This is a genomic window from Halalkalibaculum roseum (genome assembly GCF_011059145.1).
Lineage (GTDB): Bacteria > Bacteroidota > Rhodothermia > Balneolales > Balneolaceae > Halalkalibaculum > Halalkalibaculum roseum.
Genome location: NZ_JAALLT010000006.1, coordinates 1 through 53,598, shown reverse-complemented (window position 1 = coordinate 53,598; position 53,598 = coordinate 1). Strand labels below are relative to the sequence as shown.

46 protein-coding genes and 6 tRNA genes are annotated in these 53,598 nt (G+C 44.6%); 29 read left to right on the top strand and 23 right to left on the bottom strand.

Annotated features, from left to right (window positions below; translation table 11 throughout):
- Nucleotides 1-90: 90 nt before the first annotated feature.
- From G3570_RS15995 to queA, 8 genes are all read right to left on the bottom strand, one after another.
- Nucleotides 91-162, bottom strand: a tRNA-Thr gene (locus G3570_RS15995).
- A 26-nt stretch (nucleotides 163-188) separates the two neighbouring features.
- Nucleotides 189-261: transfer RNA gene (locus tag G3570_RS15990), tRNA-Gly, on the bottom strand.
- A gap of 85 nt (nucleotides 262-346) precedes the next feature.
- Nucleotides 347-429: transfer RNA gene (locus G3570_RS15985), tRNA-Tyr, on the bottom strand.
- Between the two features lie 134 nt (nucleotides 430-563).
- Nucleotides 564-635 (bottom strand) — tRNA-Thr (locus tag G3570_RS15980).
- A gap of 181 nt (nucleotides 636-816) precedes the next feature.
- Nucleotides 817-1,461, bottom strand: coding sequence for a DedA family protein (locus G3570_RS15975; protein WP_249067223.1), 645 nt, complete (start codon nucleotides 1,459-1,461; stop codon nucleotides 817-819).
- A 2-nt stretch (nucleotides 1,462-1,463) separates the two neighbouring features.
- A complete protein-coding gene (gene ispF, locus G3570_RS15970; protein ID WP_165143871.1) occupies nucleotides 1,464-1,952 on the bottom strand; it encodes a 2-C-methyl-D-erythritol 2,4-cyclodiphosphate synthase in 489 nt (162 codons plus the stop codon).
- 3 nt (nucleotides 1,953-1,955) lie between these two features.
- A complete protein-coding gene (ispD, locus tag G3570_RS15965) occupies nucleotides 1,956-2,639 on the bottom strand; it encodes a 2-C-methyl-D-erythritol 4-phosphate cytidylyltransferase (protein ID WP_165143870.1) in 684 nt (227 codons plus the stop codon).
- 4 nt (nucleotides 2,640-2,643) lie between these two features.
- Entirely contained in the window at nucleotides 2,644-3,690 is a 1,047-nt protein-coding gene (queA, locus tag G3570_RS15960) for a tRNA preQ1(34) S-adenosylmethionine ribosyltransferase-isomerase QueA (RefSeq protein ID WP_165143869.1), read from the bottom strand.
- A 112-nt stretch (nucleotides 3,691-3,802) separates the two neighbouring features.
- On the opposite strand from queA, the gene G3570_RS15955 reads away from it, so the two are divergent.
- From G3570_RS15955 to G3570_RS15905, 11 genes are all read left to right on the top strand, one after another.
- A tRNA-Ser gene (locus G3570_RS15955) sits at nucleotides 3,803-3,893 on the top strand.
- Nucleotides 3,894-3,992: 99 nt separating this feature from the next.
- Nucleotides 3,993-4,508 (top strand): hypothetical protein, encoded by a 516-nt coding sequence (locus G3570_RS15950; RefSeq protein WP_165143868.1) that lies wholly within the window; start codon nucleotides 3,993-3,995, stop codon nucleotides 4,506-4,508.
- Between the two features lie 18 nt (nucleotides 4,509-4,526).
- The gene (locus tag G3570_RS15945) at nucleotides 4,527-4,976 is read left to right on the top strand and encodes a LytR C-terminal domain-containing protein (protein WP_165143867.1); all 450 of its coding nucleotides are present in this window, start codon (nucleotides 4,527-4,529) and stop codon (nucleotides 4,974-4,976) included.
- A 7-nt stretch (nucleotides 4,977-4,983) separates the two neighbouring features.
- On the top strand, nucleotides 4,984-5,406 hold the full coding sequence (gene rsfS, locus G3570_RS15940; protein WP_165143866.1) for a ribosome silencing factor: 423 nt from the start codon (nucleotides 4,984-4,986) through the stop codon (nucleotides 5,404-5,406).
- Entirely contained in the window at nucleotides 5,403-5,822 is a 420-nt protein-coding gene (locus tag G3570_RS15935; RefSeq protein WP_165143865.1) for a hypothetical protein, read from the top strand. The genes rsfS and G3570_RS15935 overlap by 4 nt, the downstream gene beginning before the upstream one ends.
- A 5-nt stretch (nucleotides 5,823-5,827) precedes the next feature.
- Entirely contained in the window at nucleotides 5,828-6,802 is a 975-nt protein-coding gene (locus G3570_RS15930) for a 2-hydroxyacid dehydrogenase (protein ID WP_165143864.1), read from the top strand.
- A gap of 45 nt (nucleotides 6,803-6,847) precedes the next feature.
- Nucleotides 6,848-10,792: an ATP-binding protein gene (locus G3570_RS15925; RefSeq protein WP_165143863.1), complete on the top strand. Its 3,945-nt coding sequence runs from the start codon at nucleotides 6,848-6,850 to the stop codon at nucleotides 10,790-10,792.
- A gap of 164 nt (nucleotides 10,793-10,956) precedes the next feature.
- Complete coding sequence (locus tag G3570_RS15920; RefSeq protein ID WP_249067221.1) at nucleotides 10,957-12,303, top strand: MATE family efflux transporter; 1,347 nt, start codon at nucleotides 10,957-10,959, stop codon at nucleotides 12,301-12,303.
- Between the two features lie 247 nt (nucleotides 12,304-12,550).
- The gene (locus G3570_RS15915; protein ID WP_165143862.1) at nucleotides 12,551-13,645 is read left to right on the top strand and encodes a type III polyketide synthase; all 1,095 of its coding nucleotides are present in this window, start codon (nucleotides 12,551-12,553) and stop codon (nucleotides 13,643-13,645) included.
- A gap of 10 nt (nucleotides 13,646-13,655) precedes the next feature.
- Nucleotides 13,656-14,351: a methyltransferase domain-containing protein gene (locus G3570_RS15910; protein WP_165143861.1), complete on the top strand. Its 696-nt coding sequence runs from the start codon at nucleotides 13,656-13,658 to the stop codon at nucleotides 14,349-14,351.
- Nucleotides 14,341-15,519 carry an FAD-dependent oxidoreductase gene (locus G3570_RS15905; protein ID WP_165143860.1) on the top strand — a complete coding sequence of 393 codons (1,179 nt, stop codon included), beginning with the start codon at nucleotides 14,341-14,343 and terminating at the stop codon, nucleotides 15,517-15,519. The genes G3570_RS15910 and G3570_RS15905 overlap by 11 nt, the downstream gene beginning before the upstream one ends.
- Before the next feature lie 8 nt (nucleotides 15,520-15,527).
- Here the strand turns inward: G3570_RS15905 and G3570_RS15900 are convergent, their stop codons facing one another.
- From G3570_RS15900 to acnA, 3 genes are all read right to left on the bottom strand, one after another.
- Entirely contained in the window at nucleotides 15,528-16,721 is a 1,194-nt protein-coding gene (locus G3570_RS15900; RefSeq protein WP_165143859.1) for a histidine kinase dimerization/phosphoacceptor domain -containing protein, read from the bottom strand.
- 202 nt (nucleotides 16,722-16,923) lie between these two features.
- A complete protein-coding gene (locus G3570_RS15895; RefSeq protein ID WP_165143858.1) occupies nucleotides 16,924-18,096 on the bottom strand; it encodes a sensor histidine kinase in 1,173 nt (390 codons plus the stop codon).
- Between the two features lie 189 nt (nucleotides 18,097-18,285).
- Entirely contained in the window at nucleotides 18,286-20,997 is a 2,712-nt protein-coding gene (gene acnA, locus G3570_RS15890; RefSeq protein ID WP_165143857.1) for an aconitate hydratase AcnA, read from the bottom strand.
- A 247-nt stretch (nucleotides 20,998-21,244) separates the two neighbouring features.
- On the opposite strand from acnA, the gene rplM reads away from it, so the two are divergent.
- The 8 genes from rplM (at nucleotide 21,245) to G3570_RS15850 (ending at nucleotide 31,566) form a co-directional block, all read left to right on the top strand.
- Nucleotides 21,245-21,688 (top strand): 50S ribosomal protein L13, encoded by a 444-nt coding sequence (gene rplM, locus G3570_RS15885; protein ID WP_165143856.1) that lies wholly within the window; start codon nucleotides 21,245-21,247, stop codon nucleotides 21,686-21,688.
- 7 nt (nucleotides 21,689-21,695) lie between these two features.
- Nucleotides 21,696-22,082 carry a 30S ribosomal protein S9 gene (gene rpsI / locus G3570_RS15880; protein ID WP_165143855.1) on the top strand — a complete coding sequence of 129 codons (387 nt, stop codon included), beginning with the start codon at nucleotides 21,696-21,698 and terminating at the stop codon, nucleotides 22,080-22,082.
- Nucleotides 22,083-22,282: 200 nt separating this feature from the next.
- A complete protein-coding gene (rpsB, locus tag G3570_RS15875) occupies nucleotides 22,283-23,131 on the top strand; it encodes a 30S ribosomal protein S2 (RefSeq protein ID WP_165143854.1) in 849 nt (282 codons plus the stop codon).
- Between the two features lie 61 nt (nucleotides 23,132-23,192).
- Complete coding sequence (gene tsf, locus G3570_RS15870; RefSeq protein ID WP_165143853.1) at nucleotides 23,193-24,026, top strand: translation elongation factor Ts; 834 nt, start codon at nucleotides 23,193-23,195, stop codon at nucleotides 24,024-24,026.
- Nucleotides 24,027-24,112: 86 nt separating this feature from the next.
- A complete protein-coding gene (gene pyrH / locus G3570_RS15865) occupies nucleotides 24,113-24,838 on the top strand; it encodes a UMP kinase (RefSeq protein WP_165143852.1) in 726 nt (241 codons plus the stop codon).
- 67 nt (nucleotides 24,839-24,905) lie between these two features.
- Complete coding sequence (gene frr / locus G3570_RS15860) at nucleotides 24,906-25,475, top strand: ribosome recycling factor (RefSeq protein ID WP_165143851.1); 570 nt, start codon at nucleotides 24,906-24,908, stop codon at nucleotides 25,473-25,475.
- A gap of 145 nt (nucleotides 25,476-25,620) precedes the next feature.
- Nucleotides 25,621-29,142, top strand: coding sequence for a chromosome segregation protein SMC (gene smc, locus G3570_RS15855; RefSeq protein WP_165143850.1), 3,522 nt, complete (start codon nucleotides 25,621-25,623; stop codon nucleotides 29,140-29,142).
- Between the two features lie 1,173 nt (nucleotides 29,143-30,315).
- A complete protein-coding gene (locus G3570_RS15850) occupies nucleotides 30,316-31,566 on the top strand; it encodes a 4-hydroxy-3-methylbut-2-enyl diphosphate reductase (RefSeq protein WP_165143849.1) in 1,251 nt (416 codons plus the stop codon).
- Between the two features lie 21 nt (nucleotides 31,567-31,587).
- Here the strand turns inward: G3570_RS15850 and G3570_RS15845 are convergent, their stop codons facing one another.
- The 4 genes from G3570_RS15845 to eno form a co-directional block, all read right to left on the bottom strand.
- On the bottom strand, nucleotides 31,588-32,601 hold the full coding sequence (locus G3570_RS15845; protein ID WP_165143848.1) for a CdaR family protein: 1,014 nt from the start codon (nucleotides 32,599-32,601) through the stop codon (nucleotides 31,588-31,590).
- A 52-nt stretch (nucleotides 32,602-32,653) separates the two neighbouring features.
- Nucleotides 32,654-32,956 (bottom strand): DciA family protein, encoded by a 303-nt coding sequence (locus G3570_RS15840; protein WP_165143847.1) that lies wholly within the window; start codon nucleotides 32,954-32,956, stop codon nucleotides 32,654-32,656.
- Between the two features lie 40 nt (nucleotides 32,957-32,996).
- Nucleotides 32,997-34,127, bottom strand: coding sequence for a DNA replication/repair protein RecF (recF, locus tag G3570_RS15835; protein ID WP_165143846.1), 1,131 nt, complete (start codon nucleotides 34,125-34,127; stop codon nucleotides 32,997-32,999).
- Nucleotides 34,128-34,241: 114 nt separating this feature from the next.
- Nucleotides 34,242-35,528, bottom strand: coding sequence for a phosphopyruvate hydratase (gene eno / locus G3570_RS15830; protein WP_165143845.1), 1,287 nt, complete (start codon nucleotides 35,526-35,528; stop codon nucleotides 34,242-34,244).
- Between the two features lie 98 nt (nucleotides 35,529-35,626).
- Between eno and G3570_RS15825 the strand changes: the two genes are divergently transcribed.
- Nucleotides 35,627-36,301, top strand: coding sequence for an HAD family hydrolase (locus G3570_RS15825; RefSeq protein ID WP_165143844.1), 675 nt, complete (start codon nucleotides 35,627-35,629; stop codon nucleotides 36,299-36,301).
- Between the two features lie 57 nt (nucleotides 36,302-36,358).
- Here G3570_RS15825 and G3570_RS15820 read toward each other — a convergent pair whose 3' ends face one another.
- Nucleotides 36,359-37,225 (bottom strand): hypothetical protein, encoded by an 867-nt coding sequence (locus G3570_RS15820; RefSeq protein WP_165143843.1) that lies wholly within the window; start codon nucleotides 37,223-37,225, stop codon nucleotides 36,359-36,361.
- A 191-nt stretch (nucleotides 37,226-37,416) separates the two neighbouring features.
- Between G3570_RS15820 and G3570_RS15815 the strand changes: the two genes are divergently transcribed.
- The 9 genes from G3570_RS15815 to G3570_RS15775 all read left to right on the top strand — a co-directional run bounded on the left by G3570_RS15815 (nucleotide 37,417) and on the right by G3570_RS15775 (nucleotide 43,683).
- Entirely contained in the window at nucleotides 37,417-37,809 is a 393-nt protein-coding gene (locus tag G3570_RS15815) for a hypothetical protein (RefSeq protein ID WP_165143842.1), read from the top strand.
- Between the two features lie 18 nt (nucleotides 37,810-37,827).
- Nucleotides 37,828-38,700: a peptide chain release factor N(5)-glutamine methyltransferase gene (gene prmC, locus G3570_RS15810; RefSeq protein ID WP_165143841.1), complete on the top strand. Its 873-nt coding sequence runs from the start codon at nucleotides 37,828-37,830 to the stop codon at nucleotides 38,698-38,700.
- Between the two features lie 395 nt (nucleotides 38,701-39,095).
- Nucleotides 39,096-40,541, top strand: coding sequence for a chromosomal replication initiator protein DnaA (gene dnaA, locus G3570_RS15805; protein WP_249067218.1), 1,446 nt, complete (start codon nucleotides 39,096-39,098; stop codon nucleotides 40,539-40,541).
- Between the two features lie 167 nt (nucleotides 40,542-40,708).
- Nucleotides 40,709-41,068, top strand: coding sequence for a dihydroneopterin aldolase (folB, locus tag G3570_RS15800; RefSeq protein ID WP_165143840.1), 360 nt, complete (start codon nucleotides 40,709-40,711; stop codon nucleotides 41,066-41,068).
- A complete protein-coding gene (gene folK / locus G3570_RS15795) occupies nucleotides 41,056-41,550 on the top strand; it encodes a 2-amino-4-hydroxy-6-hydroxymethyldihydropteridine diphosphokinase (RefSeq protein ID WP_165143839.1) in 495 nt (164 codons plus the stop codon). The genes folB and folK overlap by 13 nt, the downstream gene beginning before the upstream one ends.
- Nucleotide 41,551: 1 nt before the next feature.
- Nucleotides 41,552-42,196 carry a deoxynucleoside kinase gene (locus G3570_RS15790; protein WP_165143838.1) on the top strand — a complete coding sequence of 215 codons (645 nt, stop codon included), beginning with the start codon at nucleotides 41,552-41,554 and terminating at the stop codon, nucleotides 42,194-42,196.
- A 2-nt stretch (nucleotides 42,197-42,198) separates the two neighbouring features.
- Entirely contained in the window at nucleotides 42,199-42,489 is a 291-nt protein-coding gene (locus G3570_RS15785) for a hypothetical protein (RefSeq protein ID WP_165143837.1), read from the top strand.
- 201 nt (nucleotides 42,490-42,690) lie between these two features.
- Complete coding sequence (locus G3570_RS15780; RefSeq protein WP_165143836.1) at nucleotides 42,691-43,236, top strand: tetratricopeptide repeat protein; 546 nt, start codon at nucleotides 42,691-42,693, stop codon at nucleotides 43,234-43,236.
- A gap of 363 nt (nucleotides 43,237-43,599) precedes the next feature.
- Nucleotides 43,600-43,683: transfer RNA gene (locus tag G3570_RS15775), tRNA-Leu, on the top strand.
- 334 nt (nucleotides 43,684-44,017) lie between these two features.
- On the opposite strand, the gene G3570_RS15770 is transcribed toward G3570_RS15775, so the two are convergent.
- From G3570_RS15770 to G3570_RS15740, 7 genes are all read right to left on the bottom strand, one after another.
- Nucleotides 44,018-46,264, bottom strand: coding sequence for a tetratricopeptide repeat protein (locus tag G3570_RS15770; RefSeq protein WP_165143835.1), 2,247 nt, complete (start codon nucleotides 46,262-46,264; stop codon nucleotides 44,018-44,020).
- Nucleotides 46,265-46,385: 121 nt separating this feature from the next.
- A complete protein-coding gene (locus tag G3570_RS15765) occupies nucleotides 46,386-48,008 on the bottom strand; it encodes an arylsulfatase (RefSeq protein ID WP_165143834.1) in 1,623 nt (540 codons plus the stop codon).
- Nucleotides 48,009-48,020: 12 nt separating this feature from the next.
- Nucleotides 48,021-49,121: an endo-1,4-beta-xylanase gene (locus G3570_RS15760; protein ID WP_165143833.1), complete on the bottom strand. Its 1,101-nt coding sequence runs from the start codon at nucleotides 49,119-49,121 to the stop codon at nucleotides 48,021-48,023.
- A 19-nt stretch (nucleotides 49,122-49,140) separates the two neighbouring features.
- Nucleotides 49,141-49,980: an alpha/beta hydrolase gene (locus G3570_RS15755; RefSeq protein WP_165143832.1), complete on the bottom strand. Its 840-nt coding sequence runs from the start codon at nucleotides 49,978-49,980 to the stop codon at nucleotides 49,141-49,143.
- Nucleotides 49,973-51,661, bottom strand: a complete 1,689-nt coding sequence (locus G3570_RS15750) for a sulfatase-like hydrolase/transferase (protein WP_165143831.1) — start codon at nucleotides 51,659-51,661, stop codon at nucleotides 49,973-49,975. The genes G3570_RS15755 and G3570_RS15750 overlap by 8 nt, the downstream gene beginning before the upstream one ends.
- 31 nt (nucleotides 51,662-51,692) lie before the next feature.
- On the bottom strand, nucleotides 51,693-53,114 hold the full coding sequence (locus G3570_RS15745) for a sulfatase (RefSeq protein ID WP_165143830.1): 1,422 nt from the start codon (nucleotides 53,112-53,114) through the stop codon (nucleotides 51,693-51,695).
- Between the two features lie 9 nt (nucleotides 53,115-53,123).
- Nucleotides 53,124-53,598 (bottom strand): sulfatase/phosphatase domain-containing protein (locus tag G3570_RS15740; RefSeq protein ID WP_249067215.1); only part of this gene is annotated, 475 nt, incomplete at its 5' end.

Below are 53,598 nucleotides of genomic sequence, written 5' to 3'. Positions count from 1 at the left end.
CTGAAATGTCTCTTTTGCCATGAGTAAATAATTTACAGTTAATTGTTTAAATCACTTTATATATAAGCATATATGCTCGCCCAACCTGTGAGCCGTTAGTCGGATTTGAACCGACGACCCCTTCCTTACCATGGAAGTGCTCTACCCCTGAGCTATAACGGCTTATCAGAGCGATTCGTAAAGGGACGAGCGGGCGACCAGAGTCGAACTGGCAACATTCACCTTGGAAGGGTGACACTCTACCAATTGAGTTACGCCCGCTTTGGTTAAATCACAAATGCCAAAACTCAAATAACAAAAAGACTTTTTTGAAATTTGTCGCTTGGACTTTGTCATTTAGCCTCTGTGGGGGGAGAAGGATTCGAACCTACGAAGGCTTACGCCAACAGATTTACAGTCTGCCCCAGTTGGCCACTTTGGTATCCCCCCAAAATCGGTGTCAATAAGTCAAAACAAGTTGAAAATAATGACGGATTAATTTTCAACCAAATTTGTTCGATCGGGCAGGCATTCAGCGCATAATCATTTTTGATCTACCACCCGGTCTGTTAATTCCCGACATGAGCCAGCGGCCGGATTTGAACCGACGACCGGCTGTTTACAAGACAGCTGCTCTACCCCTGAGCTACGCTGGCTTATGTCGGGACTCTACTACTGCCTTTTACTCCGGCATGTCGAGTTTTCTTTCGACTTTATTACCGGCTTTCGGACTGTCCGCACAGTCATGAATAGCCTAAAGCCGAAAGACTGGAAAGCTAATCATAGTTTTGAATTTTGTCAACATCCAAATGAAGGAAAAATTCTATGACTTCATTGTCAGGACTCTTCACCTTTTCCTTGATATTTATTGCGATAACGGGCCATAAGGACCTTTATAATAATGAACGCAACTACAATAGCCAGAATCACTCGCCCATAAATGGAAAGGTAATCCCCAATTATCTGCCAGTTTTCGTGTACGATCCAGCCCGCGCCGAGCAGTATCCCATTCCACAATAGAGAACTGACGGTTGAACTTAACACCGTACCCGGAATTGCCGTATGGCTGATCCCCGCTGTCAGTGAGATAACCGACCTGGTACCTGCAAGAAAACGGTTAGCCATAACCACACCCAGCCCCCACTTGCCCATCCAATTGCGAACCTTATTCATATACTTAAGAGGTATGAACCTCATAAGCCAGAAGCGTTCTCTTTGCTCCTCAATCTGAGCGCCCCAGTGACTGCCAAGCCAATACATGGTCATGAAACCGATAACTGATGCCACGGTTGTCAAGATATACACCGGCAACAGTTCAATGACCGACTCCGCAGCCAGGTAGCCTCCAAAAGCCACCAGCACATCACCCGGAACCGGGGGAACAATATTTTCGAAATAGGCCACCAGGAAAAAGACAGCATAGATACTGAGAGGAGGAAGACCCTGAATCCATTGAATAAGTTCTTGAGTAAACTGTTCCAAAATCAGCTACCCTTTGAAATTAATACTGCAGCCCGGGCCGATATGCCCTTCTCTTCTCCTTCAAAACCGAGCATCTCCGATGTCGTGGCTTTAACGCTAACACGGTCTAAATCCAACGCCAGGTCGCTTGCAATATTTTGGCGCATCTCATCAATATATGATGCGAGTTTGGGTTTCTGGGCCACTATCACTGAATCAATGTTCACCAAGTGATAGCTTCTTTGTTCTATCAGTCTGTATACCTTTTTCAGCAACCGGCGACTGTCGGCATTTTTGAATGCCTCATCCGTATCGGGAAAATGCTTACCGATATCACCAAGGGCCAGAGTACCTAAGAGAGCGTCACTAATAGCATGCAGCAATACATCGGCATCCGAGTGGCCGTCCAGACCCCGCTTGTGCGGAACCGTAACTCCGCCCAGTACCAGATCCCTCCCCTCAACCAGCCGGTGAACGTCATAACCATAACCTATTCGGAAATCACTATCCATTTTCTAACTACTGAGTAAAAGCTTAGCAAGTTTCAAATCAAGCGGGTAGGTAATCTTGAAATTCGATCGGTCTCCCTCTACCATCTTTACCGGATGACCAAGTCGCTCAACAAGAGAAGCGTCATCGGTGCCGATAAAGTTTTCCTCAAATGCCTTCTGATAAGCTTCCTGCAAAATCTCCTTTTTAAACACCTGTGGAGTCTGGGCCTGCCACAAAAAACTCCGGGACGGTGTATCTAAGATCATCTGATCTTTGTCGATCTTTTTGATCGTATCTTTTGCCGGAACACCCAATACAGAAGCACCTGTTTGCATCGCAGCTTTGCAACAATTCTCAATATGCTTCAGCTCAACGAACGGCCTGACTGCATCGTGCACAATCGCCAGGTTACCGTCATCCACAAATTTCAGTGTATTGAAGATAGAATGCTGGCGTTCCGCTCCTCCCTCAATGACATGAAACAAAATATGCTCCGGTAGAACACTATTAAGTATCTCTTCAGCCTTGTTAAGGTAAAGCGGGGAAGTCGCTACCACAACCTGTCCGAGACTCTCAAGTCCGAGAAATCTCAGGATGGTATGCTCAAGAATTGTTTTCCCGCTAATCTCCAGAAACGGTTTAGGAGTCTCCCTGTTCAGTCGACTCCCTGATCCGGCAGCAGGTATGATTAAAGTAGCCTTTGTCAACACACTATACGATAATCATGGCATCTCCAAATGCGAAGAAACGGTAATCCTTTTCCTGGGCTTCTTCATAAGCTTCCATCAGGAAGTCATATCCGGCAAAAGCCGCACCCAGCATGAGCATCGTCGATTCCGGACGATGGAAATTGGTAATAACCGATTCGGTAATTTTGAAATCATAAGGCGGGAAAATGAACTTGTCAGTCCATCCCGTTCCCGGCTTCGATATGCCACTAGCGGTGATGCTGGTTTCAATAGTTCGAACGGCGGTGGTGCCGCAACCGACCACCTTATTCTTCTTGCTCTTTAGAGCTTCGTTAATTTTTGCTGAAGTTTCATCGGAAATATAGTAGTTCTCGGAATCCATACGGTGCTTGGTCAGGTCTTCAACCTCTACCGGTCGGAAGGTACCCCAGCCGATATGCAAGGTGATAGGCAACAGCTCAACACCCTTATCTTCCAGTTTCTTTACCAGTTCGGGAGTAAAATGCATGGCTGCAAACGGTGCTGCAACGGCGCCCCGCTCTTTGGCAAAAATGGTCTGATAGCGCTCCTTGTCCTCTTCAACGGGATCTCTTTCAATATACGGAGGCAATGGCATCTCACCGATTTCATCAAGCCGGGCATACAGCTCTTCGTTTGTGCCTTCGAAAAGAAAACGCATGGTTCTGCCGCGCGAGGTGGTATTATCGATGACTTCAGCCATTAAATCTTCACCGAAATACAGTTTGTTTCCTATACGTATTTTTCTTGCAGGTTCTACCAGTACGTCCCACAACATGTTTTCCGGCATAAGTTCTCTGAGCAGAAATACTTCGATATCGGCGTCGGTCTTCTCCTTCTTACCTTTCAGACGAGCAGGAAAAACCTTGGTGTTATTGTAGATAAGAACATCCCCTTCATTAAAATACTTATGGATGTCAGAAAATTTTTCGTGCTTAATAGATTTGTCACTTCTGTCGAGCACCATAAGCTTAGCGGCGTCCCTTGGCTCGACCGGTTCATCAGGAACATTAAAGTCTTCAGTCTCAAATTTAAAATCAGTTAATTTCATTATCGAAGCGCGGGCTTTTATTTAATTGGTTATACCGTTATTTTGAAAAAATACAAAGCCTGTAAATATACTCTATTTTATTCCGCAGGACAAGTTCCCAAATTATACTCCAGGAGGCGTGCCAGAGCGGTCGAATGGGGCGGTCTCGAAAACCGTTGAATCGCTTTGCGATTCCGGGGGTTCGAATCCCTCCGCCTCCGCCAGTTTCGGAACTTTATTGTGGGTGTACACTTTATTATACTTTCTTAGTTTCCAAAGCGTTATATTTATTCCTGATACCAAGAATTTTTTGATTACCTGCTATGAAAAAAATCAGCCAAATTTCACTCCTTACAGTTCTATTCTTTTTAGTTAGCACTGCAGGTTTTGCCCAGCTCCGAAAAAACCTAAACAGCTCCACAGATTATCTTGGCGGAATAGTTAAAGAGCGATCTGCCGAACCGGGCAATCTCAGCAATCTGTTCAACATGACAATGGATCATTCTTATTCCATGACTTTTGGCAGCGTCGGCGGGCAGTATCAAAACATCAACGCTTACACCAATACCATGCATTTTTTCTTTTCTGATAGAATGACCGGACGCGTGGATCTTTCGCTGCTACATTCACCTTTCGGAAACAGCTATCTGAACGGATATGGTAATGGTAACGGTGCGGGTGTGGATTTCGTAGTCAGGAATGCCGAACTTAATTACCAGCTTAGTGAAAAGAGTAATATCAGTATTAGTTTTCAGCAGGTTCCTGCCTACAGTCGATACGGTTATTACAACGACCGCTATAATCCATTCTATAACTCATTCTACGATTCAAATTACTGACGGAACTTCCATTAATTAATGGCCAACAAGAAAGACTCAAACACATTTGTACTTAACGCTGTTATAGGATTTTTAAGTTTACTGCTCTTTCTGTTGATTTTCGGTCTCTTTACGCGGGTAGTGTACCCTCGCATCCAAAATGAACGCGCAGAAGAGCAGCCTCAATTAATTGGCGATATCATTCAGCTTGAAGTTTTAAATGGATGCGGTGTTGCCGGACTGGCAAATCAGTTTACTTCAGCACTTCGAAAAAATGGATTTGATGTTGTCGAGACCGGCAATTTCGACAATTTTGATATGCAGGAAACTATAATTATTTCCCGTACTTATAACACTGACAACGCCGAGCGGGTAGCCAAAGCACTCGGCATTAACGCCGAAAATATTCTCGTGGAGGCTTCGGATGATTTTTATCTGGATGCCACGATTGTAATCGGTTCTGACTATAACTCACTCAACCTCAATTAATTCGTATATGCCCCAAAAAGCTCAAAAGCCTGATCAACAATTTAAAAGCGTCAACGAAAATAAAACGGCAGATTCACAAAAACTTATTGAAGCCATCTCTGAAGGGCTACTGGATAAGAAAGCCGAAGATATTACCATTCTGGACGTTCATGAGTTGACCACACTGGCGGATAAGTTTGTCATTTGCCACGCCGCAACCGATGTACAGATCAAGGCTATTGCTGACAGCGTTGTAAAGCAAACCAATGAACAGCTGGGTGAGAAACCTTGGAAAGAAGAAGGACGCGACAGCCGCAGATGGGTTATCCTTGATTACGTGAATGTTGTGGTTCACATATTTAAGAAAGAGTTGCGCGAATACTATGCGCTGGAAAAGATGTGGAATGACGCAGAAATCATTAAAGTGGAGGACACCAAAGCCGCTCAATGAGAACGTTCTTACTGCTATTACTTACAACCTTATTGCTATCTGCCTGTGCCTCCTCAGAAAAGAACAGTAACCGGGATATGGATATACAGAACCTAGTAAGCCTAAACCCGCCCGGTGATCAGAATGTAGAGGAATCAACTATTTACGTAGATTCTGTTCAAGCCATAACCTACGAAAACCGAAGGGCATTGCTGATTTCAGGAAGCTTCCCAGATGCCTGCACCCACCTGGCCTCAGCTACCGATTCATTGGTTCAGGGGTCCGTCCATATTACCCTCGAAGCCTGGAGAGAAACCGACCAAATGTGCGCTCAGGTGCTGACTTCCTACTCGTATATACATTCAGGAATTTCCGCCGATGTGCTCTCAGAGATTTCCAGCGTCACGATTAATGAACACACATATCCAATTAAATAGGTACAATGTCGTATCGCGTCCTTATTACCGAACCCATTGTTGAATCGGTTGTCCAAAGACTGGAGAACCATTTCCGTGTGGATGTCGGAAAAAGAGGCGATTTTAATAATGAGGAACAGCTGGTAAAGGCGATACCCAATTATGACGCCCTGTTACCTATGCTTTCGAATCCAGTTACTGCACGAGTCATAGAAGCGGGCAGTAAACTGAAAATCATTGCCAACCATGCTGTAGGTTATAATAATATTGACCTGGAAGCGGCGAAAAAGAATGATGTAAAAGTAGCTAACACACCCGATGTGCTGACCCAAAGCAGCGCTGATCTCGGTATGGCACTTCTGCTTGCTGTCGCAAGAAAAATTGTTGAAGCTCAAGACTACCTGAAAGCAGGTAAATTTGAGGGATGGGAGCCTCTTGGCTTTTTAGGCATGGAGCTCAATGGCAATACACTGGGCATCGTAGGGATGGGACGAATCGGCACCGCACTTGCACGCAGGGCCAAAGCATTCGGCATGAATATTTGCTACCATAACCGTTCGCACGTGGAGTCCGAATTGGAAGATGAACTGGATGCCACTTATATGAAGAGCGTCCGTGAACTTGCTGAAAAATGTGATGTCCTGAGCCTGAACTGTCCGCTGACCGATGAAACGCACCATCTTGTAAATCGCGATATTCTCGCCGCAATGCCCGATCATGCCATCATTATAAACACAGCACGCGGTCCTGTTATCGATGAAGAAGCACTGGCCGAGGCGTTACACTCCGGTATCATAGGCGGTGCGGGACTGGATGTATTTGAAAACGAACCTGAAGTTCATCCTCGAATTCTAAACGCCCCGAATTGCGTAATTACACCACACATAGCCAGTGCCACGCACCAATCGCGCAAGTCAATCGGAATGCTGGCGGCCGATGCCATAATCGGTGTATTGCAGGGTAAGCCCGATTCTGACATACCTAACTTGATTCAGCTTTAATTTCCGCTCATATTTAGCTGTTGCACAGCTAAAGGCATTCAATGGATGAACTATCAAAGTGAACCTACTCATAAGCATCCCTACCGTACCCTGGGATGGACCTTACTATTCCTTCTAATTGCCGGTCTAGGCCTTGAGGGTTGGCGATATTCCATAAAACCGGTATCCCAGATCAATTCTGAGTTTATCAGCGAAAGTATTGATAATGCGGTAAACCTATTTAATGAAAGGCAGAGTACGTTTTACGAAGAAAGCCGTGAACTTTCAGTTATCGTAGAAAGGCAGTTGCGTCAGGGTGCCACTCGAAGTAACATCTACAGCACATTAAGCAGTTATACCTCTTTCTGGGGTGCTTCTCTTACCCGCAATGACTCTTCTTTTGTGTGGAGCAACTTTTCCCTGGACGCTATACCAACAGTACGTAATCGGCAGAGTCCGAGTCTCTCCGTGCGTAAACAAAATAATGTGACGTTCTGGCTATATGAAACGAGTATAAGGCTTAATAGCGAAAATGAGCCACCCATGATTTATCGTTTGTATACCACTTCCCGGATAGAGCAGACTAACGCCCTGCCAATCGGCCAAAGCAGTGAATACCATTTGCTTGAGTCGGTATCAAACGTACTATACTACCCTGTGAGCTTCAATTTTTTCAATGAGCCACCTGAGAATGCTATTCAACAACAGGCCCTGGTAAATATCAATCAGGACTCTATTGGTACCGCTTTTGCCTTACCGGGCCAACTTGAAAATGCCCATTCCAATTGGCTGGATGATACCAAGTTTTGGCGGTCTATATTTGCTGCCTTCAGTCTGCTATGTATCGGGATCGTGCTGTTTTTCTGGCTTGACATATTCACCAGCTGGAAGTCACTGCTACTCCAACTGGCCATTGTTATCTCCGGCTGGCTGATCTGCTTTTACCTCTCCATACCACAGCGCTGGATATCGGATTTATTCGGAACAGGAGTATCCTCCGAACTCCTTGAAACCTATCGCACGTTGGGAAGCTTTGCCCGCGACGGTTTATTTATATTTCTGGGAGCATTTGCCATCAGCAGAAACCTGAATAAAGAGCGCATACACCTTGAATCATTCTGGTACCCTACAACCATACTAATTTCACTAATTGTCGGGATAATCAATGTGCTGGCGATTCTGGGAGCTTTTTACATATCGTATATCGTCAGCGACAACAGTAACTTACTGCTGATGAGTCTTCAGATCATTCCCCCGGCTGCTACCCTGTTTTATTACCTGTTCCTGGGGCTGATGTTGTTTTCTACCGGGCTCTTCTTAACCGCACTTAACAGGTTTTTCATTCGATCGGGTCGGGACCAGCGTAAACTTATAGCAACGCTTATTACAACCGGTTTTTTGATTGCGCTACTTGTAGCACAGCTCTACATACCGGAAGTCATACAGTTTAACTGGGCGTTTGTTTTCAGCATTATCTACTTTGCAGCAATACTGTTGACTGCCTATGCCTATATTAACAACCCATCGCTGATGGACCAGCTGTCTACACTTCGTGCGATTGTGGTTGCCGCATTTATCCTAGCACTTATCGGAACCACCATCACCTACAACAGTTCCCTTGAAAAACAGGATATGAGCCTGCAAGAACGAGCTATGGCCTTTACCCAGGATGAAGACACAGAGGTACGCGATCTGACAGCAAACATCCTTAGCGAGCTGGAACAAGAGTTAAACGAGATAACCACTGAGGATTTGAATAACCGGGTTCCCTTTATACAATCGGAATTCACCGGTACTATTGAAGAGCTCATCGTTGAAGACCGCCAACGATATTCTATTGACCTGCAACTGGTAAAACCTGATGGCAACCTAATTGCTGACTATTCAACCGATCTAAGTTCACCAAATTGGGTGCAGGTTTTTGATATTCCCAGACTCTCCGGGGTGGCCTTAGATATCGAACAGATTACAAGGAATAATAATCGACCCATCGTGCAGCTCCCGGAACTCATCAACAAGCAGGATTACAGCACTTTCTCTCGCGGTTGGATTCCTCTTTTTGGGGAAGAAGAGCAAAATGTAACTTCGGATGAGGACGAGGAAGACGATCCCATTGCCTGGATTCTCTGCTCAGTGTATAAAGAACGCCCCAATTTTAATAAGCCTATTCGGGCGGTCATGGCAGCTTTAACGTATAACGACTGGAGCAATTCCTATTTGATGCAGGAGTATCTCAAAGGAAAGCTTGTAAATTCATTTAAGCAGGGTGTAACCGGCTCTTTCCCTAAATACAACAGGCTGCGTGGTCCGGAACAGAGGCAACTGGAAACCGATAGTCTTTTCTACTATACCAGTGAGCAGCTTCAAAGAACCTATCGCAACTTGGTCTGGAGAGTGGCTCCTGACAGAGTGCTGAAAGTAAGCACGATTAAACCGGACTATAAAAATGTTCTGTTTTCATTCTTCAGGCTGAATTTTACACTGCTCATCTCAGCCTGCTTTATCGCACTGATCCTACATGCCACCGGTATACATTCATTCACGTTGCATGGAAAAGATGAGCGTTTCCGGAATCGTATTCTTGACAACTTCCTTCTTGCTACGCTCATTTTCTTACTTCTGCTTGTAGTTACCACCCACTATGCCATCAAATACCAGAACGAAGAAATTGTACGGCAGGAGCTATTTGATAAGCTGGAAAGCCTTACGCAATCGACACAGAATAATTTTGCAGCGCTTCCGACAGCGAATAAGAATCTTCCGTTTAGTCTGGATTCACTGGTGAATCCGCTCAACGTAGATGCCTCCTACTATAAGAATCGAACCCTCACTACATCTACAACTCCTCAGATTTATCAGCAGCACCTGTTACCAAATACCATTCCCTTCCCTGTCTATCGGGATCTCTATGATGAGCAGCTCAGGGAAGGTCTCACAAGGGTCTCCCTGGCGCAGCAGGACCTGTTAATCGGTTTTCGATCTGTGTTATCGGCTGAGAATCGTCCGGTTGCTGCCGTAGCCATTCCTACATTTCTGCAGTCACCGAAATACGACCAGCAGCTACTGGAGACAACCAGTTACCTGATCATTCTCTATCTTGTGATATTCGGACTCTTCATCGGTGGTACGGCCCTGGTATCACGACGCCTCACCCGGCCGCTTATCTATATTCAAAGGGGATTAAATAAGATATCCGAAGGAGATCTCGACACTAAAATACCGGTTAAGAGTAACGATGAGATCGGGAGTCTTGCCGAAGCGTATAACGAAATGGTCAGCCGCCTTAAAGATCTTCAGGAAGAACTGGCAGCCGCAGAACGTGAGGCGGCATGGAAAGAGATGGCTCAACAGGTAGCTCATGAGATTAAGAATCCTCTTACTCCCATAAAGCTCAACGTACAGCATCTTGAACGGCAACTGGCCTCCGAGGATGCGGATGTTAATGAGCTCAAGCCGCGCATCAAAGAGATCACAAAAAATATTATTACCCAAATCCAGTCGCTCAACAATATTGCCAGTGACTTCTCAAAATTTTCTCAACCTATCAATCAGGAGTTTGAAAGCGTGAGCCTGAATTCACTGGTTGAATCAGTTAAGGACCTTTATCAACATGATGAAGAGACCAGTATAGTCACAGAACTCCCGCCTCATAACCTCATTGTAGAAGGGGTCAATGACGAGTTGCGACGGGTCATCATCAATATGGTTAAAAATGCTTTTGAAGCCATGCCGGAAGGGGGAATCATTAAAATTCGCTGCTACACGCAACGGCAGAGTGCGTTTATTGAGATTGAGGATAACGGACAGGGTATATCCGAAGAGGATAAATCGAAAATATTCGTACCCAACTTCTCAACAAAATCGAGCGGTACCGGACTTGGACTCGCCATCTGTAAAAAAATTATCGAAGTCCATCGAGGAAGTATATCCTTTGCCTCCATAGAAGGAAAGGGAACCACCTTTATCATCAAGCTTCCGCTTAAGAAGCAAGAAGTCGTTCAACAGAGCTGATTTCACAAATCTACTCTTGCACTTTATACTGCCTCAGACACCCAAATCCGTAATAGCCGTTTCATTTTGGATGCGAATAAACATTCAAAAGCTGTTTACCATTGCCTATCAAATTTTGTACTATACCCGATTAATTTTTTTCGGAATTTATAATTGATGCTACTTTGGTTTCTTTTCTGAAATCACAAAAAAAGGGATTTAAAACGGAAGCGGTCCATACCCTTAAATTGGGTCTGCCGGTGATTGCCGCACAATTGCTGCAGATGTCTATGAACTTCGTGGATACCGTAATGGCCGGTAATCTTTCTGCTGAAGCCTTAGCGGCTGTTGCGGTTGGTGGAGCGGTATTCATTCCCTTCATCATGCTGGCGGCAGGTATCATGATGGCTATTACTCCGATAGTGGCACAGCTGTACGGAGGACGTAATTTCCCGGAAATAGGAATTAACGCACGCCAGGGGCTTTGGTTGAGTCAGCTGCTTGCCATTCCGGTATTTTTTGCGATTCGAAATCTAGGTATTGTGATGGAGCTTCTGGAAGTGACGCAGGAGATTATCCCTGTGGCCATAGGCTACCTTCAAGCCATCTCGTGGGGTATTTTTCCGCTTTGTGCCTATATGGCGCTGCGATTCTTCAATGAGGGTATGTCCGTCACTCGACCCAGCATGTATATTGCCTTGATTGGTGTACTGGTAAATATTCCGGCCAACTATGTGCTGATGTATGGCAAGCTGGGTTTCCCACAACTTGGTGCTGTTGGATGCGGGTATGCCTCTTCTCTTGTAGCACTCGTGATGTTTCTGTGTATGCTCATATTTACCATGCAGCACAAACCTTACCGACGATTTGAGATATTTTCTTCCTTCAAGATGCCCGAATGGTCCTACCTGAAAGAGATTCTGAGAATTGGCGTACCCATCGGCTTGAGTTCTACGATGGAAGTGACCATGTTCGCCCTTGTTAGCCTGCTGATGGGGTCGCTTAGCGCCGTAGCAGTGGCCGGGCACCAGGTAGCCATCAACTTTTCCGCCATGACATTTATGGTTCCCTTTGGCCTATCTACCGCCATTACCACGCGGGTTGGGAATGCCATCGGGAAAAAATCCATCACCGAGGCGCGCAGGAGAGGATTCGTGGGTATTAGCCTTGCTACATTTTTTATGAGCATTACGGCTGTCATCATGTTCACCATACCTGATCTGATTACCAGCATCTATACTCAAAATAAAGCTGTTCAACAGGTGGCCATAAGCCTGCTCTATATGGCTGCAATTTTTCAAATCTCCGACGGTCTCCAGGTAAGCAGCTATGGGGCGCTTCGCGGTTTGAAAGATACCACCGTGCCCATGTATGTGAACCTGTTTGCCTACTGGGTGGTTGGGCTTCCGCTCGGCTACTATTTGGGAATTACCTTGAATTACGGTCCCCAAGGGTTATGGATAGGACTTATTGCGGGTCTCACGGTAGCGGCTATCTTTCACAACTTGCGTTTTTTTCGGATGACGGGATGAGCGGGTTGAGGTATAAGGTATAGGGTATAAGGACGCTATTCCACGGAGTTTTTCAGAGAAGCTTAGATTTTCACAGAGATGAAAGGAACCTTATACCTTATACCTTATACCCTATACCCCCGTACCTGCTAACCTCCAAAAAGACCAAGCAATCACCTCAAAGAAAATCAATTAGGAAATAGGAATTTTTACCGTAAAATTTAGGTACTGCTAGTATCCCGATAGAATTTATACCTAATGCTTCATTATGGCCGTCTTCATTGAACATATTTCAACGCTGGTTCCCGAGCATTCCTACCAGCAGGATTTTTTACGGGAACGCATGAAAGAGTATGTCGGCAGCAAGCGATCTACCAAAAGTATCATCCATCGAATTTACAGCAATTCCGGTATTGAAAAGAGACATACTGTTATTAATGATTTCCGGAAGAATGGTCATGACCCCTACTTTTTTAGCAAAGATGGGAACCTGGGTACTCCATCCACCGGATCAAGAAATGATCTCTATACCGTTCATGCCAAAGAGATGTTCGTGGAATTGGCCCGCCAACTTGTTGAAGAATGTCCTGGCACCAGTAAGGATGAAATTACACACGTCATCACCGTCTCTTGTACGGGTTTCTTCGCCCCTGAACCGGCCTTCGAAATCGTTAAAGAGCTGGGATTACATCCTGCAACACAACGGTATCACCTTGGATTCATGGGCTGTTTTGCTGCCTTCCCCGCTCTGAAAATGGCCAAGTCATTTTGCGAGTCAGATCCTGATGCCAAAGTCATGGTGATCTGTCTCGAACTGTGCAGCATTCACCTGCAGGATTCAGAAGAAACCGACAACCTCATTTCGGCTTCTGTCTTTGCCGACGGAGCATCAGGTGTGCTCGTGAGCAGTTCCCCTCCTGAGCAAGGAGGCTATCGGCTTGAACAGTTTGCAGGATCTGTAGCAAAAGACAGTGAAAAGGATATGGCCTGGACCATTGGTGATACCGGGTTTGACATGGTGCTCTCCACTTATGTACCCGAGATTATCGAGTCAAACCTTGAACAGTCGGTCTTACCACTGTTCAAAAATTTCGATCAGGAACTCAAAGAAATTGACTTCTGGGCTATACACCCAGGAGGAAGAGCCATACTCGACAAAATTGAAAAGAGCTTTAGTCTGCGCACCGAGCAACTCGAGGCTTCCCGGCAGGTTCTCAATACCTATGGCAATATGAGCAGTGCAACCATCTTTTTTGTACTAAAATACCTACTTGAAGAACAGGCCGCTAAAGATGATTCAATACTGGCTATGGCCTTCGGTCCCGGGCTGACCATTGAGAGCGGACTCCTGACAAAAGTATAAACATCACCTCATGCCATTTTTTTTAAAAGATCGAGACGAAGATGCTCAGGAAAAAATGGACGACCCCAATTGCGACAAGGAGAAGCTCTTCAATACCTACAAACAGTTCTCAGTGATCAACGGTCTCATCTCGGGGTGGAGATCCATCTACAAAAATGAAATTCGTCCTGCTTGTAATGATTTGTCCCGTAGGTACTCACTGCTTGATATAGGCTTCGGAGGCGGTGATCTGGCTCTTAAATTAGCTGATTGGACGAAGTCAGATCAAATCGGCATGGAAATCACTGCCATTGAAACAGATGAGCGGGCCTATGAATATGTTAAAGACATGAGTACACCGCCTAATATTACTTTTAGGCAGATTTCATCAACGGCACTGAGGGAAGAAGGACAAAGCTTTGATTTTGTAATCTCCAATCACCTGCTGCATCACCTGAATAAGGGAGAACTTTTAAAGCTTTTGGATGAGTCGAAGGAGTTGAGTCAAAAGAAAGTTCTTTTTAGCGATATAGAACGCAGTGATTTGGGTTATTTGCTATTCAACACACTCTCCAGACCTATTTTCAACGACTCTTTTATTACGGAAGACGGTCTGACCTCCATCAAGCGAAGCTATACGGCTTCCGAATTGAAGAGTACTGTCCCTCCGGCCTGGAAAGTAAAACGAAAATTCCCATACCGGCTTTTGTTGCGTTATGAGCATTGATAAACCTGACAATTTTTATCCGGTGATCATAGTAGGTGGCGGACCCGTGGGATTGTATCTTGGTTGTCTACTGCACAAATATGATATCCCCTTCGTAATACTGGAAAAGCGACAGGAACGCATCCAACATTCACGCTCACTGGGCATACATCCTGTCTCCCTGGAGCTATTTGATGAACTGGGTATAGCCGATCGTTTTGTAGAAAAGGGTATTAAAATACACCGGGGAATTGCCTTTTCAGAGAATGGAAGAATTGGATCCATTGCTTTTAATGATTGTCCGAAGCCGTTCAACTACATCCTCTCCCTTCCGCAATATATAACCGAAACCATACTTGAGGAACATCTGGACAGTCTGAATCCCGATGCCCTGTTTCGAGGTGCGGAAGTAACATGGATTGAGGAGAGTGATAATTTTGTGACCGTTTCCTTAAACCTCTCCGGGAAGCCTATAAGCATTAAATGCCGCTGTCTGGTTGGGTGTGACGGCAAAGAGAGTATGGTAAGAGAACAGGCCGGCATAGCTTTCGAGGGCGTATCATATCCCGATACTTACATCATGGGCGATTTCAGTGACAACACCAATTTTGATGATGATGCCGCCGTTTTTTTACCTGATCAGGGATTGATTGAATCCTTTCCCCTAATCAATAACCGCAGGCGATGGGTGGTAAAAACCAAAGAGTATATTGAAAATGTTAGCCGTAGTGATCTGGAAAAACGTGTAGCAGCACGTATTGGATATGAACTATCGGAAACAGATAATTATATGCTCAGCAGCTTTGGTGTTCAAAGGTTAATTGCCAAACCAATGGCCAGGTCACGCATCGCACTGGCAGGTGACGCGGCACATGTGGTGAGTCCAATAGGCGGACAGGGCATGAACCTCGGGTGGCTCGACGCTGCCGAATTGGCAAAACATCTCGAAAGCTCATTGGCAAATGAAGATGATGAGGCTCTATTTCAAAAACTGGAAACATATGCCCGCCATCGTCAAAAAATCACGGCAAAAGTTATACGAAGAGCGGAAATAAATATGAAGCTTGGTAGGAAATCGAAACTGCCGTACTTGCGAAATACTTTAGTTTGGCTGATGCTAAATACTCCCTTGAAAAGATCCGTTGCCAGACTGTTTACAATGAGAAATCTGGAAAACGGATTTCTTTGAAAAACTGATTAGCTGGTATGAATGTAATCGAAATCCGGAAACTCAAGCGTACATTCCAGTCCTTTGTATCCGGTTTTCTTATTAAAAGAAAAATCGCCGTACAACTTTTCCGTAAGTGAAAAAATAAGTTTGAAACCCTGCGAGGCGTACTCTTCTTCATCAAAATCCACCGGCATACCGATGCCGTTATCCTTATAGTGCATGGTAATAGTCCCGCCTCTACTTGATATGTCTATCAGAATGGAACCTTCACTTTTGTATTTGAAGGCATGCTTATAACTGTTAACAAGCAGTTCATTGAGTATGAGTCCAAAAGCCAGCGTTCGATCCGGATGCAACCTGATCTCATCAATATTTACTTCGATGGAGATATCACGTACCGGTGTTGACAACCCCATGGAAATGGTATCAACCAGTTCCTTGACATAAGGACCGAGATCCACTTCCGACTTGTCCTCCTTACCGGACAGCAGATCATATACGATGTTGATTGACTTAACTCTCGACTGAATCTTCTTAAGTACCTCCTTGCTGGTGGAGTCGTCTAATTTCGTCTCCTCCATCTCCACCATATCAGATATCATATCTAGATTGTTCTTCATCCGATGATGTAGCTCTGAGACCATAAGCCTCTTTTCCTCCAGCAGACTATCCTGGGTTCCTTTCGAGATGGTGGACTCAATGGCACGGGCTGCATGCCGGGCCAATTCCTGGAAAATCGGAAGATCATCTGTTTCAAAGCCTTCATCACCCAGCCTGTTGGCTACCTGAATCACACCGATAATCTTATTCTTCCTGCTAAAGAGAGGGGCACAAATCAAATTCTTGAGATGGTAGTTTTCATACAGTTCGGCACGGTATAGGTTGCCTGTAATATCAACCTCATTGACAAGCAGCGGTATTTCATGCTCCACACTCCACCCGCAGTATCCTTCAAATTTGGGAACTCGCTTTTCGGGAGTGGCATCGTCTTCTTCGGTAGGATTCTTAAGAACCAGTTCTCCGGTCTTGCGATCGAGAAGCATCAATGAACTTGATTCGGTATCCATGACATCACGAGCCGTTTCAAGAACCTCATCAAGTAAGGTTTTGAAATTATTAGACTCGTTAAAACGCTCAAGTCGCTCCAGCAAAACCATCAACCGGTTGCTGGATCGTCCGTTCAAGTCGAATTTTTTATATACGATTGCACCTATGTGCATACCCTTAGTTGCCAACTGTGACTGCCTAACCTTATTTTTAGATTACCAAACGTACTAAATTTTTGGTCTCACTCCCTTTATCCGTAACTATTATAAACAAATAGATCCTAAAATTTTAAAATAACTTTAAGTAAGACGCTCTACGAGTCACAAAGAGGATTAGATTTTCTTAATATGGATCAATTTTAGCGGGAAAGGAAGGCTATTTATCGAATGTTATGGAAAAGCTGGTACCCTCAGCGCTGTTGATTTCAACTGTAGAATTGAGCTTTCTCAACAGTACATTGATCACCCAGGTACCTATAGAACTGGCATCCTCGAGGCTGAACTCTTCGGGAATACCTATGCCGTTATCCCTTACGTCGAGCTGAATTTTATTGTCTTTCAGCGCCAGCAGGTTAATGGTGATATTACCCTCCTTGAGATCTTCAAAAGCGTGCTTGTAGATATTTACCAACAACTCGTTAAGTACCAGTCCGCAAATCATGGCTCGATCGGCAGCCATATGAATGGTATCTGCCTCCACCGTGATATTAACCTCGGTGTTGGGATTCGACAACGTTTTTGAAATTTTCTCAGTAAGGTTGCTTAGGTACATCCCCAGCTCGACTTCATCAAACAATCCTTTCTTGCAGAGCATATCATGTACCTCTCCCATGGATTGCATACGTGAATAGGTATTTTTCAGCACATGACGAGCATGTTTGTCACCCACTGTGTCGAGCTCCATCTCTATAAGCCCAGAAATAGTTGCAAGATTATTCTTCACCCTGTGGTGGATTTCGGTCAGCAGTACTTCCTTCTGCTTGATCCGGCTTTTCATCCGCTCTTCCATACGCGTACGTTCGATAGCCATTGAAACATGAGATGCCAATGCCTGAAACACAGGAATATCGTGGGGTGTAAAGTCCTGAAGGCCTCTTTTATTGATGGCCTGTAATACACCCATGGCATTGTTTTTACTATCAATCAGCGGAACACATATAATATTGCGAGTTTGGAACTCCTCAGCGACCTCCCCAAAAAAGATTTCGCTGTTTTCCAGATCATTGGACAGGTATGGGCGTTTATTTTCTATTACCCATCCACCGACTCCCTTATTCTTGGGAATGCGCTTGCCTTTTATTTCATCTTTCACCGGACCGGTTGGCAGGCTGATAAAGAGTTCACCGGTCTCTTCGTCCAGCAGCATCAGGGAACTGGCTTCGGAATTCATGACGAGACGTGCTGATTCCATACTCTCACTGAGAAGAGATTGAAGCTCCATACTCTTATTGAGTCCTTCGATGGACTCTAACAACAGGTGGAGGCTTTCGCTCGACTGGTCCTTGAGCTCAACGACTCTAAGAGTTGAAGATTTTTTTGCAGTCTCCATACATGATATTCTAGCTTTTCAATACCTGAACGCTAACCCCGTATGCCATTCAGGCTGTAGTGATATTAATATTAAGCTCAATCTATAAAAAAAAGGCCTAACAAAAAATCTAAGCACACGGGATTTACGTTAAGATGCCCTAACAAGTATTAGGGCATCTTTATAATAAGACTGCAAAAGAGGCTTTTGTTACTCTTTTTCCGCGCGGTGATAGTCACGAAGCACGTAATGGAGAATGCCTCCGTTTCTGAAGTAATCGATTTCTACAGGCGTATCAATACGATTTACCGTGGTAAATTCAATAACCTCGCCGTTTTCCTTCTTGGCTTCCACTTTTACATCCTGTTGCGGTTTAAGGTCATCACTAATTAAGATGTTGAATACCTCAGAGCCATCCAGACCCAGGCTATCGGCTGATTCACCCTCTTTAAACTGCAGAGGAAGAACGCCCATACCAACCAGGTTGGAACGGTGAATACGCTCATAGGAAGTGGCGATTACTGCCTTTACTCCCAATAGAATGGTACCCTTTGCTGCCCAGTCACGGGAAGAACCGGTACCGTACTGATCTCCGGCCAGGCCGATCAGCGGTGTGCCTTCTTTCTGGTAGCGGGTGGCCGCATCATAGATTGTGGTGATTTCATCGGTTGGGAAGTACTTGGTATATCCTCCCTCCTTACCCGGTGCCAGCTGATTCTTGAATCGAACATTGGCAAAGGTACCTCGGGTCATCACCCGGTCGTTACCCCTTCGTGATCCATAGGAGTTGAAATCCTTAGGCTCCACCCCGTTTTCAATGAGGTATTTACCGGCGGGACTATCAGGTTTGATATTTCCTGCAGGAGATATATGGTCAGTGGTGATGGAATCCCCCACTTTTACAAGAGCTCTAGCACCCTGGATGGGTCGAATGGGTTCGGGCTCTTCTCCCATATCCATGAAGAAGGGCGGTTCCTGAATGTAGGTGGAGTCTTCTTTCCACTCATACAGTTCCCCACCGCCGACTGGAATCTTATCCCACTCCTCGGATTTAAATACATCGCCGTACTGCTTGTTGAAGAGTTCGGGACGAATAGCGTTATCGAGATGTTCCGCAATTTCATCGGAGGTTGGCCAGATGTCTTTCAGGTATACGTCGTTGCCGTCCTTATCCTTACCCAGTGGTTCGTTGGCGAGGTCGATATCCACGGTACCGGCCAGTGCATAGGCCACTACCAGCGGCGGTGAAGCCAGGTAGTTAGCTTTTACGTATGGATGGATACGTCCTTCGAAATTCCGGTTTCCGGAAAGAACGCCGGCTACAATCAGTTCGCCGTCCTTAACTGCTTTTTCAACAGCTTCGGGCAGTGGACCGGAATTACCGATACAAGTTGTGCAGCCATAACCAACGAGGTTAAAGCCCAGCTTGTCCATATAATCGGTGAGTCCCGCTTCTTCCAGGTAATCGGTAACTACCCGTGATCCCGGTGCCAGTGAGGTTTTAACATAAGGAGGTACGTTCAGTCCTTTTTCGTATGCCTTCTTGGCAACAATACCTGCACCCAGCATCACACTCGGGTTGGAGGTGTTCGTACAGCTGGTGATAGCGGCAATCACCACATCACCGTGCTTCATCTCTATTTCCTGTCCATTTTTAAAAGTACCCTTGTTGGCCAGTTGCTCCTGGGCAAGATTAAAGCCCATAGTCGGATTGTCACTGGTCAGGCAATTTTCAAAGGTAGACTTCATATTCGGCAGGGTAATCCGATCGTGGGGCAATTTCGGTCCGGCCAGTGAAGTTTCCACTTCACCGAGATCCAGTGACAGATGATCGGTATATTCGGGTTCAACCATACCGTCGGTTCGGAATAAGCCCTGCGCTTTGAGATAGTTCTCTACCAGCTGCACCTGCTTTTCATCGCGGCCGGTTCGTCTCATATAACGAATGGATTCGTCATCCACAGGGAAGAAGCCCATTGTCGCACCGTATTCCGGTGACATATTGGCGATCGTAGCACGGTCGGGAAGGCTCATGTTGCTGAGGCCGTCACCGTAAAACTCAACGAATTTACCTACAACGCCGTGGCGTCTGAGCATCTCGGTTACTGTCAGTGTAAGGTCAGTCGCCGTGACCCCCTCGCGAAGTTTGCCTGAGAGTTTAACACCTACTACTTCCGGAACCAGCATGTAGATCGGCTGGCCGAGCATGGCAGCTTCGGCTTCAATACCGCCGACGCCCCATCCCAGGATGCCTAATCCGTTAATCATTGTAGTATGAGAGTCGGTACCCACCAGCGTGTCGGGATAGGCAACGGTAGTACCGTCATCTTCGGTTCGGGTGAAGACACCCTGTGCCAGGTACTCAAGGTTTACCTGGTGTACAATTCCGCGACCCGGAGGTACAACCCGGAAATTGTCAAAAGCTTTCTGACCCCACTTCAGGAATTCATAGCGTTCGCGATTGCGTTCAAATTCTTTTTCCACATTGTACATAAAGGCATATTCCTGCCCGAACATATCCACCTGTACCGAGTGGTCAATAACCAGGTCAACCGGAACCTGTGGGTTGATGGATTGCGGGTTACCACCCATGCGGTCCATAGCCGAACGAAGCGCCGCCAAATCCACAACGGCGGGAACACCGGTAAAATCCTGCAACACCACACGAGATGGCTTATAAGGAATTTCTCCCTGGGGGTCCTTGGCATTATAATCTGCCAGCAGCTTGATATCCTTATCCGTAATGGCATAACCGTCGTGTTCGCGAAGTACCGATTCCAGTAATATGCGAATAGAAAACGGCAGTTTGTTGATATTGCTGTATCCCTGTTCTTCCAGTTTTTTAAGGCTGTAAAAGTGGGCTTTGCCCTGACCTGTTTCGAACTCAGTTTTTATCTGGTCCAGATTTACTTGAGTATTCATTGGTGATATTGCTATGAATTAATAATGGCGATTTTTCTTCTGTCTGAAGTTAAGATTATTTTTAGTGAATGTCTTATTTTCCGGAGGTATTTGTCTAAAAGTTATCGCACAATTTTTTGTATCCCCGATAGGTTCCGGGCCAGTTACCGATTCCATATTTTTTCTGTAAAAGGGCATTGCAAATTGTCGAAAAGAAGCCTATTTTGCGGGACTTCATGAAAAAGCAATTTTCTAAATATTTTTAACCGTGGATACAAACAGTTATAAGACCTACTCGGCAAAGCAGAGTGATATTGAAAAAAATTGGGTTCTTGTAGATGCCGAAGATCAACCATTAGGTCGCCTGGCAAGTAAGGTTGCCACCATACTTCGTGGCAAAAATAAGCCTACATTCACCCCGCACATGGATATGGGTGACAATGTGGTCGTAATCAATGCCGAAAAAGTTAGGCTTAGCGGCAAGAAAATGCAGGATAAGAAATACTTCCGTCACACCGGATTTCCCGGCAGTGAAAGTTTCACTACCGCGGAAGAGATGATGGAAAAAGATCCTACTTTCCTTATCAAGAATGCGATCAAAGGAATGCTGCCGAAGAATAAGTTGAGCAGCAAGCTGATGACCAATGTTCGGATCTATGCCGGCCCGGTTCACAATCAAGAAGCGCAACAACCAGAAAAAATTGAGCTCTAAGTAATACATGGAACAGAAAAATTTTATAGGTCGCAGAAAGACCTCAACTGCACGACTTTATATTAAATCAGGAAGTGGAAACTTTCTGGTAAATGACAAAGAGCTGGACAATTACTTCTCTACACAAGCTCATCGCAATATTGCAACCCTGCCACTGGATGTAACCGAACTAAACGGACAGTTCGACATCAAGGTAACCGTTCGTGGCGGAGGTATCACCGGACAATCCGGTGCTATTCAACATGCGCTGGCTCGTGCTCTTGACGATCATGATGAAGAACTTCACGGCGTACTTAAGTCACACGACCTACTTACCCGTGATGACCGCATGGTTGAGCGTAAGAAGTATGGTCAGCCTAAAGCCCGTAAGAAATTCCAGTTCTCCAAACGATAAGTTTTTATCGGTTATTGGTTATCGGTTAAAAATGATCAACCGATTGCAACTGATAGCGACTGACGAATAACAAACAACCATCTAATATCACACATACGCAGCGACCTAGTGCGCCGGGTGTTCGTCCCGAAAATTTTGGGACGGATTAGCGCCGGGAATGACCTGTGTAGCGGATAAACTCAAAACCAAGTACATTACCTATGCCTACTGCACCAAATCTAGAAGAACTATTGAAATCCGGTGCCCATTTCGGACACCTTACCCGTCGCTGGAACCCGAAGATGAAGGAATTCATCTTCATGGAGCGAAACGGAATACACATCATTGACCTGAAAAAAACCCAGAAGTTTTTTCAGGAAGCGCTTGACGAAGTAGCCAAACTGGCCCGTTCCGGAAAGACCATTCTTTTTGTCGGAACCAAAAAGCAAGCCCAGGATATTGTAAAAACCGAAGCCATCCGATGCGGAATGCCGTACATCACCCATCGTTGGTTAGGCGGTATGCTGACCAACTTTTCAACGGTCAAGAAGAGTATCTCACGTATGGAAGAGATCGACCGCATGGAGAAAGACGGTACTTTTGAAGAGCTGACCAAGAAAGAGGCTCTGATGCTCGATCGCGAACGCGAAAAGCTGGAACAGACTCTCGGCGGTATTGCCAACATGAACCGTCTGCCCGGTGCTGTATTTATCGTCGATACTATCAAAGAACACATCGCCGTTAATGAAGCGATCAAGCTGAATATCCCCATTGTCGCCATGGTAGATACCAATAGTGACCCGGACACTCCGGATTATATTGTACCATGCAATGATGACTCAGCCCGTACCATACAGCTTATTGCCGGAAAAGTAGCCGATGCCATCATCGAAGGAAATGCAGAACGCGAAGCTCAAAACGAAGAAGAGCTGATGGAGCAAGCTGCGGAAGAAGCAAAACAGGCAGAAGCCAAGAAAAAGCAAAAGGCAAAGAAAGCTACCAAAGCTACCGGAAAACGACGTACCCGTCGCAGAAAAGATGAAAGCGAAGGGTCTGACGAAGAAGAGTAGTTTTATCTACCGATACTTACCGAAAAATATTTAACACCAACACTAAACAGAGCAACTCAACATGAGTATTTCTGCGAAAGACGTAAAAGAATTACGAGAACAAACCGGGGCCGGCATGATGGATTGCAAGAAGGCCCTTGAAGAAGCAGATGGCGACTTTGAAAGAGCCATTGAAATTTTAAGAAAGAAAGGCCAAAAACTTTCCGAGAAGAGATCCGATCGCGAAGCCAATCAGGGATTGATTGTTACCAAGGTAAGCGATGACGGTTCAAAAGCTGCTGCCCTGGAAATCAATTGTGAAACTGATTTTGTGGCACGAAATGAAGATTTTCAGAAACGAGCTGACCAATTTGTCAATCTCGTTTTTGAAGAAGAACTTGATTCAGTCGATGAACTTCTTAAGGCAAAAGTTGACGGACTCACCGTTGCAGACCACCTGAAAGACATGGTTGGAAAGATCGGTGAAAAAATTGAGATCAATCGTGTGGTACTTGCCAAGACCGGCGGTCAACTGGTGTCTTACATTCACCCCGGTAACCAGCTGGGCGTGCTCGTGGAGTTTGAAGGGGAAGTCAATGACGACGACATTGCGAAAGACGTCGCTATGCAGGTCGCTGCGATGAAACCTCTTTCAGTTACTCGCGACGGAGTTGACAGTTCTATCGTAGAGAAAGAACTGGAAATAGCCAAAGACCAGCTTTTAAACGAAGGCAAACCGGAAGAAATCGCCGAGAAAGCCGCACAGGGAAAACTCAGAAGATTTTACGAAGAACGCGTTCTTCTTGAACAGAAATTCGTGAAAGACAACAGTCTCTCAGTGAAGGAGTATCTCAAACAGAATGACACCCCGCTTGTCAAGTCATTCCACCGGCTGCAGCTGGGCAATGATTCCTAATCATTTTTTTCTGATAAAAAGGCTACCAATTCGGTAGCCTTTTTTTTATATATAAACGATTTATAACAGCAGTAAAAAAGATAGTTGTGGCCAACAAATATAAGCGTATTCTACTCAAACTAAGCGGGGAAGCCCTTCTGGGAGAACAGGGACACGGAATAGACGGTAATATCCTTACCCAGTATGCCAATGAAATCAAAGCCGTTCATGACGAAGGCTATGAACTCTGCGTGGTCATCGGCGGTGGCAATATTTTCCGTGGTGTGAAAGGTGCAACCGAAGGTATGGACCGTGTTCAGGGAGATTACATGGGCATGCTTGCAACCATGATCAACAGTATGGCTTTTCAGGACGCCCTGGAACGTAAAGGCGTGCATACCCGGCTGATGTCAGCCATTCGCATGGAAGAAATCGCCGAGCCGTATATTCGTCGGCGGGCCATCAGGCATCTTGAAAAGGGACGCGTAGTCATTTTTGGAGCCGGCACCGGCAATCCATACTTCACTACCGATACTGCAGCGGCGCTGCGTGCCATTGAGGTTGAAGCAGAGGTTATATTGAAAGGCACCCGGGTTGACGGAATCTATGATTCCGACCCCGAGCAGAATCCGGAAGCAAAGAAATTTCAAACCATAACCGGCGATGAAGTGCTTAGCCGCAGACTGGACATTATGGATCTTACCGCATTCACACTCTGCCGGGAAAACGAGACGCCCCTTATTGTGTTCAATATGAATATCGTGGGCAATCTTAAGAAAGCCCTTAACGGTGAAAGCGACGTAGGCTCCAAGGTTGTTTGGGAAGAAAGCTAGATTTATTAACTTCAGTTTTTATTGAACCCATTGCTGTTTACAAACTTCTAACCAGATCAAAAATATTATGATACCTAAGGAGTTGCAGTCCATTATCAAGGAAGCCGACAAAAAAATGGACGAAGCCGTGAATTATTTTAAAACCGAACTGTCTCACGTCAGGGCGGGAAAGGCACAGCCCTCACTGCTCGACGGGGTTAAAGTAGACTATTATGGCAGCAAGACACCCCTGAACCAGCTGGCCAATGTTAGCGCACCCGAGGCACGTATGCTTACGGTTCAGCCTTATGATAAGTCGGCCCTGGAAGATATTGAAAAAGCCATCATGTCTGCCGGACTCGGATTGAACCCCAGCAACGACGGAAATATCATACGCATACCTCTCCCCATATTATCGGAAGAACGGCGCAAGGATCTGGTTAAGCGCTGCGGAGAACTGGCTGAAGACGCCCGCATCAGCGTGCGAAATACCCGCCGCAATGCCAATGATGAAATTAAGAAAACGGTCAAGGAAGAATCCCTTCCGGAAGATTCAAAATTTGAGGCGGAAGAAGAGATTCAAAGCATTACCGATCAGCATACCAAGAAAGTTGACGAGCTTCTGGAGCAGAAGGAAAAAGAAATCATGACAGTATAGTTGTAAGTACCAATATCCAAAAAGTAAATTACAAACAAATACTAAATTCGAAATTCGAATACTCGAAACAAACCGTTTCGAATTTCTGGTTATTCGATATTCGGATTTGTTTGTAATTTGAAGCTTGTCATTTGAAATTTAGTAAATGTATATATCCGACCTAGAATTACAGGGCTTTAAGAGTTTTGCCTACAAAACGCAGGTGAAATTCGACAAAGGCATTACCGCAATCGTCGGTCCCAATGGATGCGGCAAGTCAAATATTGTGGACGCGATGCGCTGGGTACTCGGCGAGCAACGTCCCACCCTACTTCGCTCTGCCAGCATGACCAATGTCATTTTCAACGGGACCGCCAAGAAGAATGCCCTTGGCATGGCTGAAGTCTCTCTGACCTTTGTAAATAATAAAGGTCTATTGCCTACCGAATATAATGAAGTAACCATTTCCCGGCGACTCTACCGTTCCGGTGAAAGCGAGTACCTCATTAATGGAACGACCTGTAGGCTGAAAGATATCTCTGAACTGTTCATGGATACGGGTATGAGCTCTGATGCCTACTCTGTGATTGAACTGAAAATGGTTGAGGAGATTCTCAATGACAAGAATAACGACCGCCGTCGTCTATTTGAAGAGGCTGCAGGAGTAACCCGCTATAAAGAGAAGCGTAAGAAGACCTTCCGCAAGCTCGATGAAGCCCAAAAAGACCTCCAGCGTGTGGAAGATATCCTGGTGGAGGTTCGTAAAAACACTCGGTCTCTTGAAATACAGGCTGAAAAGGCCCAAAAGGCCAAGAAATACCGCAAAGAGCTGGAGCACCTTGACAAAGCATTAAACCTGCACGAGTACCAAAAGATCAAGGAAGAGCTCGAACCACTGCAGGAGCGGATTGCAAATGCCGAGAAAGAGAAGAAAGAGATTATTGCCAAAGCAGACGAACTGGAACAGACCGAGGAAGAAGCCAGAAATGCCCTCAACGAAAAAGAGCGAAACCAGGCCGAAGCACAGCGTCGAGTAAGCCAGCTCCATTCCAAAATACAGGACACCGAGACCAACCTTCGCATCACTAAAGAGAAGATCAGCAATGAAGAAGGGGTCATCGAGCAGTACACCAAGGATATTGAACAAGGCAAGCAGGACCTAAAAGACCTGCGGGAGCTTTTTGAGAACAGTAAAAACAAACTGGAGACTTTCGAAAAAGACCTTCAGAAAGCCGGGCAGAACCTTAAAGACTCCAAAGAGAAGTACTCATCGGTTCAACAGAAGTATTCCGCTGTACGGGAGAATTTGAGACAGCTGGAGCAAGAATTCAGCGAGACTAACCGCAAGCTCAACGATTTACAGTCTGAGCGTATCCGTATTGAGTCAAAACTGGAAAATACGGAAGGTGACCTCATACGCATCCGCGAGGAAATTGAAGATCTGGAAGATGAGATCGAGAATTTCAAAGGGGAAAAGGGACTGCTTAATGAGAAATTAGATGAAGCCCGGGAAGGCCGGGAAAAGAGACAGGAAGCTCTCAACAATGCCAAAGAGAAGCGGGAATCCTTAAGCGATAAGCGCGATGAACTGAAAGATCAGATTCGTAGCTATCAGAGCAGCCTTGATTCCATTGAATCAGAGATTTCACTGCTCCAGGATATTGCCAATTCCAATGAGGCTTTCCCATCTAGTGTTCAATACTTGCTGGATGAACATGGAGAACGTTTCGAACTGCTGGACGTAGTATCCAACATTCTTTCCACAGATGAGGAGCATGCCATTGCCCTTGAAGCCGTTCTTGGAGAATCTCTGAATTTTGTAGTCGTAAATACCTTATCCGACGCCCGGAAAGCCGCCTCCCTACTCAAGGATGACGACAAGGGACGTGCGACCTTCATACCGCTCGACCGTTTGAGCGACAACTACGATGTGGAAAAGAATTCACTGTATCACAAAGCAGAGTCACAGAAAAAATTTAATGCATTGACCCAGCTGCTTCTGGGCAATGTGCTTGTATTCGATTCGGTTGAAGAGGCGCAAGAGAAGCTGCAAGGCAGTCGCAATATCGGGGTTACACCTGACGGGGAGGTTATTACAACCCACAGCTTCCTGAAAAGCGGCAGCAAGAGCAAGAATGCAGGCATCCGGGTCGGACTGAAAGATAAGATTGAAAAACTGGAAAAGAAGGCTGAGAAGTCTCGTTCAAATATCAAAAGCTCGCAGCAGGAGCTGCAGGAAGTGCAGGAAGAGTACGACAAGATCAATCTTTCCGAACTGGAAAAAGAGCTTAAAGAGAAGGAGAAAGAAGTCAGGAGTATCGAGAACCGTATCAACAGCTTCGACTCTAAAATCCAGGTCTATGAAAAAAATATCGGGGAGCTGAAAAATCGTCGGGAATCGCTGATCAGCAACGAAGGCAATGCCCAGGAAAAGCTGGACAGCCTTCAACCCAAGCAGAAAGAGCTGCAACAGAAACTCAAAGACCTGCACGAACAGCAGGAAGAGAAAAAACAGGTACTGCAGGATCTGGAGGAAGAGCGCTCCATTGCCCAGAGCCGCTATAATGACGCCCAGTTGAAGCACCAGGACTTGCAGAACAAAGTTGAAAACCACGAACGTGATATCAAGCGAGCTGAAAACGGCATCAAAAGTGTCAAGGAACGGCTGGAACTGCGTTCTGAGAAAACAGAGGAAGCCAAAAAGCGTATCGAGCGGTACAAGTCATCCATAGAACAGTACGAGGATGAACTCGAAACCACCCGCAAGAAAAAGAAAGAAGCCGATAAAGCCCTTGAGGATGCAGAGCAAAGTTCGGCCAAGCAGCGTGGAAATATCAATGAAATTGAGAAAGACCTGAAGGAGGTCCGCCGCCGCAAGGAAGTGAATATGGAGCTGGTTCATCACCTGGCCATGGCCAAGGAGAAATTTGAGATGCAGATTGAGAATCTCTCCGATCACATCTGGGACACCTACGGCGTGTTGATGGATCAGATTGATGAGGAGCTGCCTGAGGATATGGAGCCGGAAGAAGCCAAAGAACGCATCAGCTGGCTGCGACAGAAGCTGAACAAGATTGGTGACGTGAATCCGCTTGCCATTGAGGAGTTCGAAGAAGAGAAAGAGCGGCTCGACTTTTACGAGGAACAGATAGAAGATCTCCACAAAGCTGAACAGGAGCTTCGCGAGACCATTGACGAGATCAACAAAACCGCCACCGAGCGTTTTAACAAGACCTTCGAAAAAATTCGGGAGAACTTTGTTGATGTATTCCACACGCTGTTCAACGAAGACGATTTTTGTGACTTAGTAATCGATGAGGAAGCCGAAGACCCGCTAGAGGCCAGCATTGAGATCAAAGCTAACCCACGCGGCAAGAGGCCATCTACCATCAATCAGCTCTCCGGCGGAGAAAAGACTCTCACAGCCATTGCACTGCTCTTTGCCATCTACCTCGTTAAGCCTTCCCCCTTCTGTGTGCTCGATGAGGTTGACGCGCCGCTAGACGACGCTAATATTGAACGCTTTGCCAATATGATTAAACGTTTCAGTGAGGAGACACAGTTTATCATCATTACCCACAACAAGAAGACCATGGGCAAAGCCGAGATGATGTACGGTATCACCATGCCGGAGACCGGTATCAGCCGGCTCGTAGGGGTAAAGCTGGATGAAGTGGCGGAGGCGTAGGGTAAACGTGAAATGGTTGATCCATACGTCAAATAAATTTAGCCTGATGCTGTACCCCTGAGTTGCACAGAGAAGCACGGAGTTACACAGAGTAACTATGGATTTCGATTGCTGCTTTTTCTGTCTTTTTAATACTGATTTCAATTCATACGATATTTTCTTGTAACCCTCCAAGGGTCGAGACCCCTGGAGGGTTTATTTTCATCCGCACTTGGAGTTGTGAGGCAGGTGCTTGTGGAGGTTACATGAAGGCGAGTGGTTGTAAATACACACCGATGAGATCTTCGTAGCGATCACTAAATGTGAAGGATCATTGTCTTTACCCTCGCCAATTGCAACCGGTGTCCTGCCGAGTNAAATACACACCGATGAGATCTTCGTAGCGATCACTAAATGTGAAGGATCATTGTCTTTACCCTCGCCAATTGCAACCGGTGTCCTGCCGAGTAAATCCTGGCGGCGCGTTTTGCGGTACTTTTGCGCGTCAAAAATACCAGTGTAGAACTCGGACAACACTTCATCTTGTTACTTTCGACTGGCCAAAAGTAACCCTGCCATAGGCATCCTTATGGGAAAAGCCACCGGGGGTATTGAGAAAGGTTGTCATCCCGAGCCCCGTCGAGGGATCTCATCCGCTAAGATTCGATTCGCCTTTTCGNTTACCCTCGCCAATTGCAACCGGTGTCCTGCCGAGTAAATCCTGGCGGCGCGTTTTGCGGTACTTTTGCGCGTCAAAAATACCAGTGTAGAACTCGGACAACACTTCATCTTGTTACTTTCGACTGGCCAAAAGTAACCCTGCCATAGGCATCCTTATGGGAAAAGCCACCGGGGGTATTGAGAAAGGTTGTCATCCCGAGCCCCGTCGAGGGATCTCATCCGCTAAGATTCGATTCGCCTTTTCGGAACGGATGAGATCCCTCCACTTACGGTCGGGATGACACCTGCAAATGGGTTCTAAGTCAGAATAAATGATTATTGAATAGTTCCTCTCCCCTACCTCTTTCGCTGCTCTACTGGGGAATGCTCTCGCTTTACCAATTTCCAGGAGATCATTTAGCTATAGTACATCTAAAATAAACCATTTAATCAGTGAGTAATGGGAATCGATTACCTACCTTTTTCTGTTACTCCTTGTGATCTTTCCTTTGAAGCTCCTTATATTTGACGTCTATGGCACGAAAGAAATTTGATATACCCGACATTTATGAATCCCCGATCATCCGCAAGGTAAAGGATGCAAACAAGGTGGTAGATCCACGCAAAAAGGATCTCGAACCTACCCTGCTCGATTTTGGTCCTGTTCAATTTTACATCCCCCGCCACTTCGGTTTCTGCTATGGGGTGGAGAATGCCATCGATATTGCCTATCGAACGGTTAATGAACACCCGGATAAGGATATCTACCTGTTGAGCGAGATGATCCACAATCCCACCGTGAACGAAGACCTGCAAGCGCGAGGAGTTCGCTTCCTGTTTGAGACGGACGGGACGGAATTGATTCCGATTTCATCGCTCGATCAAGACGACATCGTGATCGTGCCTGCATTCGGTACCACGATAGAGATTCAGCAGAAGCTTAAGGAGCAGGGCATCGATCCCTATGAGTATAACACCACCTGTCCTTTTGTGGAAAAAGTCTGGAAACGCGGAAGTCAGCTAGGCAACAAGGGCTACTCGCTGGTGATTCACGGTAAGCATCATCACGAGGAGACCCGTGCTACCTTCTCGCATAGTTCCAATCACTCGGAATGCGTGGTGGTTCTGAATCCAGAAGAGGCTCAGATTCTGGCTGATATTATGACCGGAGATCGACCCCGAACGGATTTTGAGAAGTATTTCGGACACAAGAGCACAGAGAATTTTGATCCCATTACTTCTCTGGAGCATTTTGGGGTGATTAACCAAACCACGATGCTTGCCACAGAAACACAAGAAGTGATGGATATTCTTAAGGAGGCGGCGGCCAAGCGATTCGGAGAATCCGACGTACTTGACCATTTTGCAGATACCACTGACACGCTCTGTTACGCAACCAATGAGAACCAGTCGGCCACGCTTGCCCTTGCCGATACAGATGCCGATATCGGACTGGTAGTCGGTGGGTACAATTCCTCAAATACCATGCACCTTGTGGAGATTCTTGAGCACGCCTATCCCACCTTCCACGTGCGGGACGCTGAGGAGATTAAGTCTGACTCACTCATCCGGCACTTTAATCAATGGGACAAGGAGATCAAGAAAACCGACGACTGGCTGCCGAAAAGTGATAAACCGGTGAAGGTCGCACTGACTTCCGGTGCTTCTTGTCCGGATGTGCTGGTTGATGAGGTACTGCTGAAGGTGCTCGACTTCTTTGAAAATACCAAGGATGTTCAAAAAGTGATCAAGCCATTCGAGAAGCAACTTGATGAAGTGGCTTAAATACCACTTAGTCACTCAATTTTAATTATTCAGTACCATAAAGTACGAGACACTGGTAGGCTGATAGGAACGCAATTTGATATTGTACCCGGCGGGGGCCGTGTTTTCAATATTCGGCACTACGAAGCCGGTAGTGTCTTCACTGATCTGCCGGTAAGAAATATAAGCAGTAAAGGGATTATTCAGCTCCTGAACCTCCGAATACTGATCCACCGGCACGTTATACCGAATAGTTAGCATGGAAGGGCTGAACGTCACACTGCGTCCGGAAGGCATATTTCGAGCCTCAATATTGACACGGGTTTCCCCTTCGGTATACTGGGCCACATTGGCATTATAGGTCACTTCAAGAGGTGTGATACTGTACAGAGGTTCCGTTTCCTTCAAACCAACCGTGGCAGAAATATCCGTATCCACATCCTCAAACTGAACCGGGGCCGTTTCCCACGTTTCAATATTGCGAATGATTGAACCGGCACCTGTGATGGTTACACTGTCCGGTTCCAGATAGGGTTCGCCCGCAAAATTATACTGGTCCTCAAAAGTAACCTCTACATTGGACCGGATGGGAATTTTCTTCGTCATCTTGCTCTCCATGTCAAGATTGAGAAAAAGTGGCTGTACTTTCTGCACGCTCAAATCCGGATTGGCATTCAGCTGTTTCTGTACCTGCTCATAGAGATTAATCTCATTTTGGTTCACATCCACAAAAACCTGGGGCGGATTGTTATAAATATTAATCAGCTGCCAACCTTCTCCCGAAATACTAACCGTGGCGTCTGAGGGAAGCTCTTCGGTGAGCGCCTGGTCGTCCGGCATATTACCCATAACGATAGGCAAATTGACATTGATGGTATAATCCCTGCTTAGGTTCACCATCAGCCACAGGCAAAGCGCGAGGATAAAAGCCACCACAAATACAACGATTTTGCCTTTCCTGCTCTCCTCGATATCGCTTTCTTCTTTACTTCTGACGATAGAGGACCAAATAGACTGGAGCCGTTCCTTGAACTGTTCAATTTTTTCATTATCCATAGCACTCATATCAGGCTAATATAGATGGGCAGTTTATGGTTGTCAATGAGAACTAGGAACGAACGATAATTTCCTTTATGATTTTTTCTCCTACCTGGTCATTAAGCTTTTTTGCGATACTGAACCGCTTCATGTGGATTTCGTGACGCCAGGCAGGATTCTTCACATTTAAGATTAGCTTGCTATTTTCAAAACGCAGGTTTTCGGTCTGTTGAGCAATATTCTCACCTACCGTCTCATCCCAAAGGGAAAGAATCATTCCCCTCTTCAGACGCTTTCTGTAGGGTACATCATCCAGGAAGTCTTTTACCAGCTCCTTGAGGGGTTTCGGTGTATTTGTTCTGTAGCGAGACATCTATTGCGATTCGTTATGAATCCAAGCTTAGGCTCAAATTCTATTTTATCCTTTCTATCTTTCCCTGCTCCACACGAAATTTGCGATTCTTCTCACCGTCGAAGGTGACATAGTCCTCAAAAGGTATTGGATTTGCCGACGTAATGAAAGTCTGACCCGCATGCTCAATCAGAGCATTGAGTAATACTTCGGTTCGCTGGGCATCCAAATCACCGAAGACATCATCCAGCAAAAAAATGGGCAGATCATCCAGTTCGGCAGAAAAGTAAAACAGCTGAGCCAGTTTCAGAGCCAGTGCAAAAAGCCTGTGCTGGCCTTGGGAACCGAATTTGCGAAGTTCAAAATCATCGAGGTAGAAAACGATTTCATCACGGTGCGGCCCTACCGTAGTAATTTCCCGTTCGAGTTCATTATCCAGGGCTTTTTTCAGCTCTTCCCGGTACCGATCTTCTACGACTTGAATATCCTCTGAGGGCTCACAAAAGGTCTGGTACTCCAGATGCGGTTTATGACGCATACCGGATATCAGTTCATACTCCTCTGCCAGGTAATCCTGAAACTGATTCAACACCTCCGTTCGCTTAGCGACAATACGCGAGCCATATTCAACCAGTTGTACATTCCACGGCTCCAGGTAGGCTAGCATGACTTCGCGGCTGCCGCGGAATTCCTGAAGGAGCTTGTTTCGCTGCTTTCGGGCTTTCCTGAAATCCAGCAAATCCTTGAGATATCGCGGTGATATCTGGCTGATGAACGAGTCAATAAACGAGCGGCGTTCGGCAGGTCCCTCGCTGGTCAGTTTTTTATCCTGTGGTGCCAACACGACGACAGGTACCATACCGATAAGATCGGATAAGCGATCAAGCGGACTTTCATTTACAAAAATCTTCTTCCCTTCCCCGCGCGAATAGGAACATCCTACATCAAAGCTGGCCCTGATGTTTCCTTCAAAATGACCCTTGACCATAAAAAAAGTGGCATCCTGATTTACCACATAAATGTCACTGGTGGAGATAAAACTACGGGTCATGCAGAGGTAGTGAATGGCATCGATCAGGTTTGTTTTTCCGGCCCCATTGGGACCGATGATAACATTCATGTGTGGTGCCCATTCAACCCGTGTATCCACATGGTTGCGAAAATTTTGAAGTCGGGTGAATGTAGTGCGCATAGAAAAATAAAAAGAGGCAGAACACAGATTTAACGGATATAACAGATCATCAGGGAATTAAAATATATTACCCGTGAGTATTCGCTAAATCTGTGTCATCCGTGTTCCATAAATTTAAACGCCGAAAGCGTCTTTGCCGGGAAATATGGCATTTGGACCTAACTGTTCTTCAATTCTCAGCAACTGGTTGTACTTGGCGATACGGTCGGTACGACTCATGGAACCCGTTTTGATCTGACCCGCATTGGTTGCCACAGCAAGGTCGGCGATAGTGGTATCTTCGGTTTCTCCCGAACGGTGTGAGATCACGGCAGTGTAATCATTTTTATGCGCCATTTCGATGGCATCAAGCGTTTCAGTTAGCGTTCCGATCTGGTTGACTTTAATCAGGATAGAATTCGCAACTCCCATCTTAATTCCCTTGGCCAGTCGATCGGTATTGGTTACAAAGAGGTCGTCACCGACCAACTGCACCTTGTCTCCGATAGCATCAGTAAGCTTCTTCCAGCCATCCCAGTCATCTTCTGCCAAAGCATCCTCAATGGAGACAATAGGATACTTATCTACCCAATCGCTCCAGAAGGCAACCATATCTTCCTGGTCGCGTTCGCTTCCATCACTCCATTTAAATTCATAGACATTCTTCTCGGCGTTATAGAATTCCGAAGTAGCAGGATCGAGCGTGATGAAGATGTCTTCACCGGGAGTATATCCCGCCTTTTCGGTTGCCTGTAGTATAACTTCCACCGCTTCTTCATTCGACTTGAGGTTGGGGGCAAAACCACCTTCATCACCGACAGCCGTATTATAACCTTTGTCCTTCAGCACTTTCTTCAGATTATGAAACACTTCGGCACCCATACGGATAGCTTCAGAAAAACTGGAAGCCCCACCCGGAGAAATCATGAATTCCTGAAGGTCCACATTATTATCGGCATGAGATCCGCCGTTGATTATATTCATCATAGGCAGAGGCAGCACTTTGGCATTTACGCCACCAATATACCTCCAAAGCGGCAGATTCAGTGCGTTGGCAGCGGCATCTGCTGCAGCTAATGATACACCCAATATAGCATTTGCGCCAAGCTTGCCTTTGTTTTCCGTACCGTCGAGATCAAGCAGGGTGTTGTCAAGTTCCACCTGGTTGAACACCTCCATACCCCTAAGCTCCCCGGCAATTATGGTGTTCACATTTTCAACAGCCTTCCGAACTCCTTTGCCCATAAAAACATTTTCATCACCGTCGCGAAGCTCTACCGCCTCGTGCTCTCCGGTGGAGGCTCCGGAGGGAACTGCAGCACGTCCCATTATTCCGGTGTTCAAAATAACATCAACTTCTACAGTCGGGTTGCCTCGGGAATCAATGATCTGGCGCCCGTTAATTTCATCGATAAAACTCATTGCTTGACCTATTTGTTTTAGACTAAAATTGTGACTTAATGTACAAAGTTTTTTAGTACACTATAAAGCATATTGCGTATTCTGAATTCCATTGATTTATGAAGCCTATACTCCTGTTTGATATCGACGGAACCCTGCTCAGCGTCGAGAGAAATTTTATGCACTCGTTGATTTCCGAGATCCTTGATTCGTTATCCCTGGATTCTTCGGTTCTTGCCGATACAGCCTTTGCGGGTAGAACCGACCAGGCCATTTTCCGGTCGCTGCTGGGAAATCAGCAACAGAATGATTACCTCTACCGTGAATTGAAGACCCGTTACCTGGCAGGCATGCATCAGGAGTTGAAGCCTGCACATGTGTCGGTTTATGAACATACAGATACCTGCCTCAGCTTTTTTAGAGAGCGAAACCATCATATGGGACTGCTGACCGGTAATTTCAAGGAAATTGCTGCTCACAAGCTGAGCATGGCCGGATACAATAATTATTTCACCTTTGGAGCTTACGGTTGCGATCACGCCGACCGCAATCTCCTGGGTAGCGCTGCAAGTAAGAACTACCGCCAGCTGCATGAAAGAGAAGCCGAGCCGGAAGAGTTTATCATCGTCGGAGATACGCCTCTGGATATTGAGTGTGCCCGGCATTTTGGGTGTCGCTGCGTGGTGGTGACTACCGGCCACTTTTCAAGAGAGGAGCTGGCTGCGCATGACCCGGACCTGATATTAGATAGCCTGGAAAAGCCTGAGGATTGGTTTAGTGAGTTAGTTGGGTAGTTGCTTAATACCCACTCACTCAACAATTCAACTATTCACCGACTCAACAATTAATTCCTACCACATGCCACCGAACTTAATGCTGATCTGCGGAGTGCCGAAATATTTCTGAGCATCAAAATAAGGTTCAATTGCATCCGGATTTATGACGCCTATCCCGAGCTGCTCATCAAAGATGTAAGCATCATTCCCGGAACCGACTCGTCGCGGTTCCATAATCTGTAGGCCTTGGCTGAAATAGTAGAAAAAGTAGCCGAACTCAACAGTCGTTTGGCTCTTGAAATTTTCTCCCAGGGTAACACCAACTTTCAATTCACCTGAAAAACCCCATTCCGTGTCACCATCCTTCCAGCCGGTAAAGAAATCGTTGACCTCTTCCACGGGACGGATAAATCCATTTGGGTCGATTATCGTCGTTCGTAAACCATTATTGTCGGAGTCATTGATATAGGGATACACAAAGGCCATCGCAGGACCGCCGGATCCTGCTACAAAAAACCGGAAGTTATCAGCGATCGATTCGGCAAAAAGGCGTCGCTCTACTCCGAACAGGAACGGAAAACCCAGTGCTCTTTGATATTTGTTGGGGATCGTACGCTGACCGGTAAAAAAGTCCTGAAAATTCTGTTCACTCACATCGCGAATTCCCGTGATTCCGGTTTGAAAGGTCAGCTCTGTATAAGGTCCGACCACCCGGGAATACTGTCCCCCGATAGAGAAACCAAAATTATTGAGCATGACATCAAATTCAAGCGCATTATGAAAACCTTCGCTGAGAGGGGTACGAGGTCGGTCTACCTTACGTACGTCAGGTTCCTTAAGCTGGGCTTGGGTTACCTGAAGACCGAATACTGCCAGCAAAAGCACCAGCAAAGGAATACTTTTAAGAGATATGGGATAAAGCTTCATAGAATTTCCGGACATGAATGATTACACGTTATATAGACTCTAATATTAGTAAACACGCAGAAGAGAAAAAAATTATACGCATATTTTTAATTCTATCAGAATTGTCATCTTAATCTGATCTTATATTTGACTATTGTTATATTAAGGCGTTTATTCAGGCTGTTTAAGCATCTAGCTCATCCTACAAAATACGAATCGAATTTATTATGAAATCTGTCAGCAAGTATCTTGTTTATGGTCCAGCGGATACACTCCGGAGGATACCTGCCAATCTATTTAAAAGCCAGGAACCGAAGTATCTCTACAAGTATGAATCTTCCAGTTCCAGCGACACTGTTCACGTAGCAGTATACGAGCAATACGAAAAGCAAATTAACGCCAGTGTAACCCTGACCGTCATCATTGAATTTACCGGGAAAGAGACCCGTATAGAAATCAAGAAGACCGGCGGACGCATGGGCTTTCGTGGCAGCTCGCTCGACGAGGAAAAACGTACCATCGACGACGAGGTTATTGATTTCATTCTCGACTTCACCAAGAGATATGGTCTGACGGTACAGGAAGTTCAGGAACAAGAAGAAACCGAAGAAGACTCCTAATCCATACCCAAATTCTGAATGAGCACCAAGCTCAAGGACTGGACTGTTCTGTCCATGCTGGAGTGGGGAACAGAATACTTTAAGGAAAGAGGCATCCCCGATCCACGCCTAAGCATCGAATGGCTTCTTGCGGAGACCCTGCAAGTGAAGCGTCTCGATCTATATCTTAAATTCGACCGCCCCCTATCGCAAACGGAACTCGATAACATACGTCCTTTGGTCAAGAGAAGGGCAAAACACGAGCCTCTTCAATATATCCTGGGCTACACCGAATTTATGAATGCCCATATCACGGTATCTCCCGAAGTACTCATCCCGAGGATAGAGACTGAACAGCTGGTTGAGATTCTGCTGGATGATCACCCTTCTGACGAAGGATCCGAGGAGAAAAAGGTAATCGATATCGGTACCGGATCGGGTTGCATTCCCATCGCCCTTAAGATGGAGCGCCCCGACTGGCAGGTGGATGCACTCGATATCTCCAAAGAGGCAATTCGCATAGCAAGGGAGAATGCCGAAAACAACGAGGTAGATGTAAACTTCATCAGCGGCAACATCCTGCAGTGGAAAGAACTTCCGCTTGAAGGGAGCTACGACATCATCATTTCCAATCCTCCCTATGTCTTACCCGAAGAAAAAGAGGAGCTTGAAGAGCAGGTTGTCCGGCACGAACCTTCGCTTGCACTTTTTTGCGACAATCTTGAAAAAATGTATGGAAGTGTGATCCGATTTTCTGAGAAATATTTGCAAGACCAGGGTATGCTCTACCTTGAAGTGCACGAAAAATATGGAGAGCAAATTCAGCAGCTTTTTGACGATACCCGGTGGGAAACCTCCCTTCTCAAAGATTATGATAAGAAACCCCGTTTCATCATCGCAAAACTTGCCTAGCAGACCTGAAACGGACTTAATAATTTTCATATTTCCGGAAATTAAATTTGGACTTTTTAACATTATTTACTTGTGTGGATAACTTGTTGAAAACTTTTTTTATTCCCGCCTCCCCCTGTTAGGTAAAGGTAAAATCAATGTTAGGGCAATATTACGGGGTGTCAAGTGCGATTGGAAAGAAATCCCAAATAAGTGTCAATCCTTTGCCTCCCATGCACTTATATTGTTTAGAGAAATGTGGATAACTTTTGGATAACCCCCGAATATTTTTTTGACATCTGTCTAGGAAATTATCATCTTCGTTCGAGCCGCTATGAGATTGATGATAATTTTGTGTGGATAACTGCAAGCTCTCTTTGCAATGAACTTTTAATTTTTTTGGAGGTCACGGGATTTTGAGTACAATTTCTGCTGAAACTGCGTGGGAGCAGTGTCTGGAAATTATACAAGACAATATTAGCTATCAGAAGTATAAATCTTGGTTCGAGCCGATCCAACCGATTAAGCTCGAAAATAATACCTTAACTATACAGGTACCGAGTCAGTTCTGGTACGAGTGGCTGGAAGAACACTACTATAGTATGCTCCGGTCAACGTTGGCTAAAGTTTTGGGAGATGAGGGAAAACTCGAATACTCCGTTGTTCTTGAAAAGTCCAATAATGAGAGCGATACTCGTTCCGTTAGACTTCCCCAGCGGCCCATGCCCCCTTCTAAGGAACAGGATCTGGACGGGTATGCCGATTACAGTCCTGGGAAAATTGAAAATCCCTTTGTCATTCCCGGTATCCGAAAGACGAAGATTGATTCCAATCTCAACAACAGTTACGTCTTTGACCGTTATATAGAAGGTGACTGCAACAGGCTGGCACGTTCCGCTGCTATGGCAATTGCTGAAAACCCGGGAAGCAACTCCTTCAACCCTTTTTTCATTTATGGGGGGACCGGTCTGGGCAAGACCCACCTCATCCAGAGTATTGGCAATAAGATCAAGCAGGAGCACGGCAATGAGATCGCCGTGATGTATATCTCTTCCGAGGGATTCACCAACGAGTTTGTTCAGGCCATTCGGAATAACCGGGCCAGCGAGTTTACCATGTTCTACCGGCAGATCGATGTGCTGATTGTAGATGACATCCAGTTTTTCAGCGGAAAGGAGAAAACCCAGGAGGAGTTCTTCCATATTTTCAACGCCCTTCACCAGGATGGTAAGCAACTTATATTAAGCAGTGATCGCGCACCTCGTGAAATCTCCGATATTGAAGAACGCCTGATCTCCCGCTTCAGCTGGGGACTCAGTGCCGACCTTCAGATGCCGGAGTACGAAACACGCTATGCCATCCTGGAACGAAAAGCGAGCGATAACGGCATTGAACTCTCCCACGACATCCTCGAATTCATCGCTCACAACTTCAAGTCTAACGTGCGCGACCTGGAAGGCGCCATCATAAAGCTCTTGGCTCACGCCTCCCTGCAGCATGTCGACGAACTCGATCTGAAAATGGCCAAGCGTGTGCTCAAGGATATGGTCAAGGAGTCGAACACTCAGATCTCCATCGAATCCATACAAAACTATGTGTGCGACTATTTCGGCATCGATACCAATAAGGTACGTGAGAAAACTCGCAAGCAGGAAATTGTGGAAGCCCGCCAGATTGCCATGTACCTTGCCAAACAGTTCACCGATTCCAGTCTGAAAACTATCGGACTTCATTTCGGCGGCCGTGATCACTCAACCGTCATCCACGCCATCTCAACAGTAGAAGAACGGATGCAGACCAGCAACAAGCACAAGCGCATCGTTGATGAACTTCACCAGAAGATTGAAGTAGCAAGCTTGTAATAAGAATTGAGGGATTGATTTACTGATTTACTGAGTGAATTAGGAATTAGGAATTAAGAATGAAGGGTCATTGTTTATTCACCATTTCTGTTTCCTTTGTATTTGTCTACTTCAAAACTTTATTTAGCCCATAATTCGTAATTCATAATTCCTAATTCGTGATTTCCATGGATAAATTGACGCTTAAAGGTCTTCGCTTCCATGCCCCGCATGGGTATTACGAGGAGGAGCGTATAGAGGGCAATGATTTTGAGGTAGACCTTGTGTTTTATGCGGATCTTTCAGAGGCGGGACGAAGCGATGATCTAAGTCAAACCATCGACTACCAAAAAGCGGAAACCGCGGTAAAAAATATTATGGAAGGAACTTCGGTAAAATTGATCGAGACCCTAACACTGCGAATCGGAGAACAGGTATTTGAAACATTCCCAAACCTGCAAAAACTGGAAGTGAGCGTGCGCAAAATGGAACCTCCCATTGAAACCAAAGCCGAATATTCCGAAGTACAGATGACATGGACGAGGTAGAAGTAGTCGTAGCAGTAGGTTCTAATGTGGGCGACCGTCGTCAGCATCTCTCCGATGCCAAATCTTTTCTAAGTTCGGTATCCGACCAACCCATTCGAAGCTCCTCGGTGTACCTGACCGAACCGGTGGGTCCCTCGTCCCGCTTTTTTCTGAATGCCGCCGTTGAAATTACTACTGAGCTCGACCCGGAAAAGCTGATCAAAAAGTTCAAAAACTTTGAGCAGGAACACGGTCGTTCGGCTGACCAGCCCAGGTGGAGCGCACGGACCATCGACCTGGATATTATTTCATATGGCAACTTGGTGATTCACAAGGATAACCTTATTATTCCGCATCCTGAATATCGGAACCGGTTATTTGTGTTGAAGCCGCTTGAAGAGCTGCACGAAAACTGGCAGGATCCCGAGACCGGGGAATCCATTTCAAAATTAATTACGAGTGCACCGCCCCTGAAAATGAAGAAAACTGAATTGACCTGGTAAGATGGAAAATCAATTTGAGTTTATTGCAATAGAAGGGGTTATCGGGGTCGGCAAAACTTCCCTTGCCAAGTTGCTGACCAAGCGCCACGATGCCCGCCTGGTATTGGAACAATTTGAAGACAATCCCTTCCTGCCCAAGTTTTATGAAGACAAGGAGCGTTATGCCTTTCCCACACAGATGGCTTTCCTTGCAAGCCGCTTCAAGCAACAGCAGAAGATGCTCAGTAAAGACCTCTTCCAGCAGCTGACTATCTCCGACTATATTTTTGAGAAGGATCGCATTTTCGCACGGCTCAATCTCGAAGACGATGAACTGGCCCTGTACGACTCCATCTTCAACATCATGACCGGGATCTCTGCCACGCCCGATCTCATCATCTACCTGCAATCTTCCGTCGACCGGCTAATGGAAAACATTCGCCAGCGAGACCGCGATTACGAACGTCATATCTCCGCCGACTATCTTAAGGATCTGAGTGAAGCCTACAACCATTTCTTTTATCACTACAATAAATCACCGCTTATGATCATTAATACATCGGAGATTGATTTTGTAAGTAATGAAAAACATTTAGATTACATAGAAGAGCAGATTTTTAATCAGCCTATCAGAGGCAATACGCATATTCATATTATTCCCGATTAAACATGTTTTTAAAGACCTTAGCATTTATCGTATTGATGTACCTGCTGGTGAAGTTTGTCAGCAGGCTCTTCCTGCCGGGCGGGCGGAAGAAAAACAGCAATGCCCGGATGTTTTACCAGGTGTTCAAAAATATTCGTGAACAGAAGAAACGCCACGAAGAACAGCAGCGCCGTCAATCCAAACCCGGCGGCCGTTTTGACAATGTAGAGGAAGCGGAGTTCGAAGAGGTTACAGAAGTAGAGCCCGAACCGGAGACAGATTCGAATTCCAAGTCCAGCTCATCCGATCGTTAATATTTTAGGGTTTTCAGCTTTCTGACGTCGGCTTTCAGCTTTTCCAACCTATTAAACAATACTCCCATGATATCTGTGAAAACCCACAGTATCCGCATCATCCGTATGCTATAAAGATGCTAAAACAATTATGCTTTCGTGCCCTAAATCCCTTATTTTTAACGGCATTGGAAATATTTTAAAATAAGCCGATTCAATTTAATGAACTACGAAGAACAACTGGAAGAAGGATTAGCCTTGCTCCGAGAAGGCGACTACGATCATGCACTTGATATATCCCGTCAGCTTCAAAAGATGGAACCGCAGCAAGCTGACGGATTCCACCTGGAGGCAATGGTTTTTCAGAAGCTGAACCAGTGGGAGAAAAGTGTGAAAGGACTTGAAAAAGCCATCGAACTGGAAGAGGAGCACAGCGGCTACTACAACCTCCGAGGTTTTGCCAATCTTCAGCTGGAAAACCTGGAAGAAGCGCGCGAAGATTTTGAAAAAGCCATTGACCTGGACGATTCACCTGCTGCGCATCGCAATCTGGTACTCTACAAGATCATGAGTGACAAGGGTAACGAAGCCATCAGCTACCTGCTGGATCGTATCAAAAATAATCCCAAGGATGTTGAGAACTGGATTTTGATGGGTGACCTCATGCATCGCGCCGGACAGTCAGCCAAGGCCAAAACCTATTACGAGCAGGCCCAGAAGATGGATCCCGAAAACGACTACGTTAAGGAACAGCTCGCCGAAATTTAAGATTTCGGCAAATCACAAAGGTCAAAAGACAAACACCAAACAAGTTTGAAATACTAATGAATTAAATCCGAAACATTTCAAATCAAGAACTTAGAAATTAGATGTTTCGAACATTCGTATTTTGAACCTCGAATTTGTTTGTATTTTGCAATTTGATATTTGTCATTTATCCAATAAAGCTTCTATATTTGGAGCCTTTCTGAAAATGTCCCTTAAGTCCTGGTGGCGGAATTGGTATCCGCCAGTTGGCGGATTGAAGAGGCAGTTCCCGGTAACTGTTTTGTGAAGGGAACCACAGAAAGGAATTTGATTTATTGAATATCCCTCACGCTAATTAGCTCAACGAAGCTTTAGCGTAGTTGAGCCCTGGTGGCGGAATTGGTAGACGCGCTGTCTTGAGGGGGCAGTTCCCTTCGGGGAGTGCTGGTTCGACTCCAGTCCAGGGCACTTTTTAAAGTACATTAATTGCCGTAAGTTGTTGTCTCGCAAGAGATTAACTTCTTACGGCTTTTTTTTATTGGTAAAACATTTCCGTTATAAACCTTACACTAACAATATTGGTTGGAAAATTAGATTGGCTACCACTTAAATCTCAACCTACTCTAAGGACTTTTATTTCTACCCCCATACCCTATAAAGTTATTTGATAGGAAACCAAACATTTGGCTAGGAGATCACATAGATACTAAAAAGAGGGTACAAAAAGTTGGACTATCACTTATATATTTGCTCACTAGAGTACTCAAAATGAATTCTGCAATCGATCTTAAGTCGAGTGTATTTACTCACTCCTTTGAATGATTAGATTTTGTAATTGTAGGAACCTTTGATTTTCAGGGGCAATTTCTAACAGTTTTTCAACATTGTATAGCGCCTTTTCATATTCTTTTTGCTGAAAATATAAAGTCACTAGACCATATAGATAATCAACATTATCAGGAGCCAACTCAAGAGCTTCTAAGTAAATTTCTTCTGCTCTTTCTGGCATATCTAATCTCTGCAATGATATAGCCCAGTTATATCTCAGTCTATGATTTTCGGGCATCAAGTTTGCCCCTTCTTCAAAATATTGAAGAGATTCTTTTAGATTATTTTGCTCTGCTTTAAGTAAAGCCATAGAATAATATGCGGGACCGTAACTAGGTTCTATTTCTAATACTTTATCCAATTGATCTTCCGATGCCTGATTCTGTCCAATCTGATTGTACAAATAAGCTAAATTTATTCTAGCAGGAAGAAACTCAGAGTCTTTTTTAATGGCTTCTTTGTATGCTTTTATGGCCTCATCAATTTTCCCACTTTTCTCGAAATACTGTCCCCTATTCATCTCTCCCTGGGGGAAATACCGATTAACATCCAAGTACTCTTCATACTCTTCTAGCGCTTTTTTAAAAGATTGTTTGGCAAAAGATGAGATATCAACGACTGTAAACTCAGTAAGTCCACTAATAGCTGCATTTCGAACAGAGCGTTCCTCATCATCAAGAAGATCTTGCAAGGGTAGCATTTTCATTTCGGAAGGCAAAGCTGATAGTGCTTTCGCACCGCTTAAACGAACTAATGCTGTTTCACTTTGGATGGCACTTTCAAGTATTTCCAAACTTTCCTCACTTGGAAATTGCCCTGTATACCAAACTGCAGTTGCACGTGCAATTTCAGGTTGACTTGTGTCCGCTATCAGAGCCTGCAGATCTGGAAGCGCCTTTACATCCAATGAGTCTGCTTTCAACAGGACATCTGAAAAATGTTTTGACCTGTTCGTCCCATACCATTCTTTTACCCAATTAGAAGCCCACTGAGGAGATTCACTTTCATGACAATTATTACAAGCATTTGGAACATCGTATAAAACACTTTGATCCGGCCGGGGTACTCTAAAACTGTGGTCACGTCGAAAATCAACTTCCATATAGAACCTGCCTGGCATATGACAGTTAATACATTGAGAGGCTTCAGTATTCAGCTTATGAAAATGATGTTCCGGACTATCATAACTGTTTTCATGGCAACTCATACACAAGGTATTGTCCTTAACATTCGCTTTCAGGTCAAGACTGTGAGGATCATGGCAATCGTTACATTTCACATCTTGTTTATACATTTTACTTTGTAAAAATGAACCATATACATAGACTTCCTCTTTAATTTGACCATCGGCAAAGTAGGATTCCGGATGGGGTAATGTCGGATTGAAATGATCTAAAAAATCTGTGTCGTGAGAATAGTCTGATGTCAATTTTTCACGCAATGAATGACACGGAGCACACTGTTTGATTAATTCTACTTGCGATGTTGTTTTCGTTGATAACAAATCTTCTCTAATCCTTTCAATAGTGGCCTCGGCAGCTTCTTCTGATTGCATAAAAGATACATGATCTCTTCCCCCGCCATGACATGACTCACAACTTACATTAATACTAGACCAAGTTGTATTAAATGAATCGGCTTCAGCAATATAGTTCTGTTGTAAATTCGTAGAATGGCAATCAGCACACATTGTATTCCAATTCATAGCCCCACCCGTCCAGTGTAACCAGTTCCCATGTTCAAGATCCTGTTCAGGGTTTAGGGCAAACCATTGCTTCTCTTGTGTATCCCAAGCAATATTTAGTGCCTGGTATTTGCCACTTCCAAAATCCAATAAATATTGTTGAAGTGGTTCCCATCCAAAGGTATAAGCAACTTCATAGCTACTATTTTTGCTTTCCAATCCTTCAGTTTCAACAAAGTATTTATCCGCTTTTTTATAAAATTTATAAGTAACTCCGTTGTGCCTAAAAACCTCTCCATTAAAATCACCTCTTACATAGTTAGAAGTCGCCTCATTCATAGCATAAAAATGATGGGACCCTTTCCACATCCTATACTGATCTGAATGACAAGAAGCACATTCCTGATCTCCAATGAATGGCGATTTAAAATCCAAGCCCTGATTTCTAGTATCGTTCTCCCTTGTGCCACAACTATAAACCAAACTTATCATCAAACTGAGGCTTATAATACTAAATAAAAGAAGTCTGTATTTCATGTGGTATGAAGATCCATTCAAGTATGACTAAGATATAAGGTACTAAGGTAGTGGTATATAATTACGGCAATTCCAACATTACTTATTAATCTGAATTAATTTCGAATGGAAATTGAAAATCTTAATTCTTACTGAAAGTAAAAGTAGCCCGTTTATTTAAAGGCATATTTCTAGCAACGCTATCTGATACTGCTCCCACCCTATTTGCCCAACTTTCATACATATTGGCCAATTTGTTAACGATTTCGATATTCTCACTAGCCAGATTATTCATTTCAGTTCGATCCTTCTTAATATTATATAACTCCCATGAATTTCCTCGTTCCGCAACCAGTTTCCAATCTCCCCATCTTACTGCACGACTCCCCTGAAATTCCCAGAAAAGTGGTTTTCGAACTTTTATAGAATCGTTACCAAGTGTTTCTACAATGCTACGACCCTCAATTGGTAACAAGCTTTTGCCATTAAAATCACTTGGAGATTCAACATTAATAAGTCCCAAAATAGTGGGCATCAAATCTACAATATGAACCGGTGTCCTTTCCAGCTCATTTTGCTCAAGTCCATTTGGCCATCGCATAATCAGAGGAGAAGCAATACCACCTTCATGCATCCACTGCTTATATTTCACAAAAGGTGTATTCGACACATTTGCCCACTCTACATTATAACTGCGTAAAGCATCACTAGGGCCTGGCATCTTATTTGGAGTTCTGTTAAAATCAAAAGGACACCCACCGTTATCGGAAAGAAACAATACAATAGTATTATCGCTTATTCCCTCTGTTTCCAGAACATCCATTAAACGACCTATTTGCTGATCCATCCGATCGATCATGCCGGCATAGGTAGCCATAAGTTTTTGTTCTTCTAACTTCTGCTTTGGTGTCAAAGTCTCCCAAGATGGAACAAGAGTGTCTCGTTCTGAAAGTGCCCAATCTTTATTGAGTAAACCTAGTTTTTTCATCCTTTTGAATCTTCCTATACGAATACTATCCCAGCCTGATTTATATACTTCTTGGTACCTGTCAATTTCTTCTTTTGGAACTTGAAGTGGAAAATGCGGCGCATTGTATGAAAGGTAGAGAAAAAAAGGTTTTGACTTATCTACTGCTTCGTTGACCTGTTCGATAGCATAATCTGTGAAATTATCTGTAGCATAAAAATTGTCAGGAACCTGATATTCTTCGGTCCCCATTCTCATGTAGTTATTCCCTGTCCCCCAATCTTCACCCGTATAGAAATTTATTGCACCTCCTAAAAAACCGAAAAATTGATTAAACCCGCGGTCAATAGGTGTATCCTCATCTTGCTTCCAATCACCGAGGTGCCACTTACCGGATATTATGGTTTCATATCCCACATCGCCCAAAACTTCTGGAAGAGTAATATTATTATCTGAACGTTTTAATAGGTCAGTTTGATGATGATATAAGCCTGTAAGCAAGGATGCTCTGGACTGTGAACATTTAGCAATGTTATAGAACTGTGTGAACGTAACTCCTTCCTTTGCCAACTTGTCAATATTTGGGGTCATGATTTCGGAGCCGTAAGCTCCGATATCACTGAACCCCAGATCATCGGCCATTATTAGTACTACATTTGGGCTAGTTTTGGTTTGTTTTTTATGCGTACTACAGCCGACAAATATTATTAAACAAATACCCAGGTACTGTAAAGAAATGAGAAGTCTCATTAAATTGATTGAACATACTTTGTCAAGTACAGTTTTTTTTTGCTTCATAATTAAGTCGCACTAATGATCTAATAACTCTTGTCTTATTCTGTAGTATGCCGGCTTTTTTTCAAAGTTATCAGTCCATAAGGTACCATCTAATTGTGGCCGTGCGGTTTCTTTAGGGCGCAAATTCCAAAAGTTTATGCCAATCATTCCATTCTTTCTTTTTTCAAGCAAGAGCTCAACAATTGCACCAAATGTTTCAGCTTGAGCCTCATAATCGCCTTCATGACCTTCCCGTAGCCAAACATTAAATTCAGTAATATGGAAAGCTAATCCGTGTTCATGACACCAATCAATAAACTCAGATAGGCGCTGCATATTTCCATTTTCTTTTTCCCACCCCATATTGATATGTGCCTGCCAGCCGATGCCATCGAGTCTAATATCGTTATCCCATAAATATTGGACCAATTGTTTCATTTTATCCCAAACAACTTCTTCAAATGCCCCATGCTGATTAATGATTTGCTTAATATTAGGGGCATGTTTGTTTGACAGCTTGAACGCTTTTTTTATGTAAATAGGCGGTTTCAACTCGTGAGAATTGTCATAGCCTAACTGCGGCCAGGGGTTCTCCCATTTATCTGTTCCGGGTTTTGGACCAAACCACCCACCATCAAAATCGATCGTTTCATTAACTACATCCATCCATTTAATATGATCATATTTATTATACCGTTGAGACAAAGCAGTCACATATTCTTCCATTAGTGGCCCCAATTCTTCGGCTGTGCGATGATCTTCTTTAACCCAATCTGAAACCTGGGGACTTATAGGAGAATGCATACGTATTATTTGACTATTCTCTTTAGCATTCGTTACCCAGTGATCCGGCCTGCTCCAATCCCATTCGCCCGGCTTCGGATGGATGACGGTCAACTTAAAATCATTTGATGGGGTAACATAGCCAAATTCCTTATTGAGAATCTCCTCCGACTGGGTACCTATCCGTCTTTCATGAGCTGCCATCCCAAAAATAAAATTATCTTGAGAATATCTTTTCTCTACAATATCTCTTAATCCTTCTTCATCCTCATTATTAGCAATCTCTTTTTGGGTCGCACAACCCATAAATACAGTTACCAAACAGAACAACAATAACTTATTGATATCCATAACTTATGTTTTAAGTGGTTCAACTTTTTGTAAGCTCTAATTCAATTAAAAATTCATGCATCTGTTGAATAGTTTTTTCTAGGTAGGGAGATCTATTGAAGAATCCATGCTCTTGACCTTCATACAATACCAGCTTACAAATGGAGCCGGCTGATTTCATTTCAGAGCAATATTCCTGCATAGATTCAACGGGGATTAGATTATCATCTGTACCCAGTAAAATCAGCGTAGGTGCTGTCCCTTTCTTAGTCTGATGAAAGGGTGAAAAAGAGGTATACTCTTTACCTACTCGTCTGAATCCATAACCACTCGGACCATTATCTAATACCCCGTTGAACAAAACCAATGCATCCACGTCGGTATCAACGCCCAAATCATCCGTTGGTTCATTATAACCTTCAACCATTTCCAATGATGCAGCCAAGTGGCCCCCTGCAGAGCCACCCGCTGCAATTACTTTTGAAGTATCAATCTGAAACTTATTTGCATTTACTTTGAGAAAACGAAGAGCAGATTTGGCATCCTTTAAGGATTCAAAAGGTGTTGAGTTGTGCTTTTTGCGAACCCGGTACTCAGGTAGTGCACAAATAAACCCATGATTTGAAAAATATTTGGCTTGTCTTAAGAAATGCTTGTAAGAGCCCTGATTCCATCCCCCGCCATGAAAGAATACAATCAGAGGCCATTGATCTTGTTTGTTATAGCTGTTTGGATAGGTGAAATAAATTGACAAACTCACCGAATCATCAACCGTTTTGAAGATAACACGATCAAGTTCATTCTGAGAATTCTGAGCAAAACCAGGTTTAAACAGCAGACTTAAAAATATAAATGAAAGCGTTATCGCGAGCTTACTCATAGTCAAACTCAACTATTTTGCTATCCCGATAACCTATTCTGTTTGCAATGGCGTATACAATATCTCCTTCACTCAACTCAAAAGGTTCTGTATAAAGCTTCCATCCACTATCAAGAGTCGGGTTCAGTTCCTTATCAGAAACGATAAAAGCAATTTCAGCACCTTTGGTTGAAGAACTTAGTGTAATTTTGTTCCCTTCTTGTTTGAAAACCGGTTTATTCGTTTCAGGTTGTTGCCCTTCCGGCCACATATTTTCTAGCATTTCTGTTTCCGGGATGAACCCTTTGTCTCCAATTCGTTTTTGCCAGTCCTCCAGTTCATTTCTCAATTCTGACAACTTCTCGGAATAGCTCGCATCATCGGCAAGATTATGAATATTATCCGGATCAGTTTTAGTGTCGTAAAGCTCTTCCTCGGCTTTTGGTGATTCAAACCAACGTCGTTCATACTCAGTAAGTTGATCTTCTTGCCTTAGTTCCAGTAAAGTTTTCATCATAGGTACCTGCTTCCTGTACGAGAGGTCTTTATAGGCAGGCAGAGAGGGATAAAAATTGCGGATATAAAGAAAGCGCTTATCTCGTACCGCTCTTCTCATATCTGTTACTTCATCAAAACGGTCACTGCTACCATATACATAGCTTCGCGGATCTGAAACTTTGTATTGCCCTAAAAAAGCATGTCCTTGCATATATTCAGGTGGTTTAATACCGGCCAATGAAAGGGTTGTAGGGGCCAAATCAACAAATGAAATGAGCTCATCAGTAAATCCGGTTTGCCTCCCATCGGGGAAACGTATCATAAAAGGTACCTTAAGTCCCGAATCATGAATATCGCGTTTACCGCGGGGCAGTGCTCCGCCATGATCACTGTAAAAAAATATGATAGTTTCATCCAGTAATCCGTCTTCTTGTAGTTCGTTTAGGATTTCTCCCACTTGTTGATCAAGTAATTCAATATTGGAATACTGTCTGGCTACATCTCGACGTACAACAGGATTGTCGGGAAAGTAAGCCGGAAGTGGCACCGAATCGGGATCTACGGTAAGCGGTAGATCCTTGTTCTTCCATATTCTAGACTCATGCGTGACATTAAGATTGAAAACTGAAAAAAATGGCTGGCCTTGCGCTCTACCGCTCCAATGAGCATCCCTACCATTTTCATCCCAAGCTGTCACAGGAGCAGCAAACTGGTAATCTGTCTTGGGATTATTGGTAGTATAATATCCTTCGGCCCTTAAATATTCCGTAAAGGGACGAACCTGCGGCGGAATAACCGCTGAGTATCTAGGTACCATGTTACCTTCAATATCTCTACGGTTCGTATTTTGCTCGTATTCCCTTCGTCCCCATCCCATTACATCCTTTCCCGTTCTCATATGTTGGGTACCGATTGAAACCGGATGCATTCCTGTGATAATAGAGGAGCGACTGGGGGCACAAACACCAACCGTTGTAAAGGCATTGGCAAATACCATACTTTCTTCAGCCATTTTATCAAAAACAGGCGTTTGGGCAGTCGAATCCCCATACATGGAAAGGTGAGGACTGATATCCTCGAATGTGATCCAAAGAATATTTGGTTTGCGGATTTGCTCAGATGATGGTGTCTGAGCGGTACAACTTTGAATAACCAGTAAATTTAAACCGGTTAGTACCCAAAACAATGTTCTTTTAAAATTCATTATGCCATGGTTACACTGTATGCTCCATTATTTAATCACTCCACTCATTCTTCCAATCTGAAAGAACCTTCATTAATTCTTCTGTCTTTTGAGGTATCTTCTTGGAAAGATCGTTTCGTTCTTTAATATCTTTAACAACATTGTAGAGTTGAACTTCGTCGCGGTCGAACCAGTGGATTAATTTATAGTCGCCAAGCCGGACAGCCGAGCTGTTGGTGTCTCCTGTCCCTTTTGGCCGAGCTCTTGGAGTATGCCAGAATATGGGCCCGCGATCTCCCTGTTTTTCCCCTTGCAGTATATTTACAAAACTCTGACCATCAACTTCCTTATCAGGACTTTCACCCAAAGCCATGTCTAGGAAGGTTGGATAATAATCAACGCCCGAAATGATTGCCTCCTCATTTACTCCCGGCTTGGTTACACCCGGCCATTTGACTAGGAGCGGTACTCTCACTCCTCCCTCGTAAAGCCAGCCTTTACCCGCACGTAGTGGAAAATTACTAGTTGCTAGATTCCTGTTTCTTGTTCCTTGGTTTGATAAGCCTCCATGATCTGAAGTGAAGACGATTATGGTATTTTCATCCAACCCAAGACTTTGAAGTCTATCTAAGAGTCTCCCAATATTCCAGTCCAGGTTCTTAATCATAGCAGCATAGGTTGGGTTATCCTGCCGCATTTTTGTTTTACCTGTACCCTCGAGGATATACTCTGGCAACGATCCGAAGTCATGATTAGCAATTACTTTCTTGAATTTTTTCCGAAGTGAGTCGGGAGCTTCCAATGGTTGGTGCACTGCGTAATGCGAAAGCATCAAGAAAAAAGGACGCGACTGGTTTTCTTCTATAAATCCGATAGCCTCATCAGTTAATCGATCATTTAGATATTCACCTTCTTCTCCTTCTTCAAGATCTGGAATCGGATCCTTTCCCTCTTTCCAGGGCTTTTCACTTGTATCATTATAGGGAAAGAAATAGTTGATTGGGGATCCGGCTTCACCAGCTGCAATACTTACATCAAAGCCCTTTCCTGCCGGGCCCAGTTCTTCACTACCCAAATGCCATTTCCCAATATAACCGGTTCTATACCCATTATTTGAAAGTTTATGTGCAAAGGTTTTGTCTTCTGGCAGCAAATCAAAGTTCTCAGCCGGCACTTTTGACCTGGCTGGAAAGATGCCCGTCATCATACCGTATCGTGAAGGAACGCAGCGAGGATGCGGTGCATAGGCTTGCTGGAAATCAAGGGACTGCTCAGCCAGCTTATCGATTTCAGGAGTTTTATAGATTTCTGATCCCTGATATTCCAAATCCATCCACCCGAGGTCATCTATCAAGATAAATACAATATTTGGTCGATCTTCTTTGGAGTCTAAGGTAACTGCTTCAAGAACAGTTAAACTCTGTACACCAAAGAAGACTAATATCAATAAACCATATCTTATCACTTTTTGCATAGTGCTAAATCAATTTTTGGGTGATTTTTCCGTTAAAAAATCTTTGAGCTGTTTCTTTAATTTTTTGGCAGTATCCTGGTAATCTTCACTTTCAACTACATTTATCGACTCAAGGGGATCTTTCTTGTAATCGTATAACTCACGAGCTACAATATTTCGGTTTTTATAAGGCTTATAACTTCTATAATCATTCTTGTGCCATTCGACGTAGCGATAGCGGTCATTACGGAGCGCATAACCCATTCGGTGCTTTCCCCTGCGGTACTGACTGATAGCAAAATCTTTCACCCTTTCCTTATCCCCGTTCATAACCGGTACCAAGCTTTTCCCATCCAATGATTGTGGGGTTTCAATATTGGACAAATCCGTTAATGTGGGAAAGAGATCTACAAATTCAGTTGGGGAGTCCACTTTAATATTACTTTCCACACCTGGAGCTGATATGATCATCGGTGATCTAGTAGCTTGTTCAAAATTTGAGTGT

Coding starts and splice junctions, on each gene's coding strand:
- ispF (WP_165143871.1), bottom strand. CDS start 1,952: ATGGATAGTGATTTCCGAATAGGTTATGGTTATGACGTTCACCGGCTG.
- queA (WP_165143869.1), bottom strand. CDS start 3,690: ATGAAATTAACTGATTTTAAATTTGAGACTGAAGACTTTAATGTTCCT.
- G3570_RS15950 (WP_165143868.1), top strand. CDS start 3,993: ATGAAAAAAATCAGCCAAATTTCACTCCTTACAGTTCTATTCTTTTTA.
- G3570_RS15945 (WP_165143867.1), top strand. CDS start 4,527: ATGGCCAACAAGAAAGACTCAAACACATTTGTACTTAACGCTGTTATA.
- rsfS (WP_165143866.1), top strand. CDS start 4,984: ATGCCCCAAAAAGCTCAAAAGCCTGATCAACAATTTAAAAGCGTCAAC.
- G3570_RS15935 (WP_165143865.1), top strand. CDS start 5,403: ATGAGAACGTTCTTACTGCTATTACTTACAACCTTATTGCTATCTGCC.
- G3570_RS15930 (WP_165143864.1), top strand. CDS start 5,828: ATGTCGTATCGCGTCCTTATTACCGAACCCATTGTTGAATCGGTTGTC.
- G3570_RS15925 (WP_165143863.1), top strand. CDS start 6,848: ATGAACTATCAAAGTGAACCTACTCATAAGCATCCCTACCGTACCCTG.
- G3570_RS15915 (WP_165143862.1), top strand. CDS start 12,551: ATGGCCGTCTTCATTGAACATATTTCAACGCTGGTTCCCGAGCATTCC.
- G3570_RS15910 (WP_165143861.1), top strand. CDS start 13,656: ATGCCATTTTTTTTAAAAGATCGAGACGAAGATGCTCAGGAAAAAATG.
- G3570_RS15905 (WP_165143860.1), top strand. CDS start 14,341: ATGAGCATTGATAAACCTGACAATTTTTATCCGGTGATCATAGTAGGT.
- G3570_RS15900 (WP_165143859.1), bottom strand. CDS start 16,721: ATGCACATAGGTGCAATCGTATATAAAAAATTCGACTTGAACGGACGA.
- G3570_RS15895 (WP_165143858.1), bottom strand. CDS start 18,096: ATGGAGACTGCAAAAAAATCTTCAACTCTTAGAGTCGTTGAGCTCAAG.
- acnA (WP_165143857.1), bottom strand. CDS start 20,997: ATGAATACTCAAGTAAATCTGGACCAGATAAAAACTGAGTTCGAAACA.
- rpsI (WP_165143855.1), top strand. CDS start 21,696: ATGGAACAGAAAAATTTTATAGGTCGCAGAAAGACCTCAACTGCACGA.
- rpsB (WP_165143854.1), top strand. CDS start 22,283: ATGCCTACTGCACCAAATCTAGAAGAACTATTGAAATCCGGTGCCCAT.
- tsf (WP_165143853.1), top strand. CDS start 23,193: ATGAGTATTTCTGCGAAAGACGTAAAAGAATTACGAGAACAAACCGGG.
- frr (WP_165143851.1), top strand. CDS start 24,906: ATGATACCTAAGGAGTTGCAGTCCATTATCAAGGAAGCCGACAAAAAA.
- smc (WP_165143850.1), top strand. CDS start 25,621: ATGTATATATCCGACCTAGAATTACAGGGCTTTAAGAGTTTTGCCTAC.
- G3570_RS15850 (WP_165143849.1), top strand. CDS start 30,316: ATGGCACGAAAGAAATTTGATATACCCGACATTTATGAATCCCCGATC.
- G3570_RS15845 (WP_165143848.1), bottom strand. CDS start 32,601: ATGGATAATGAAAAAATTGAACAGTTCAAGGAACGGCTCCAGTCTATT.
- G3570_RS15840 (WP_165143847.1), bottom strand. CDS start 32,956: ATGTCTCGCTACAGAACAAATACACCGAAACCCCTCAAGGAGCTGGTA.
- recF (WP_165143846.1), bottom strand. CDS start 34,127: ATGCGCACTACATTCACCCGACTTCAAAATTTTCGCAACCATGTGGAT.
- eno (WP_165143845.1), bottom strand. CDS start 35,528: ATGAGTTTTATCGATGAAATTAACGGGCGCCAGATCATTGATTCCCGA.
- G3570_RS15825 (WP_165143844.1), top strand. CDS start 35,627: ATGAAGCCTATACTCCTGTTTGATATCGACGGAACCCTGCTCAGCGTC.
- G3570_RS15820 (WP_165143843.1), bottom strand. CDS start 37,225: ATGTCCGGAAATTCTATGAAGCTTTATCCCATATCTCTTAAAAGTATT.
- G3570_RS15815 (WP_165143842.1), top strand. CDS start 37,417: ATGAAATCTGTCAGCAAGTATCTTGTTTATGGTCCAGCGGATACACTC.
- prmC (WP_165143841.1), top strand. CDS start 37,828: ATGAGCACCAAGCTCAAGGACTGGACTGTTCTGTCCATGCTGGAGTGG.
- folB (WP_165143840.1), top strand. CDS start 40,709: ATGGATAAATTGACGCTTAAAGGTCTTCGCTTCCATGCCCCGCATGGG.
- folK (WP_165143839.1), top strand. CDS start 41,056: ATGGACGAGGTAGAAGTAGTCGTAGCAGTAGGTTCTAATGTGGGCGAC.
- G3570_RS15790 (WP_165143838.1), top strand. CDS start 41,552: ATGGAAAATCAATTTGAGTTTATTGCAATAGAAGGGGTTATCGGGGTC.
- G3570_RS15785 (WP_165143837.1), top strand. CDS start 42,199: ATGTTTTTAAAGACCTTAGCATTTATCGTATTGATGTACCTGCTGGTG.
- G3570_RS15780 (WP_165143836.1), top strand. CDS start 42,691: ATGAACTACGAAGAACAACTGGAAGAAGGATTAGCCTTGCTCCGAGAA.
- G3570_RS15770 (WP_165143835.1), bottom strand. CDS start 46,264: ATGAAATACAGACTTCTTTTATTTAGTATTATAAGCCTCAGTTTGATG.
- G3570_RS15765 (WP_165143834.1), bottom strand. CDS start 48,008: ATGAAGCAAAAAAAAACTGTACTTGACAAAGTATGTTCAATCAATTTA.
- G3570_RS15760 (WP_165143833.1), bottom strand. CDS start 49,121: ATGGATATCAATAAGTTATTGTTGTTCTGTTTGGTAACTGTATTTATG.
- G3570_RS15755 (WP_165143832.1), bottom strand. CDS start 49,980: ATGAGTAAGCTCGCGATAACGCTTTCATTTATATTTTTAAGTCTGCTG.
- G3570_RS15750 (WP_165143831.1), bottom strand. CDS start 51,661: ATGAATTTTAAAAGAACATTGTTTTGGGTACTAACCGGTTTAAATTTA.
- G3570_RS15745 (WP_165143830.1), bottom strand. CDS start 53,114: ATGCAAAAAGTGATAAGATATGGTTTATTGATATTAGTCTTCTTTGGT.